We start from the raw sequence: 57,206 nt of genomic DNA, 5'->3' as shown, positions 1-57,206 counted from the left end.
CTTCCTTGTTCTTCACCAGCTCGTCGATCGCGGCGACGAATTTGTCGGTCAGTGACTGCAGTTCCTTCTCCGCCCGCGCGACGTCGTCCTCGCCGGCCTCGCCGTCCTTGACCAGCTTGTCCAGCGAGTCCTTGGTCTTGCGGCGGGCGTTGCGGACGGTCACCTTGGCGTCCTCGCCCTTCGACCGGGCGGTCTTGCCGAGATCGCGGCGGCGCTCCTCGGTCAGCTGCGGGAAGACGATGCGGATCAGCGAGCCGTCGTTGGTCGGGTTGACCCCGAGATCCGAGTCACGGACCGCCTTCTCGATGGCGCCGAGCTGCGACGAGTCGTAGGGCTTGATGACCGCCATCCGCGCCTCGGGGATGTTCACCGACGCCATCTGCGGCAGCGGGGTCGGGGCACCGTAGTAGTCGATGGTGATGCGCGAGAAGGCGTTCGCGTTCGCCCGCCCGGTCCGCAGCGTCGCCAGGTCGTCCTTGACGTGCGCCACTGCCTTCTCCATGCGGTCCTCGGCATCGAGGAGTGCTTCGTCGATCTGCTCGCTCACCTGCTGGCACCTTTCCGTGCGTTCGTGCTTCCTCGCGGCCGGCCTGCGGCCGCCGGCTGTGATCGTGCCCTGTACTGATCGTGCCCTGTACTGATCGTGCCCTGTGGTCCTGCGTGCGCGGGCCGTCAGGCCGGTGTCGACACCAGTGTGCCGATGACCTCGCCGCCGACGGCGCGGCCGATGTTGCCGTCGGTCAGCATGTTGAACACGATGATCGGCATCGCATTGTCCTTGCAGAGGCTGAACGCCGTCGCATCGGCCACCTGCAGGCCACGCTCGAGCACCTCCTGGTGGGTGATCTCGGCGAACATCGTGGCCCCGTCGACCTTGCGCGGGTCGGCGTCGAACACGCCGTCGACCGCCTTCGCCATCAGCACCACCTCGGCACCGATCTCCAGCGCCCGCTGCGCTGCGGTGGTGTCGGTGGAGAAGTAGGGCATGCCGACGCCGGCGCCGAAGATCACGACGCGGCCCTTCTCCAGGTGCCGGATCGCGCGGCGCGGGATGTAGGGCTCGGCGACCTGGCCCATGGTGATGGCGGTCTGCACCCGGGTGTCCAGGTGCTGCTCGCGCTCCAGGAAGTCCTGCAGGGCCAGGCAGTTCATCACGGTGCCCAGCATGCCCATGTAGTCGGAGCGGGCGCGGTCCATGCCGCCGTCCTGCAGCTGCGCCCCGCGGAAGAAGTTGCCGCCACCGATGACGACGGCGACCTGCACACCCTCGCGGACGACGTCGGCGATCTGCCGGGCGACCTTGGAGACCACCGCGGGGTCGACGCCGACCTGACCGCCGCCGAACATCTCGCCGCCCAGCTTCAGCATGACCCGGCGGAACGGCCGCCGGCCGGTGGCCCGCTCCAGCGGAGCGCTGTCCCCGATCGATCCTGTGTCGTCCGTCAACGGTCGCCCTTTCGTCCTGCCGGGTCCCTGCGTGCTGGTCGTGCCGGTGCTTCGTCGTGCTGGTGCTTCGTCGTGCTGGTACTGCGTCGCCGCGCGGACGTGCCGCTCGATCCTTGCAGCAACGGCCGTGCGGTGGCTCGTCGAGCCCCCGCACGGCCGGTGTGCTGTGCTGCTTGTCCTGCTTGTCCTGCCTGTACTGCTGCTGTCCTGCTGTGCTGCCGTCCGGTGCGCCCGGTCGGTGTCCCGCGAAAGGCGGCGGGACCGCGGGTCAGACGGTGCCGACCTCGAAGCGGACGAACGCGGTGACCTGGATCCCGGCCTCCTCCAGCACCTTGGCGACGGTCTTCTTCGAGTCGCGCACGGACGACTGCTCGCCCAGCACGGCCGACTTGTAGAAGCCGTTGACCCGGCCCTCGATGATCTTGGGCAGCGCGGCCTCCGGCTTGCCCTCCTCGCGGGCGACACCCTCGGCGATCCGGCTCTCCTGCTCGATGACCTCGGCCGGGACCTCGTCGCGGGAGACGTACTTCGCGCTCAGCGCGGAGACCTGCATGGCGGCGCCGCGGGCGGCCTCCTCATCCGATCCGGTGTAGGCCACGAGCACGCCGATGGCCGGCGGCAGGTCGGCGGAGCGCCGGTGCAGGTAGACCGTGGTCTGCCCGTCCAGCTTCGCGACCCGGTTCAGCACCAGCTTCTCGCCGAGACGTCCGGCGGCGTCGGTGATCTCGGACTCGACGGTGCCGGCGCCCAGCGGGGCGGCCAGCACGGTCTCGACGGTCGCCTCGCCGGTCAGACCGGCGGCGACGACGGCGATGCGGTTGGCCAGGTCCTGGAAGTCCTGGTTCTTCGCGACGAAGTCGGTCTCGGAGTTGAGCTCGATGAGCGCGTTGCCGGAGGAGGCGATCATGCCCTCGGCGGTGGTCCGCTCGGCGCGCTTGGACGCGTTCTTCGCGTTCTTGATGCGCAGGTACTCGATGGCCTTGTCGAAGTCGCCGTCGGTCTCGTCGAGCGCCTTCTTGCAGTCCATGAAGCCGGCACCGGTGAGCTCCCGGAGCCGCTTGACGTCAGCGGCGGAGTGGTTCGCCATCTGTACGGCACTTCCTTCCGTTGCAAATTCGAGGTCCGGTGCGGTGCCGTCGTCCGGCACCGCCGGGATGTGCTGGCGGCGTGCTCTGGGCACACCGGTGCCCGTGCGGTCCGGCGGATGGCCGGACCGCACGGGCGGGTGATCAGTTCTGGGTCGGCTCGACGCCGGCAGCGGCGTCGGCGGCGACCTCGTTCGCGGCCTCCGCGCCGGCCTCGGTCTCGGCGACGACCTCGACCGGGGCGGCCTCGGCGGCCGGGGCCGCGGCGTTGGCGGCCAGCAGCTCACGCTCCCACTCGGCCAGCGGCTCCTCGTCCGAGGCACCGGAGGCGGCGCCACCGGAGCGGGCGAGCAGACCGGCGGCCACGGCCTCGGCCACGACCTTGGTCAGCAGCGAGGCGGAACGGATCGCGTCGTCGTTGCCCGGGACCGGGTAGTCGACCTCGTCCGGATCGCAGTTGGTGTCGAGCACGGCCACGACCGGGATGCCCAGCTTGCGGGCCTCGCCGACGGCGATGTGCTCCTTCTTGGTGTCGACGATCCACACCGCGGACGGGACCTTGGCCATGTCCCGGATGCCACCGAGGGTCTTGGCCAGCTTGTCCTTCTCGCGGGTCAGCAGCAGGACTTCCTTCTTCGTCCGGCCGGCGAACTCGCCCGAGGTCTCCATGGCCTCGAGGTCCTTCAGCCGCTGCAGACGCTTGTGCACGGTGGAGAAGTTGGTCAGCATGCCGCCGAGCCAGCGCTGGTTCACGTAGGGCATCGAGACGCGGGTCGCCTGCTCGGCGATGGCCTCCTGGGCCTGGCGCTTGGTGCCGATGAACAGGATGGTGCCGCCGTGGGCGACGGTCTCCCGGACGAATTCGAACGCCTTGTCGATGTACGTCAGCGTCTGCTGGAGATCGATGACGTAGTTGCCGTTGCGCTCGGTGAAGATGAACCTCTTCATCTTCGGGTTCCAGCGCCGGGTCTGGTGTCCGAAGTGGACACCCGCGTCCAGCAGCTGGCGCATCGTGACGACCGCCATGATGGCTGCCCGTCCCTTCTGATCGCACCCCCGCACGGGGGCGGGCGGCCCCGGGTGCCCGGTCCGTGCAGGACCGGAGGCGGGGTCGCCTGGTTTCGGTTGTCGCCGTCGGCCGGGTTGGCGTCGGGCCCTGACGCCCTCGACCTGCTCCGCCCGGCGGACCGGGACCATGGAGCCTGTCGTCCTCCCGGTCGGTCCGGCCGCGGGGCGGTCGGTTCCGGGTGGCGAAGGGCGTGCGTAGTCGACCGGGATGGCCCGGTCGCCGTTCCAGAGTACGCGACGCGGGGGCGTGCTCCCGCATCGTGCGTGGTGGGGCCGTGTCGGGTGGGGCCGGGACGGGCGGGCGGCGTGAGCCCGTGCCGTGATGGCGCGGTGGCGGAGGCCGTGTCGCGGGCGGCCACTCCCGGACCCGCCGGGTGGCCCCAGTGTCCGTGCCGTTCTGTCCACACTCTTCACCCCGTCCACAGCCCGGCGGACGGTCGTGGCGGCGACGTCGGCGCCGCGGTCGGATGGTCGGGTGCTCCCCCGACTGCTGCTCCTCGTGCTCGCCCTGACGCTCGTCGTTCCCCTCGCGACGCCGTCCGCGACCGCCGGGGCATCCGGGGGCGCCACGACCGTCGGGTCGTCCCGGGGAGCCGGCAGGGACGACCCGGCGGTCACCTCGCGGGCTTCCGTCGATGCGGACCTGCGGTCCGACCCGGTACCTGGTGTGCACCGACCGCCGTTGGCCGGGCCGCTGTCGGTGCTGGCGCCTTTCGATCCGCCCGAGCACCGCTACCGCCCGGGCCACCGCGGCGTCGACCTCGGTGCACCGGTCGCCGCCACCGTGCGGGCGTCGGCGGCCGGTCGCGTGGTGTACGCAGCACCGCTGGCCGGCCGTGGGGTGGTGTCCGTCGAGCACGCCTCGGGCCTGCGGACCACGTACGAACCGGTGACCGCGGCCGTGCGCCGCGGCGACCGGGTGGACGCCGGGACGGTGCTCGGCGCCCTGGAGGCCGGGCACGCCCGCTGCGCTCCGGCGACGTGCCTGCACTGGGGCGCGCGACTGCCGGACGGCAGCTACGTCGACCCGATGCTGCTGCTCGCGCCGCCGGAGGTCAGGCTCGAGCCGTGGGACCCGTGAGCCGGACGCCCGTCACCGTCACTGTCACAGCCGCTGTCGCACCGGGCCAGGAATCACGCGTACGGCGCGTACCCGAACACGTAGACGTCGTCGCCCTCCTGGAGCGTGTTGAAGTACACCTCGGAGGCCTCGTAGGACAGGTGGATGCAGCCGTGCGACCACACGGTGAGACTGCCTGCGTGGAAGGCGATCCCGCCGTCGAAGAACACGGAGTTCGGCATCGGCGCGCCGGCGAACTCGGACGAGTAGTGGTCCTTGTGCTTCCAGTAGACCGGGAAGGTGCCCGGGTAGGTGCGGTAGCCCGGCCGGCCGGAGGTGATCGGCACCGGGCCGTAGGTGATCCGGCCGCCGGACTGCAGCCACGACTGGTCGTTGGTCAGGTCGACGCAGGCCTTCGCGGTCGCCGGGCACGGGTTCGGGGCATGGGCGGTGATGGTCTTGGTGGTGGCGTTGGCGGCCACGAACCGGCTGTCGCCGGAGTAGGCGGCGATCACCGTGTGGATGCCGGCCGACAGGGCCGGCAGTTGGACGGTGAAGGCGCGACCGGTGAGGGTCTTCGTGGCGACGGTGCGACCGTCCAGCAGCACCTTGACCGTGCCGGTGGGCACCGGGGCGGCACCGGAGACGGCGACGGTGAACAGTGGCCGCGCACCGGCCCCGACCGAGGTCTCGCTGGTGACCGACTGGACCGTCGGAGCGACCTTGCTGACCGTGATGACCCGGCCGGCGTTCGCGGCACCCAGGATCGAGGAGCCGCTGTAGTGGACGATGAGCTGGTGGTTCCCGGCCGACAGGTTGGTCGGGATCATGTACCAGGTGCGGCCGTACGGGTTCAGCTGCCGGGTGGCCACCTTCTTCCCGTCCAGCAGCACGTCGACGCTGCCGGTGCCGGGGCGGGTTGCCGCGGCGACGCTGAGATCGAGCCGGGCGGTGGTGCCGACGGTGACCGCGGCGCTGCCGGAGATGCCGACGCCGGTGCGGTCACGGGAGATCGACAGGATGGCCGGCGCGGACAGCGAGGTGGTGTAGCCGCTGGTGCTGACCGGCCAGAAACGGGCCTGCAGCCGGTGGTTGCCCACCGTCATGTTCCGCGGCAGCGCGAGCCGGGCGTGGCCGGAACCGTTCACCATGCCGCGGGCACGGAGCGTGGAGCCCTCCCAGACCAGCAGCTCGCCGCCGGGAATCTGGCCGTTGGCCGACTTCACCCAGATGTCGGCGACCGACCCGCCGCCGGAGTAGGCCCGCTGGTTGGGGTCGATCGTGAGAGTGGTCGTGGTGGCGATGCCCGCCGCGGCCACTTGCGGCGCCGGCACGGATGAGACCGAGGCGGCGCCCGTCGCTGCGGTGGCCGCCTGCGCGCTGCCCGCCACCACCAGCGGCGTCCCCGCCGCCAACACCAGCGTGAGCGCGGTTGCGATCCGACGTCCCCAAGGCCTCATCGATCAGTCCCTCCACCTGTCCGGGCACCGTCGCCGGATCAGGGGCAACGTAGCAGGTCAACGACCATGATCAGGACCGTTCGACGGCGTTCCCGGTCCGGCCTGGCGTGATCATCCCGTGGTCAGGCGGCTACCGACGGTGTCCGTCACGCTCTCGGGTGGGCCTGGGTGTAGACGGCGCGCAGCTTCTCCGCGGAGACGTGGGTGTAGAGCTGCGTGGTGGCCAGGCTGGCGTGGCCGAGCAGCTCCTGGACCGTGCGCAGGTCGGCGCCACCGTCGAGCAGGTGGGTGGCGGCGCTGTGCCGCAGGCCGTGCGGGGCGAGTTCGGGGGCGCCGGGCACGGCCCGGGTGGCCCGGTGCACGAGGTCCCGGACCGCCCGCTGGTCCATCCGGCCGCCGCGGGCACCGAGGAAGAGGGCCCGGCCCGATCGGGGCCCGGTCATCCGGTCCCGACCGAGCTCCAGCCATCGACCCACCGCCGCGTCCGCCGGCGCCCCGTAGGGAACGGTCCGTTCCTTGTTGCCCTTGCCGGTGACCCGGGCGACCCTCCGGTGCCGGTCCAGGTCCTCGACGTCCAGACCGACCAGCTCGGACACCCGCAGCGCCGAGGCGTACAGCAGCTCCAGGATCGCCCGGTCGCGCAGGGCCGCCGGCTCCGGCTCGTCCCCGGCCGCCTGTTCCGGGGTCGTCGACGGCCCGCCGGTCGCCGGACCGTCCAGCATCTCCGTCGCCTGGCCCACGTCCAGCACCGCGGGAAGTCGGCGCTCGGCGCGAGGTGCGACCAGCCGGCCGGCGGGATCGGTGTCTATCAACCCGATCGAGAGTGCCCAGCCGGTGAAGGATCTCGCCGAGGACACCTGCCGCGCCATGGACGAGCGGGCGGCGCCGGTGCTGCGCCGGCGGGCGAGCCAGCTGCGCAGATCGGCCAGGCCGAGATCACCGACCGTGGTGGCCGCCGCGCCGCCGCGCAACCGCTGCAGGTGGTCCAGCAGCGAGACGACGTCGCCGAGGTAGGCCGCCACCGTCGCCGGTGACAGGTTCCGCTCGGCGGTCAGGTACCGCCGGTAGCCCGCCACCGCGTCGGACAGCGCCGCCGGCAGCGCGGCCCGCAGCGCGTCGGTTGACGATCGGGTCACCCGCCCGACGCTGCCCGTCCGGCGGCCGCCGATCAAGCGGGCGCGCCGCCCGGGTCCCGATCCGCTCCGGTCCCGGCCCCGCAGGTCCGGCTCACTGCGCGACCGACACCCCGCCGGTGTAGCCGGCCATCAGGTGGATCAGCCGACCGGCGTCCACCTCGTCGATGTCACCCTCGAACAGCACCCGGCCCAGGTTCAGTACCACCACGTGGTCGGCGACCTCCATCACCGAGTCCACGTCGTGCGTGATGATGATGACCGCCGCGCCGGTGTCGGCCAGCGTGCGGGCCAGCCGCAGCACGTTCGCCGTCTGCCGGACGCCGAGCGCCGCGGTCGGCTCGTCGAGGATGACCACCGAGGCGCCCTCGACGTTGACCCGGGCGATCGCCACGCACTGGCGTTGGCCGCCGGACAGTTCGCCGACCGGCCGGAAGTAGTCGGACAGATCGATGCCCAGCGAGGACAGCCGCTCGCGGGCGATCTTCTCCGACCTCGCGCGGTCCAGCAGCCCGAGCCACTTCCGGCCGGGCTGGTAGGGCTCGGCGCCCAGCACCAGGTTCAGCGCGGCGCCGAGGTTCGTGGCGAGCGCGAGATCCTGGTACACGGTGTGGATCCCGGCCAGGTGCGCGTCGGCCGGCTGCTCCAGGTGCAGCTCCTGCCCGTCCAACCGGATGGTGCCGGCGTCGGGCTTGTGCACGCCGGAGAGCATCTTGATGAGCGTGCTCTTGCCGGCACCGTTGTCGCCGAGCAGGCAGGTGACGGTGCCCCGCCGCGCGGTGAAGGAGACGTCGGCGACAGCGGTCACCGCGCCGTAGGACTTGCGCAGCCCGTCGACCTCCAGCAGCCCGGCGTCCGGATCCGGTGCCCGGCGGACGATCTCGACCGCCTCCTGGGCCGCGGCGTCCGAGGCCGGCCCGGGTTCGCTGCGCGCACCCTTGGTCCGCCGGCGGCGGGCCGCCACCAGCTGGTCGGCACCGAGGGCGACGAGCAGCAGCATGCCCTTGGCCAGCAGCTGGTAGTAGCTGTTCAGACCCTCGAAGACGAAGCCGGCCTGCAGGATGCCGAGCACGACGACGCCGATCAGCACCCCGGTCCACCGACCGGCGCCGCCGTTGAACGCCACCCCGCCCAGGATGACCGCGGTCAGCACGTCGATCTCGAACCCGACGCCGTTGGTCGGCGAGGCACTGCCGATGGACGCCGTGGTGACGACGGCCAGCAGGCCCACCGAGATCCCCATGTAGACGTAGAGCAGCAGCACGTGCCGGTCGGCCCGGACGCCGGACAGCTTGGCCGCCTGGAAGTTCCCGCCGATGGCGTAGCTGTGCAGTCCGGAAACGGTGCGGGACAACAGGTACGCGCCGATCGCGAAGGCCAGCAGGGCGACGATCACCGGCACCGGGATCCCGGCGATGCGGGTCTGCGCGATGAAGGAGAACGACGACGGGAAGTCGTAGATCGGGTTGCCGTTCGTCGTCAGGTAGGCCAGCGCGGTGTAGACGGTGCCCAACCCCAGCGTGACGATGATCGGCGAGATCTGCAGCACCCGGACGAGTGTCCCGTTGAGCAGACCGAGCAGTGCACCGCCGGCCAGCGTGCCGAGCAGGCCGATCAACGGAGATCCGGTGCCGGACACCAGGAACCCGCACAGCACGCCGAGCACCGCGTACCCGCCGGCGATGGACAGGTCGACGTTGCCGGTGATGAGCAGCCGGGCGGCCGGGATCGCCGCGATCAGCGTCGGCGCCAGGTTGACCAGGATCTGGACGATGTTGCCCTGGGTGATGAAGCCACCGACGTGGAACTGGAAGAACAGCAGCAACGCGATCGCCAGCACCCACAGACCGCTGCGGGAGGAGGACCGTTCGATCTGCCGCCGGTTGCGGCGCAGCAGCGTGGGCGCGGTCACTGGACGAGGTCCGGCAGCTTGACGGGCAGGTCACCTTCGTAGATGGCACCCCTGGTGGCGTAGGAGATCTCGCCGCGCGGGGCGATGTAGGTGGTGTCGCCGCCCAGCATCTCCTCGTAGAGCTCCGGGCACCGGTCCTGGTCGGTCTCCCACTTCGTGGCCGCATCCGCGGAGTCGATGAGGAAGCTCTGGTACTCCAGGAACTGCGGGATGGTCTTGCCCTCGCCCCAGCGGCCGATCAGGCGCGCCGGCGCGTACCCGACCATCGGGTAGTGCACGGCCGAGGTCGCCTTGTACGGGGTGTTGGCCGCCTTGATCGCGGCGATCGCCTGGGTGTTGCCGTCGATGCCGCACACCATCAGCTTCGGCTTGGACTCCCACATCCCGGCCGCCTTCAGCGCCGACATGGCGCCCAGTGCCAGGTCGTCGCCGGCCGCGGCGACGACGTCGACCTCCCCCGCCTTCTGCAGGTAGGTGTTCATCAGCGTGTAGCCCTCCTCCTGGGTGGCGGCGGCCGGCGAGTCGACGCTGGTCACGATGCTCTTGTCCAGGCCGGCCTCGGTGATCGCGTCCATGAAGCCGGTCTCCCGCGGGCGCAGGTCCTGCTGCACGTTGAGGTTGATGAACACCACCTTGCCGGTGCCGCCCAGCTGCTCCTTGACGTACGTCGCGGTGTACTCGCCGATCCGCCGGCCGAACTGGTACTGCACCGCAGCCATGCCGCAGGTGATCCCGCCGGTGTTGAACAGGAACATGGCGCTGCCGGCGGCCATCCCGGTCTTCATCGCGGCCACCTGGGCCGGCAATTCCTGACCCGGAGCCACCATGCCCATGATGCCGCGGGTGATCGCCTGGTTCATCTGCGTGATGGTCTGCGCGGAGTTGCCGTTGGAGTTGGAACCCAGGTACTCGTAACCGATCTCCTCGGCGCCCTTCTTCACCCAGCTCTCCACCGCCTCCAGCGCGGTGACGCCGACGACGATGTTCTGCCAGGCGATCCGCTTCGGCCGGTCCGGGAGGGCGCCGACGGTGTCGGTGGGCGTCCACAGTTTCGACGGGAAGTCGGTCGTCGGGGTGCCGGTGCCCGCGCCGCTGCCGCTCGAGCCGGTGCCGCTGCCGCCGGCCGTGTCCGGGGTGCTGCAGCCGGCGAGCACGGGGCCGGCCAGCAGGCCGGCACCGAGCATCGCCCCGGTGGTCAGGAAGCCGCGCCGGGTCAGGCGAGCGGTCATGGTGGTCTCCTCGGTGAGTCCGTCTGGGTCGGTGGTGTGGGCGTATCGGGTGGGAGTCGTTCGGGTGGGAGTCGTTCGGGTGGTGTGGTTCTCGCTGGTGCCGGGGTGCCCGGTGGGTTCACTCGCCGGGGTCGCCGACGACCTTGCCGGGGTTGAACAGGTCCAGTGGGTCGAGCGTGCGTTTCACGGCCAGCTGCATCGCCTGCACCGGCGCCGGCAGTTCGGCACGCATCCCGCGCCGCTTCAGCAGCCCGACGCCGTGCTCGCCGGTGACGGTGCCGCCGGCGGCGATGGCGGCGGTGAGCATCTCCTCGAAGGCGGCCTGCGCGGCCTCCCGGGCGGCGGCGTCGTCGGCCGGGCTCAGGATCAGCGGGTGCAGGTTGCCGTCGCCCGCGTGCGCGATGGTGGCGATCCGCACCTGGTGGCGGGCGGCGATCTCCTCGATCGCGGCCAGCACCACCGGCACCTGGGACCGCGGCACGCAGACGTCCTCGGTGAGCACCGGACCCAGCCGCTCCAGCGCCGGGTAGGCCAGGCGACGGGCCGAGAACAGTGCCTCCGCCTCGGTGTCGTCGGTGGACCGCTCGGCCCATACCGCACCGGCGCCGCGGAACGCCTCGGCCATCGCGGCGGCCTGCTCGTCGCCCACCACGCCTGGGGTGTCGATCTGCGCGAGCAGCATGGCGGCCGCGGACTTGCCGATACCGAGGTGCTTCCAGTCCTCGACGGCCTGCAGGCAGGCGCGGTCCAGCAGTTCCAGCGCTGCAGGCTCCAGTCCCAGCCGGGTGACCGCGGCGACCGCACGTCCGGCTGCGATCAGGTCGTCGAACTCGCCGACCACGGTGATCGGGGCGGACCGGCGGGCCGGCCGCAATTTCAGGGTGATCTCGGTGATCACCCCGAAGGTGCCTTCGGAACCGACGAACAGGCCGAGCAGGTCGTAGCCGCTGACCCCCTTGGTGGTGCGCCGGCCGAGCCGGACCGTGGTGCCGTACTCCCCCGCCGGGCCGCCGACGACGGCTTCGAGCCCGAGCACGTAGTCGCGGGTCACGCCGTACTTGAGGCAGCACAGGCCGCCGGCGTTGGTGGCGACGTTGCCGCCGATCGTCGACCACGGGGCGCTGGCCGGGTCCGGCGGGTACCAGAGCCCCTCCCGGGCCACTGCCGCCTTGAGGTCGTCGTTCACCACGCCGGGCTGGACGGTCGCGGTGAGGTTGTCGGTGTCGATCTCGAGGATGCGGTTCATCCGGGACAGGTCCAGCACCAGGCAGCCGTCGGTGGCATTGGCGCCGCCCGAGAGTCCGGTGCCCGCACCACGTGTCACCACCGGGATGCCGAGTTCCGCGCAGGCCGCGACCACCCTCGACACCTCGGCGGTGCTGTGCGGCCGGAAGGCCGCGAGCGGCACGCCGACCTCGGCCCATTCGGCGTCGTCGTGGGACAGGGCGGCGAGCACGTCGACGTCGGTCTCGAGCCGGAGTCCGTCCAGCCGGGCGGCCAACGCGGTGGCCGCGCCCGGCGCCGGTGTCGCAGCCATTGCGACGTGTGAGGTCATGCCGAGAACGCTAGGGGCCGGTGTCGTGGCTTCCTACGGAGGAACCCTCCGGCATTGTCCGAGCCCGGTGGAGATTCTCTCCATGCCTGAGGTCGCGGCCCGCTGCTCCGTCCGCTCCTCGCCCTTGCTCCCTCGTTCCTCGGTCGACACAGGGCTGCGATGCTCCCTCGCGCGACCGCTCCGGCCCTACTGGTCGCGGCCGGCACTCCTCGAGCACAGGGATCAGGACCGGGCCAGCAGCCGGTGGATCCGCAGCGCCAGCTGCACGTCGTGCGCCCGGTCGCCGTCCCGCCAGCCCTCACCGAGCCGGTCGGTGATCCGGTCCAGCCGCTGGTAGAGCGTGTTCACGTGGATCTGCAGTGCCGCGGCGGTGCCCGCGTGCTGCCGCCCGCCGGACAGGAACACGTCCATCGTGCGCACGAGATCCGTACCCCGCGAACGGTCGTGGTCGATCACCGCGCCGATGGTGGCCCGGACGAAGCGGGCGGCGTCGTCCCGGCCGGCCCGGCTGAGCAGGAACCGGTACGGCCCGAGCTCGTCGACCGTCGCCAGATCCCCGACCCGGCCCAGGGCGTGCAGGGCCGCCACGCAGCCGACGGCGGCGTCGTACCCGTCTGCCAGACCGGCGGATCCGGCGGTGGCGGTGGCGATGCCGACCGTCGCCTGGGACCGCCACCGCCGGCGCAGGGCGGTCCGCACGGTCTCCTCGGCGGCCGGGGTCACCAGCACGACGGCGCCGAGCACCCGCTCGGCGAGGCCGCCGTTCCTGTCCACCACCTCACGGGCCAGCGCCAGCGCCGGACCGGCGTTGTCCGGCAACGGTTCCAGCACCGCCACGGTGTGCGCCGAGGCAAGGTCGAGGCCGAGATGCCTGGCCCGGCCGGTCATCGCCGTCTCGTCGTCGATCCTGCGCGAGAGGATCTGCTCGAGAAGTTCGGTGGTGGTGCGCCGTTCGGCATCCAGCAGGGCGCGTTCGGAGAAGGCAACCAGGGCGATGGTCATGGCGGCGCGTTCCAGCATCCGGACATCGGCATCGGACACCACGGCGGCGTCCAGCCGCACCTGCAACGCACCGACGTAGTCCTGCGGGGTGGCGATCGGCACGGTCACCGTCGAGCGTTCCACCCGGGTCCGCCGCATGGCCGGGTCGGTGAACACCCGGGCCGCGCCGCGACCCGAGACCGGTTCCAACGAGACGGTTTCCACCTCCGCGCCACTGGCGGCGGCGGTCACCACGCGGTCGGCGGCATCGGCGAACAACACAGTGCCGGCCACCACCGAGGAGAGTGTCCGCACCACGTCCGGCACCCGCCCGGCCCGGGTGGCCACCTCGAGCAGCGTCTCGTGCAGGGTGGCAGCCCGGTTGATGCTGTCCAGGGTGGCGGAGAGCTGCTCGTTCGTGCGCTCCAGGGCGGCGGTGCTGTGCCGGTACCCCTCGATCAGCCGGGCGTTGTCGATGGCCACCGCGGCGATCGAGCCGAGCGACCCGAGCAGCGAGATCTCGGCCGCGCCGAAGTGCCGCACCTCGCGCTGGGACACCATCAGCACGCCGATCACCGAGCCCCGCAGTCGCAACGGCGCACCGAGAATGGTGCGCAGGCCCTCGGTGTCGGCGACCTGGTCGACCTGCTCCTGGTGCGCGAGAGCGCGGTCGGCGAGGTAGTCGCGGCTCTGCACCGGCTCGGCCAGCTCGACCACCCGGCCCGCCAGGCCGCTGCGCGGGGCCAGCACGATGCCACGCAGGTTCGGCCCGGTCGACCCGTCGGTGACCCGGATGGTCAGGCTCTGGTCGTCCTCGACGAGGGCGAGGTAGGCGACGTCGACAGCCAGCAGCCGGCGGGCGTGGCTGACGGTGTCCTGCAGCAGGGCGTCCAGCGAGTGCTCGCGGGACAGCCGGAGCGAGAGGTCGTACAGGCTGGTCAGTTCCGCGGCGTGCGCGCGGTGCTCGACGAGCTGGGCCAGCAGCTGCTCGGCCCGGCCGGCCTCGGCGGTGATGACCGACCTGGCGGTCTCGGACCGGGTGCTGCGCAGCGCCGACCGGCGCGCCGCGGCCAGCCCGGCGGCATCGGTGCCGTCGAGCAGCAGCTGCAGCCAGGACGGCCCGGGGTCAGCAGGCACGCAGGAAGTCCAGGACCGCGGCGTTGAACGCCTCCGCCTGGTCGGTGTTCGTGGAGTGGCCGGCGTCCTCCAGGATCACCGCCTGCACCTTCTCGTTGAGTGCGGCCGCAGCCGTGGCGTGCTCGCACGGCCAGAACTGACTGAGCCGGCCGGCGACGAACAGCGCCGGCACGTCGAGCCGGGCGATCACGTCCCGCCAGTCGGCGGCGGCGTGGTCCTGCAGCAGCGGGCGGGTCTGCGGCGCGGCCGGGTCGGCCCACTGCAGCGGGCCGGTGGCCGCGGCCAGCATGCGGGCGACGCCGGCCTGCACGACGGCCGGGTCCGGGCCGTGACCGGTGTCCGGGATGCCGGCATCGAAGAACGTGCCGACGTTGTCGGGGGTGAGACCGTAGAAGCCGTGGGGCCAGTCGCCCGTGCTGACCATCTTCGGGGTCTGGTCGACGCACACGTAGGCGCGGACCCGGTCGGTGCCGAACAGATCGGTGTAGGCCCAGAGGGCGTTGCCGCCCATGGACTGGCCGATCAGCACCACGTCCGACAGCCCGAGGTGGTCGAGCAACTGGTGCAGGTCGGCGCCGTGCCGCGCCATCCGCTGGCCGTGGAACGGCGACTCCGATCCCCCGTGTGAACGGCGGTCGAACCCGATCACCCGGTGACCGGCGTCCCGCAGGGCCGGGACCTGCAGCGACCAGCTCGTTGCCGGCGCGGTGAAACCGGCGACCAGCACCACCGGCGGTCCGCTGCCGGTGTCGGTGTACGCCAGTCGCACCCCGTCATTGGTCAGGAAGCTGTTGCTGCTCGTACCGCTGGGCATCTCACGTCCTTGTGGTCCGCAGGTGGATTCGTCGCCGATCTCCATCACAGCACACCCGTAGATGGAGGATCCCTCCACCACGGGAGCGCAGCGCTGTACCGGTCGTCCACAGATGCGGTCGGCGGTGGTGCCGTGCCAGGCTCTGCTCCATGGGGTTCGCGGAGCAGGTGCGCAGCAGTTACGACGCCGTGGCCGGCCGGTACACGGCCGAGGTGGCCGGGGAGCTGGTCGGCAAGCCGCTGGACCGCGCGCTGCTGGACATGTTCGCGGAGCTGGCCGCGGGTGGCCCGGTGGTCGACGCCGGGTGCGGGCCCGGCCATGTCGCGGCCCGGATCGGCGCGGTCGGGCTCGACCTGTCGCCGGCGATGTGTGCGCAGGCGCGGGCCGCAGGCGTGCCGGCCGCCGCGGCGGACATGACGGCGCTGCCGGTGGCCTCCGGATCGGTGGCCGGTGTCGTGTCGTTCTACGCGGTGATCCACCTGCCGGACCCGGCGGCCGCGTACCGGGAGTTCGCCCGGGTGGTGCGTCCCGGCGGTCATCTGCTGCTGGCGTTCCACGAGTCGGACGCGGAGACCGGACCGGGGCGGGCCCGACGGATGACCGAGTGGTGGGGCGAGCAGGTCGATCTCGACTTCCACTTCCTCGATCCCGCGGTGCAGGTCGGGCTGCTGGAGCAGTCCGGGTGGCAGCTGGTCGCGCGGGTGGACCGAGAGGCGATCCCCGGCGTGGAGCACGCCAGCCGGCGGTGCTACCTGCTGGCGCAACGCTGACGCGCGGGACGCGGGCACAGCAGCGTCCGCGGCGGTGGTCCTGGTTGCGGACACACTGCCACGGACGCTGCCGACCCCTCAGATATCGGCGCCCTGCCGGGTCGCCATGGTCATCAGTTCCCGGCGTTCCCGATCGGAGGCCGCGGTCGCGATCGCGAACTGGATGCTCCGGCGGTAGGTCTCCCGGAGCTCACGGCGGCGGCGGGCCGCCCGCGTGACGCGGTTCATCGGACAGCTCCGCTCATCGAGCGGTGCTGATCGATCAGGTGGCTCTGGCCGGCGCGGGCCCGGGCCGTGTCGATCGCCGCGCCGATGGTGCGACCGCGGGTCGACGACCGACGGAGGGCTGCGGTGATGCGGGACATGATGACTCTTCCTCGTTGCAGGGCGGCGATCCCGGTTGGATCGCCGCTTCACGAGGGAAGGACCCGGCCGCATCGGCGGTGATACAAGAACTTCTGGTGGGACCCGGAAGTTCTGCGGGGCAGCGCATCCGGTGCCACCGGACGGCTACTTCTGCCGCAGCACCTCGAGGTCGTACTTCGCGACCAGCTCGGGGTTCTCGAGATCGATGACCCGCTGCCCGGCCTCGCGCAGCCGGTCGTTGACCGCGTCGAGATTGGCTCGCACGGTTGCCTTCTCGTTCTCGGTGATGCGGCCGCGGTGCGGCGTGCCCGCATGCTCGAGGCTGGAGTAGTCGATCTTGGCCGTGGCCGGCTTCGGCGCCGACCGCTGCGCCACCGAGGCGCCGAACCGGGCCCGCGGCAGGTCGTCGACCGGGTCCGGGGCGTACTGCGACGCGCTCTTCAGCGCCTCCGCGGCGTTCCCGGACTGGAAGAGCTTGCCGAAGTCCTCGACGGTGAGCACGATGCGCTCCGGCGGGGTGTCCGGGATGACCAGCTCGAGGGTGACCAGCTCGACGTTGGTGCTGGCCAGGTTGAGCACCTCGTACTTGTCGACGTCCAGCCGCACCGGCGTGTCCAGCTCCGGGTGCTGCAGGACCCGCAGCTGCGCCACGTTCTCCGGCCGACCGATCTCCTTGCCCGTCAGATCACTGAACACGACCATCTTCCGCGCCATCAGCCGCTCTCCCGTTTCCGCTCGCATGCCCCCGTCGATCCTGCACGGAGCCTAGGTCATGGTGGGCCCCTCACCGGTCGACCACGGGCGTCCGCCGATTCCGTCACCCGGACCGCGGGTACCCCGTGCGCAGACGGATCCGGTGGGGTGACGCGGCGGACGAGGAGGCAGGCGTGTCGTCAGGGACCTGGTGGGGCTTCGCGATCGTCGGCCTGGTGGTGGGTGTGCCGCTCCTGCTGTTCCCGCGGCAGGTCTCCGGCTGGAACCGGCGGACCAGCCGGACCATGGGCTACGCCGTTCCTGAGGAGTCCTCACCCCGGCAGGGGCCGTGGGGTGCTCGGTACACGCGGATCCTCGGCACGGTCTGCGCCGTGGTCGGGCTCGTCTGTCTGATCTTCGCCCTCACCTCCGGCTGACCCGCTCGTCACCACCGGACCACACCCGCAGCGTGGTCCGAGCGATGTGTCCGTGCGGCTCTGTCCACATCCCCGGCTCTGTCCACACTGTGACCCGGCCGACCCCACGGAAGTGCTGTGCCGACGGCACTGTGGTGCCCGGCGTGCCGGAACCACTCCGGCCGGAGGGGGACTGCGGTGGACGGCACACGATTGACGAAGGACGAGTTGGGCCGCTGGGGCGAGGATCTCGCCGCCCGCCACCTCGAGGACACCGGGCTGGTGGTGATCGCCCGGAACTGGCGCTGCCGCGAGGGCGAGCTCGACATCGTCGCCGCGGACACCGACGGCCGCCTGGTGATCTGCGAGGTCAAGACCCGCTCCGGCACCGGCTACGGGCTGCCCGCCGAGGCCGTCACCGCCGGCAAACGCCGCAAGCTCCGCCGGCTCGCCCAGCTCTTCGCCGGCGAGTACGGCCGCGGCTGGATGTCCTTCCGCTTCGACGTCGTCAGCGTGCTGGCACCGCCCGGTGCCACCCCCACCATCACCCACCTCGCCGAGGCGTTCTGATGAAACTCGCCCGCACCTGGTCCGTCGCCCTCGCCGGGGTCAGCGGCCACCTCGTGTCCGTCGAGGCCCACATCGCCCCCGGCCTGCCCGGTGCGACCGTCATCGGCCTCGGCGACGCCGCCGTCGTCCAGGCCCGCGACCGGGTCCGCGCCGCCGTGCAGAACTCGCGCTACAAATGGCCCGAGACCCGCATCACCCTCGCCCTGTCCCCCGCCGCCCTGCCCAAACGCGGTGCCGGCTACGACCTCGCCCTGGCCATCGCCCTGCTCGCCGCCGCCGGCGACGTCCCCGCCGCCGACGCCGCCCGCCCGATCCTGCTCGGCGAACTCGCCCTCGACGGCTCTGTCCGGCCCGTCCACGGCGTCCTGCCCAGCCTGCTCACCGCCCGCGCCGCCGGCCGCACCAGCGCCGTCGTCCCCGCCGACAACCTGAATGAGGCCTGCCTCGCCGACGGCATGGACGTCCTCGGGGCCCGCACCCTCGCCGACCTCGTCCACCACCTTCGCGGCGAGAGCTCCGCACTGGAACGACAACTCCAGCGCCGGCCACCCGACGAAACCCCGCTGCCCGACATGCGCGACGTCATCGGACAACCCGAAGGACGACGCGCCCTGGAGATCGCCGCCGCCGGCGGCCACCACCTCGTCATGATCGGACCACCCGGCGCCGGCAAGACCATGCTCGCCACCCGCCTGCCCTCCATCCTCCCCGCCCTCGACGACGACCAGGCCCTCGAGGTGACCGCCGTCCACTCCGTCGCCGGCATCCTCGACGACCACACACCCCTGGTCACCCGACCACCCTTCGTCGACCCCCACCACTCCGCCTCCGTCGCCGCCGTCATCGGCGGCGGCTCCGGACTCATCCGCCCCGGCAACGCCTCCATGGCCCACCGCGGCGTCCTGTTCCTCGACGAGGCGCCGGAGTTCCGGCCGACGGTGCTGGACGCGTTGCGACAGCCGATGGAATCGGGGGTGGCGGTGCTGGCCCGGGCGTCCGGAGTGGTCCGGTACCCGGCCAGGTTCCAGCTGGTGCTGGCCGCCAACCCGTGCCCGTGTGCGGCGGCGCTGGACATCAACTGCACCTGCGCGCCCGGCGTCCGCCGCCGCTACCTCGCCCGATTGTCCGGCCCGTTGCTCGACCGGGTCGACATCCGGGTCGAGCTGCCGGCGCTGGGGCCGGCGGATCTCGCGATGGCCGCCGACGAGACACCCGAGTCCTCCGAGGAGATCCTGGTGCGGGTGGTCCGGGCCCGGGAACGCGCCGCCGCCCGGTGGTCCGGCACGACACACCGCACCAACGCGGAGGTGTCCGGTCCGGAGATCCGGCGCTGGTGGCGGCCCAGCGGGCGATCGGCCGCGCTGGTCGACCGGGCCGCCGAACAGGGCCGGCTGACCGGCCGCGGCTACGACCGGGTGCTGCGCGTCGCCGCGACCTGCGCCGACCTCGCCGGCCGGGACACCCCCGAACTGCCGGACGTCGCCACCGCTCTGGCCCTGCGCTGCGGGGAGGCCGCGTGAGCACGACCGATGTCGACGATCTGCCGGGCACGGGCGCTGCGGCCCCGATCGCGGTGAGGATCGCCCGGGCCGGCCTGCTCCGCGCCTGCGAACCATCCGCCCGCGGTGTCGCAGCGCTCGTCGAACTGGTCGGCCCGGTCCGGGCCTGGCACGCGGTCCGCAGCCGCACCGCCACCGCGGGCCTGCCCGTCGAGTGGATGGCCGAGACCGACGCCCGCACCGCCGGTCTCACGCCCGGACAACTGGACGACACGGCCCGCGCCGACCTGGCCACGGCCGGGCGGGTCGGCGCCCGCCTGGTGGTCCCGGAGGACGAGGAGTGGCCGGCCGCGGCACTGCACGGGCTGTGGCAGGTCGACCGGATCGCAGACCGGACGACCGCCCCTCCGGTCGCCCTGTACGTCCGTGGTGGCAGCATCGGCGATCTCCCACACACCGGCATCACCGTCGTCGGGTCACGCGCCGCGACCGCCTACGGCCAGCGGGTCGCGGCCGATCTCGGTCACGCACTGGCCGATGCCGGTCTGACCGTGGTGTCCGGCGCCGCGTTCGGTATCGACGCCTCCGCCCACCGCGCAGCGATGGCTGCACAGGCTCAGCTGCCCACCCTCGCCGTGCTCGCCTGCGGCATCGACCGGGCCTACCCGGCCGCGAACGCCGCCCTCATCGAGCGGATCGGCGAGCTGGGCGCCGTTGTCACCGAATACCCGCCCGGCACCCACCCGTCCCGGCTGCGGTTCCTGGTCCGCAACCGGCTCATCGCCGCGCTCGGCGCGGCGACGATCGTGGTCGAAGCGGGGATCCGGTCCGGCACCCTGTCCACCGCCGGCGCCGCGGAGAAACTGCACCGCCCGCTGATGGTCGTGCCGGGCCCGGTGACCTCGGCGTTGTCCGTCGGCTGCCACCGCCTGTTGCAGGAACCGGGTCGGCACCTCGTGACCGGACCGGCCGACGTGCTGGAGATCCTTCGCCCCGTCGAGCACCTCGGCGACCAGGGTCACCTGTTCGAGACACCCACCGCCCCGGCGGATGACGACCTCGGCCCCAGCGTCAAGGCCGTCTCCGACGCCCTGTCCGTCCGGCTGGCCCGGACCGTCCCCGAGATCGCCAGGGACACAGGCCTTCCCACCCGCGACGCCCTCGACGCCCTGGCCGTGCTCGAGGCCTCCGGGCTGGCATCACGCACCGGCACCGGATGGCGTCGCTCGCCACGGACGAGAACCCGCCGCAGCCAGTGACGGAACACGACCGACCGGGCGCCCGGTCATGTCGTCAGCCGGCAAGGACGGGTGGGTGGTGACTCTTCGTCGCGAAGCAATCTACACGAAAGGGACACTGGATGACCCGAATGTGGTCCTGTGTGAATAGCCCATCGGCATTACGTTCAAGCCAGACGTCGGTACTCACCGACACCTCTTGCACCGGAGGCCCACATGAAGCACCGCACCGCAGGACACCGGACGACCGGCCGGGGCACCGTGCTGCTGTCCGTGCTGGTGATCGCCGGTCTGGCCCTGGCGGTCCCGGCTGGTGCGAGCACGACCGACGACGAGAAGGCTGCTGCGGCCGTGACGGAGTCCGACGGGGAGAAGGCCACCGATCCGGGCACGGAAGGGCAGTCGGACCAGCCGCTGCGCAGCCGTAAACGGATGGGTGCCGGGACCGCGAAGGACGACGCGGCAGGTCGCGAGGTGACCGACACCTCGAGCGGTCGCTCCGTCGTCACCGCCTGGAGTACCGACACCATCGACACCCCCGAGTCGCTCCGCGGCGCCACGGTCACCTCTGTCGCGGCCGGCGCCGCGCACCTGCTCGCCCTGACCGCCGAGGGGACCGTCATTGCCTGGGGCGACAACACTCTCGGCCAGACCGATGTGCCGCGCGAGATCCAGGAGGTCGGCGTCACCGCGATCGCGGCCGGCGGCGGCATGAGCCTGGCGCTGACCCGCGGTGCTCGACTCGCGTTCTGGGGCAGCACCTCCGGCAAGCCCGTCGAGCCGACCATGGTCGAGGTGCCGGAGAAGGTCGGCATCACCGCGATCGCAGCCGGCGAGCACCACTTCCTGGCACTGACCGACGCGGGTCAGGTCCTGGCCTGGGGTGAGGACACCACCGGCGAGACGGAGGTGCCGAAGTCCCTGCAGGACCGGACGGTCGTCGCCATCGCCGCGGGCCGTTCGTTCAGCATGGCCCTCACCGATGACGGTCGGGTGACCATGTGGGGTGACGGCGGCAAGGAGATCGCCGCGCTGCCGGAGGTTCTCGGGAAGACCACCGTCACCTCCATCGCAGCCGGCCCGACGGTCGCCGCCGCGATCACGTCCGACGGGACGCTTGTCCTGCAGGGTCCCGACTCACCCGTGCTGCGTCTGCCGGAGGAACTCGGCAAGCAGCAGGTCACTTCTGTCGCCATCGGCGATACCCACGCCGTCGCATTCACCGGGGACGGCACGGTCATCGCCTGGGGCAACGACCGCAAGGACAACCCGGTCGTGGTCCCGGAGTCGTTGGCGAAGCAGCGCGTGCTGAAGATCGCCGCGGGCGGCGACACCACCGTCGTACTCGGCACGCCGGTCACCGACGAGAAGCCCGCCGAAGAGCCGACGGACGAGAAGCCCACCGAGGAAACCCCGGCCGACACCACGGATCCCACAGCCGGGACCCCGACCGGGCAGCCGACCGACGAGAAGCCCACCGAGGAAACCCCGGCCGACACCACCGACCCCGAGGCCGAGGTCCCGACCGAGCAGCCGACCGACGAGAAGCCCACCGAGGAAACCCCGGCCGACACCACCGACCCCGAGGCCGAGGTCCCGACCGAGCAGCCGACCGACGAGAAGCCCACTGACGAGACTCCGGCCGAATCCGTCGACCCGAAGGGTGAGGCGCCGGCGAAGCAGCCGGTCGACGACGCCCCGGTCATTGATCTCCCGGACGAGCAGGGCTCCACCGACACCGGTTCCACCGAGCCGGGCGCCGCTGACACGGGTTCCGCCGACACGGGTTCCGCCGACACGGGTTCCACCGAGGTCCCGACCAACAGCTCCGTCCCTGACGACAGCCCGACCCAGGAGCCCGAGGACACCGGAACCGGCGAGACCCCACAGGTCGAGCCGGAGAGCGCGACCCGCACCACCGTCACGATCACCCCGACCGCTCTCACTGCGACGGTCAAGGACCAGCAGTCCGGCGCACCGATCACCGACGGCACTGTCCGGTTCAGCGTCGACGGCCGGAACGTCGGCAGCTCACCGGTGGTCGCCGGGACCGCGACGGTCGTGCACCGGATGCCCACCGGAGGCAGCCCGACGGTGACCGCGACCTACGGCGGCGTCAGCACCCATGCCTCCTCCACGACCGAGGTCACCCGGGTCGACCCGTCCATCGTCGCGCGTCCGGCCACCTCGGCAGCGCCGACGGTGCACGGCTGGTACCGCTCCCCTGTCACGGTCGCCTTCGTGTGCAGCACCGGCTCCGCACCGCTGGCCTCGGCCTGCCCGCCGCCCGTCCGGTTCACCGTGAGCGGCGCGAAGCGCACGACGACCCGCGAGATCGTCGCCACCGACGGTGGTTCCGCCGAGGTCACCTCACCGGCCATCAATCTCGACACGGTGGCACCGAAGGTGTCCATCGCCGGACTGCCGGCCGGGACACGATCGGTGACCAGCGTTCCGGTGCTCCGTTGCGCGGCGAGCGATGGCCTGTCCGGCCTCGCGAAGTGTTCCCTGCAGACCCGGACGTTCGGCCGCACCACCCAGATCTGGGCGACCGCGACCGACAAGGCCGGCAACATGACGACCGTGTTCGGCAGCTACCGCTCGACGCTCCCGCTGCGCCCCGCGCGCTGATCCGCCGCGTACTCGGCGACCAGCTCCACGTAGCGCTCGGCGGTCTGCGCGACCCCTGCCTGCTCGGCCTCGGTGAGCTCGCGGCGCACCTTGGCGGGCACACCGGCGGCCAGGCTGCCGGGCGGGATCTCCGTACCCTCCAGCACCACGGCCCCGGCGGCCACCATGGCCCCGGCGCCGATGTGCGCCCCGTTGAGCACCACCGCGCCCATCCCGATCAGTGCGCGGTCGTCGACGGTGCAACCGTGCAGCACGGCGCGGTGGCCGACGCTGACGCCGCGGCCCAGCCGGGCCGGGAACCCCGGGTCGGCGTGCACCACGACCCCGTCCTGCAGGTTGCAGTCCGGTCCGATGTCGATCGACTCCCGGTCCGCCCGCACCACCGCGCCGAAGAGCACTCCCGCCCGATCGCCCACGGTCACCCGGCCGATCACCGTCGCGCCCGGCGCGATCCAGGCGGAGTCGGAGATGGCCGGGGTGATCCCGCCGAAGGTGATGATCCGGGGTGCGTCGTCGCTCATCGCCCGAATCTATCGAGAGCACACCCCTGCCCCGCCACCGGCGCCGGAGTCGCACAGGCGGCACGGATCCTCGACTCCGCCCCAACCACTCCGGCGCGTCCGTCATCGGCGCCCTAATCCCCGGCTGGGCAGGCCGTCAACACGACCAGGGGTACCCGACAGACCGTGATCCGTCACCAGGCGGCGATGTCGACCTCGCCGAGTCCCATCCGGTTCCCCCGCCGGGTCGCCGTGATCCCCGTCGACGCCCGCGAGCTCCCCTGCACACCGCTCATGCCCGACACCCTGTCCCCTCGCGGCCGGCGACATCTGTGACGCCGGTCTCCTGAATCATCCGGTACGTCACCCTCCGCGGATGGGAGCCGGACCACCGATCACCCGAGAGGGCCACATCGGCAGGCCGTGGGGGCCACCCCGATGCGGCCGACATCCGCTGCACGCCAGGGTCATCCGACCGAAGTCTTCCGACAGGGTCTGCCACGGAACACTTCAGGGGCACCCCACCGCCGACCCGGCTGCTTGACAGCCCGCACCGGGCCGCTCTACAGGTGGCCGTCACCGGTTCGTCCGTCCGTGCACTGCGCCGCCGAAACCGGTTGATCTCGATAGTGTCTCGCCGCCACGACGCCCGGTGATCGGCGATCTGCTTCGGACTGGACTTACTCAGAGTGCCTTTCCCGTCACACTGCGTCGATCTACGGTCGTGCTCTCACAACAGCAGACCGGCCACCCGCCGGTCCGGACCGGCCCCGCAGGGGCCGACCAAGGGGTCAGCAATGAACAAGTGGCTTCGTTTTACCGGCGTGACCGCCGTCGTGGCCGGCGTGATGGCCTTCGGCATGGTCAGCGCCTCCGCTTCCGGGCCGGCCCGCACCGCCGCGGCCCCGGATCCGCTGGTCGAACTGCAGCAGGCGTCGTTCGTGGCGATCACGCCCTGCCGCATCGTCGACACCCGCGTCCAGGGAGGCCTTTTCGTCAGCAAGGAGACCCGCAGCTTCGTGGCCAGCGGCACCACCGGCTTCCAGGCACAGGGCGGCAAGGCCGGCGGCTGCGACATCCCGGTCACCGCCTCGTCGATCACCGCGAACATCAGCTCCGTCGGCGCCACCGGCAAGGGCTACATCCGGGCCTGGGCCGCCGACAGCACCGAGCCGAACGCGACCCTGCTGTCCTACAACGCCAACGAGAGCGGCGACAACCACGCCGTCATCCCGATCGTCCCGGGCGGCTCCCCCGCCTTCAAGATGAAGAACTACGCCGGCCCGACCGGCGTCGTCATCGACGTCACCGGCTACTACGCCGCACCGATCACCCTGTCGCTGGACTCGCTCGGCAACGTGCTCAACGGCAGCGCCGGCATCGAGAACGTCCTGCACCCGTCGACCGGCACCTACCTGGTGGACACGGGCATCGACGTCACGAACTGCGTGCCCACCGCCGTCTCGTCCAGCCCGCTCGGCGGGATCCTCGGTTCCACCGCCGAAGCCGTCGTCACGGACGTCAACACCATCGAGGTGAAGGTCGGCGCGCTCGGCCTCGGTGGACTGCTGACCCTGGTCGACGCCCCGACCGTGCTGCACCTGGTCTGCTGACACCAGCCGCAGCACCCACCCGGCACCCCGTCGCAACCACGCGGCGGGGTGCCGCGGTGTCCGGGGCAGCGGCCGGAGGACTCGACCTCAAGAATCGAGCCGCGCCGCCACACCGCTCCGAGACGACACCCGCAACGGCAGCAAGGTTCTCGGCCTCAGCCTGACGCCCGCAGCCCGTCCAGGATCAGCGCGAGCATCCGCGGCGACCGGTCCCCCGGGCCCGGCGCCGCCCGCCAGAGCGCGCCGGTGAGCTGCAGGAAATCGCCCGGATCGGCGTCGGTCCTGATGCTGCCGTCGGCCTTGCCCGCATCCAGAAACGCCGCGATGGAGGCGACAACCGGTCCGTAGGTCCGCTCGGTGATCGCCTGATGCGCACCGGGGCTGAGCGCATCCCCGAGCCCGTGCTTCTGCCGCATCGCCTCCACCAGGTCGGTGGTCCAGATCCGCAGCGCCTCCAGTGGCGTCGCGCCGGCCAGCAGCCCGGGCACGGCGCCGATGATCCGCTCCACCTCGTCCTGGTAGACCGCCAGGGCCAGCGCCTCCCGGGTCGGGAAGTTGCGGTAGAGCGTCCCCGGCCCGACACCGGCCCGCTGCGCGACCTGGTTCATCGACGCCCCACCGCCCTCCGCGAAGGCCTCCCGGGCCGCCGCGAGGATGCGCGCACGGTTCTGCAGCGCGTCGGACCGGACCACGGACAACCTCCCTCTAGCGAAGTGGAGACCTCTCCGTTACGGTAGTGGAGACCTCTCCACCTACCTTAGGGAGCAATCGTGCCGAACATCAACCCCGGCGGCGCCGTCGACGGAGCCCGGCGATGACCCCCACCACTGTCCTGGTCACCGGCGGCTCCGGCTTCATCGGCGGCTGGTGCGTCCTGGCCGCCCTCGATTCCGGCCACCACGTGCGCACCACCGTTCGCGACCCGGCGAAGGGAAACCGGCTCAGGGCGCAGTTGCACGCCGCCGCGTCCTTCGACGACGAGCGGCTCACGATCGTCCTGGCCGACCTGGGCGACGATGCCGGCTGGGCCGAGGCGGTGTCCGGCTGCGATGCCGTGCTGCACGTCGCCTCACCCACGCTGCGGACCACCGATCTGTCCGAGGACGAGATGATCGCGACCGCCCGCGACGGTGTCCTGCGGGTGCTCCGCGCGGCGCGTGACCACGGCGTCCGGCGGGTCGTGCTGACCAGCGCCTCCGGGGCGGTCGTCTACGGCCACCCACCGCAGACGGAGCCGTTCACCGAGGACGACTGGTCCGATGTCCCGATCCCGTCACAGCCGAGCGTCCCGCGGCCGTCAGGCCGCCATGTCACCGCTGTCCCGCCGTACCAGAAGTCGAAAACCCTTGCCGAGCGCGCCGCCTGGGAATTCGTCCGGTCCGAGGGCCGCGGACTCGAACTCGTCGCGATCAACCCGACCGCCGTCCTCGGACCGATGCTCGGCAACGACGACCCGCCCTCGCTGCGCACCATCCGCGGCATGCTCGCCGGAGCCCTGCCGGTGTGCCCACCGTTCGGCACCGGCTGGGTCGACGTCCGTGACGTCGCCGACCTGCACCTGCGCGCCATGACCGACCCGGCGGCGGCCGGCGAACGCTTCATCGCCACCTCCGGCCGCAGCCTCCGGATGGTGGAGATCGCGCGCGTCCTGCGTGAGCGCCTCGGCGACCGGGCCGCCAAGGCTCCGACGCGCGAGCTGCCGGTTTTCCTGGCGAAGGCGCTCGGCGTGATCAACCCGCAGCTGCGGGCGCTGCGACCGCAACTCGGCCTGAACCTCGACTCCACCAGCGCCAAGGCACAGCGGTTGCTCGGATGGCGCCCACGCCCGGTCGCCGACTCGATCGTCGACACGGCGGAGAGCATCCTCGCCCACACCGCGTCGTAGCACCGGCGTGCCGGACCGCCGACCACGGCGGCCGGACCCGCGACGGCAGTCCCCATGACCCTGCCGGCCGGAGCCTTCGCGGCACCCGCGCCCGGGAGCGGTCTGAGCACACCCGCCGCCGGACTAGCCTCGTCAGGTGAGTGCGAGCGGTCCGGCGACGACGACGGACGGGACAGGGGACACACCCACCCGGATCTGGCGCGGTCCGTTGCTCCGGCCGACGCTGGGCTCCTTCGCCCTGGTCTTCCTGGCGGCCTTCGAGGCGCTCGCCGTCACCACCGTCATGCCGGCCGTCAGCGAGGACCTGCAGGGCGGCACGCTGTATGCGCTGGCCTTCGCCGGTCCCCTGGCAGCGGGTGTCATCGGCATGGTCACCGCCGGTGCGCTGGCGGACCGCCGCGGACCGGCGGCGCCGCTGGTCGCGGCTGTGCTGTTCTTCGTCGTGGGGCTACTCGTCGCCGGTCTCGCGCCGACCATGCCGGTGCTGGTCGTCGGCCGGCTGATCCAGGGCCTCGGCGCGGGCGGCACCACGGTCGCCCTCTACGTGCTGGTCGCCCGGGTCTACCCGCCGCCGCTGCACCCGAAGATCTTCGCCGCGTTCTCCGCCGCCTGGGTGCTGCCCGCACTGGTCGGACCTGCACTGGCCGGCCTGATCGAGCACGCCGCCGGTTGGCGCTGGGTGTTCCTCGGCGTGGTGCTGCTGGTGGTGCCGGCCGGTCTTGCGCTCGCCCCGGCGCTGCGTGACCTGCGGCGGCAGACCATCGACATGCCCGCCCCGGAAACGCAGGAATCGACGGAATTCCCCTGGTCCCGGCTGGCCTGGGCGCTGCTCGGGGCGATCGGCGTGCTGGCACTGGATCTCTCGGGTCGGTTGCCGTCCCGGACCTGGATCGTGATCGGGGCGATCGTCGCGGCCGCCGTCACGGTGCTGGCCGTGCGGCCGCTGCTCCCCCGCGGCACCCTGCGCGCCGCCCGCGGCCTGCCCGCGGTGGTGCTGACCCGGGGCGCGATCTCTGCGACGTTCTTCGGCACCGAGGTCTACCTGCCCTACCTGCTGGTCAGCGACTACGGCTTCGCCGCCGGCACGGCCGGGCTGGCGCTCACCGCGGCCGGCCTGGCCTGGGCGTTGACCTCGCAGCTGCAGGGCCGGCTGGGCGAACGGCTGCCGGATGCGACTGCTGTCCGCTGGGGCGCCGCGCTGGTGCTGATCGGGGTCGCCGGGGTGCTGGCGACCGCCGCCGCCCACGGCTGGGCCGTGCTGTTGATCCTGGCCTGGGCCGCGTCCGGTGCCGGGATGGGCCTGGCCTACGCGCGGCTGACCGTGCTCACCCTGTCCGGGTCGACCCCGGGCAACCAGGGTTTCAACAGCGCCGCACTGTCGATCGCCGACTCGCTGGGCTCCGCGATGGCCCTCGCCGTCACCGGCATGTTGTCGGCGCTGCTGACCGCCGGCGGCACCGCGTTCGTCCCGAACTTCGTGCTGACCACCGCCCTCGGCGTCCTCGCCGTGACCCTCTCGCTCAGGGTGAGACCCGGACGAGCAGCTACGGTCCCGGCCCGGCAGTGAGCGAGTCGCGGCCCGGCCTCAGACCTCGGGCAGCCGCAGATCCGGCTTGTCCAGCTCCTCCACGTTCACGTCCTTGAAGGTGATCACCCGGACGTTCTTGACGAACCTGGCCGGCCGGTACATGTCCCAGACCCACGCATCCGACATCCGCACCTCGAAGTACAGGTCCCCGTCGCTGTTCCGGATCTGCACATCCACCGCGTTGCAGAGGTAGAACCTCCGCTCCGTCTCCACCACGTACGAGAACTGCGTGACGATGTCCCGGTACTCGCGGTAGAGCTGCAGTTCCATCTCGGTTTCGTACTGCTCGAGATCCTCAGCGCTCATGCCGCTCCTCCTGTCCGACTGCTCCGTCCATCATTGCGCACCGTCGGCCTCGTCGAAGGCATCGACGAGCGCGTCCGGATCCATCACCCCACCCGCCCCGTCGGGATCCGGCCCGGCGCCGGCCACCGGCAGGTTCCAGCTGCGCCGGTGCACCACGCTCGGCCCGACCCGGCGCAGTGCGGCCACGTGCTCGGACGTGCCGTAGCCCTTGTTGACCTCGAACTGGTACTCCGGGTGCGTGTCGGCCAGCGAGACCAGCATCGCGTCCCGGGTGGTCTTGGCCAGCACGCTGGCCCCGGCCACCCCGGCGCAGGTGAGGTCCGCCTTGATCCGGGTGCGGACGAGGGCCGGCGGTACCGCGAGTCCCTCGGCGAGACCGGCGTAGGCGGCCGGGACCAGGCTGTCCTCGGGGAACAGGCCGGGGTCCGGTTCGGTGAGGTAGTCGTGGTTGCCGTCCAGCAGCACCGCGTCCACGGGTCCGGACAACTGGTGCAGCGCACGGCGTCCGGCCAGGCGCAGGGCCGCGATGATGCCGACGGCGTCGATCTCGTCCGGGCTCGCGTGCCCCACGGCCCACTCGCCGACCCAGCGGCGCACCACCGGCGCGAGGGACTGCCGCGCGGCCGCGGTCAGCAGCTTGGAGTCGCGCAGCCCGGTGGGCACCCGGCCGATCCGTTCGGTCACCACGACGACGCCCACACTGACCGGCCCGGCCAGCGCACCCCGACCCACCTCGTCCATCGCCGCGAGCCGCAGCAGCCCGCCGCGCAGCAGTTCCTTCTCGAAGCGCAGGTGCGGGCGGTGCAACTGCTTGACCGGGGCCTTCCCGGCTCGTGGTCCTGCGGTACGCACGGCGGCCCGGGTCACGGGCTGCTCCGGGCCGCCCGCCGGGAGGCCCGTCTGGCCTTGCGCAGGCGGCGTCGCCGCGGGGTCATCGCCAGCCCGCCGCGCAGTCCGGCGGTGAGCAGCAGACCGCCGGTGATCGGCACCGCCGAGGCCGGCACCGATCCGGCCTGCCCGCCCGGGTCGATCTCCGGGTCACCGATGGTCTGCCACCGGCTCGGCGGCATCACGATGAAGATGGCCTTGCCGATGACGTTGTCGACCGGGATCGGCCGGGCACAGGAGCTGCCGTCGACGTTGGTCTCCTGGTACTGCTGCATGCCCTCGGCGGTCCGGCCCCAGCAGTAGACCGAGCTGTCCGCGGAGGCCGACCGGTGGTCGCCCATCACCCACAGCTGGCCCTCCGGCACGGTGAACGGCCCGAAGCAGCGGCGCGAGGTGTAGGAGAGCCCGTCCGGCGAGACGCTGCAGTCGTTGGAGGAGTCGCCCGGGGTGAACGGCAGCGGCTCGTACAGGTAGGGCTCGGTCAGCGACCGTCCGTCGACCTGCACGTTCCCCTGGTCGTCGCAGCACTGCACGGTCTGCCCGCCGACCGCGATCACCCGCTTCACGAAGTCCTTCTCGTCCGGCGGGGCGATGCCGACCACGGAACCGAGCGACTCGAAGATCTTGCCGTACCAGGTGGTCGCACCGGAGGTGCCGACCAGCTCGGGCGCCCAGGTGTCCGGTCCCTTGAAGACCACGACGTCGCCCTGGTGCGGGTCCCTGAAGTCGTAGACGATCTTGCTGACCAGGATCCGGTCACCGCCGGAGGTGACACCGTGCAGCGTCTTCTCCATCGAGCCGCTGGGCACGTAGTAGACCTTCGCGATGAACGTCTGGATCAGGAAGGTCAGCACGAACGCGACCAGGATCAGGATCGGCAGCTCGATCCAGAACGGTCGCTTCCCGCGCTTGTTCCGCTTGTCCGACTGCGAGCGCCACTTCCCCACCGCCGCCGCGTGGTCGTCGTCGGGGGCGTCCGGCGCGGGGCCGTCCGCATCCGTTGCGGCGGCGGTCACCGGGACGTCACCGCGGCGGTCGAGTGCGGTATCCGGGTCGGACTTCACCAGCCAGTCGTCGTGCGGACGGTCGGTGTCCGGCGCATCGGTGCGGCCGGTCCCGGCGGCGTCGTCGGGTGCGGGGTGATCGGGCTGGTTCATCAGGGATCAGGGTAGGGCTTCCACTGTCATGTCCGGGTGCACGGGCGCCACGGCCGGAGCGAGTCCATCACCGGGCGGCACACCCGGGAGACGCGAACGGCCGCCGCCCCGGGTGTCGGGGACGGCGGCCGTGCGGCAGCAGTGCTGGGAAGCGGGGCCGGAGAACCGGCCTGCGATCAGCGCTTCTCCTTGATCTTGGCGGCCTTGCCGCGCAGCTCGCGCAGGTAGTAGAGCTTGGCCCGGCGGACGTCGCCGCGGGTGACCAGCTCGATCTTGTCCAGGTTCGGGGAGTGGACCGGGAAGGTCCGCTCGACGCCGACGCCGAAGCTCACCTTGCGGACGGTGAAGGTCTCGCGGATGCCACCGCCCTGACGGCGGATGACGTGGCCGGCGAAGACCTGCACACGGGAGCGGGAGCCCTCGATGACCTTCACGTGCACCTTGACGGTGTCACCGGGGCGGAAGTCGGGGACGTCGTCCCGCAGGGAAGCGGAGTCCAGGGCGTCCAGGGTGTTCATGTCAGTTCCTCACTGGTGTACTGCGTCGAGCATCTCGTGGTGATCGCACGACCCCGGCGGGGTGGTGGAGCGACCCGGTGGTCCTACTGGCCCCGGGAATCGGGGTCAGGGCAGGTCGGTCGCGTCAGCGCAACCGCTCCAGTCTGCCAGAACGCGGCGCCGGAGTGAAATCAGCCGATGGGGTCTGCCTGATCCCCACCAGCACCGGCAGCAGCATCCCCTGCACCGGCACCTGCGTCGGCCTCGGCCAGCACAGCCCGGTCCCGTTCGTCCAACGACGACGGGTCCAGCGCGGCGATCAGGTCCGGACGGTGCCGGGCGGTGCGCCGCAGCGACTCGTCGCGGCGCCACCGGTCCACCGCGGCGTGGTTGCCGGACAGCAGCACCGGCGGCACCGGCAGCCCGCGGTACTCGGCCGGCCGGGTGTAGCTCGGGTACTCCAGCAGGCCTGGCGACCCGGTGCCGAAGGAGTCGGTGACGGCCGACATCGGGTTGCCGAGCACGCCCGGCAACAGTCGGGCGACGGCCTCCACCATCACCAGGACGGCGGCCTCTCCGCCGGCGAGAACGTAGTCACCGATGGACAACTCGTGCACCGGCAGCCGCGTCGAGGCCTCCTGCACCACCCGCTGGTCGATGCCCTCGTACCGCCCGCAGGCGAACACCAGGTGCTCCGCACCGGCGAGCTCGGCGGCGACGTCCTGGGTGAACGGGCGGCCGGCCGGGGTGGGCACGACGAGGGTCGATCCGGGCGGCGCCCAGGCGTCCAGGGCACGGCCCCACACGTCGGGTTTCATCACCATGCCGGCGCCGCCGCCGTAGGGCGAGTCGTCGACGGTGCGGTGCCGGTCGAACGCCTGCTCCCGCAGGTCGTGCACCTCGACCGAGAGCAGGCCGTCCTCGATCGCCCGGCCCAGCAGCGACTGCCGCAACGGCTCGAGGTATTCGGGGAAGATGGTGACAACGCTGAACTTCACCGGGGTTTCGCTCCGATCGCCCGGCTCAGGCGAACATGCCGTCGGGCGGGGACACGACGATGCGGCCGCCGGCGAGGTCGACCTGGGGCACCACGGCGGTGACGAAGGGGACGAGTTCCTCGGTGCCGTCGGGCCGGGTCACCGAAAGGACCGGTGCGGCCGGCGGGTGCAGGACGTCGGCGACGGTGCCGAGCGGGGTGCCGTCGGTGTGCACGACGGCGAGGCCGACCAACTGGTGGTCGTAGAAGTCGTTCTCGTCGGCGGGCTCGGGCAGCTCGTCGACGGCGAGCAGCAGCGAGGTGCCGCGCAGGGTCTCGGCGGTGGTGCGGTCCTCGATGCCCTCGAAGGTGATCACCAGGACCTGTCCGGACCACTGCCGGCGGGCGACGGTCAGCGGACCGCGCTCCGCCGGGTCGGTGCTCAGCACCGACCCGGCGGCGAAACGCAGGTCCGGATCATCGGTGGTCGGCGCCACGGTGACCGCGCCACGGATGCCGTGTGCGCGGCCGATCCGGCCGACCTGGACCTGTCCGGTCATCCCTGTCGCTGGATCAGCGATCGGTGTCGACGACGTCGACCCGGATGCCCCGGCCGCCGACGGCGTTCACCACGGTCCGCAGCGCGGTCGCGGTGCGACCGCCCCGGCCGATGACCTTGCCCAGGTCGTCCGGGTGCACCCGGACCTGCAGGGTGCGCCCCCGCCGGCCGGTGGTCAGGTCCACGCGGACGTCGTCGGAGTGCTCGACGATCCCGCGGACCAGGTGCTCCAGCGCCTCGGCGAGCTCGCTCATTCGGCGGCGGTCTCGTCAGCCGACGCGGCGTCGCTGTCGGCGGCCTTGGCGGCCTTCTTCTTCGGGGTGGTGGCGGAGGCCGAGGTGTCGGCACCGATGGAGGCCAGCGCGGCCTCGTAGCGGGCCTTCTTGTCGACGGCGACCGGCTGCGGCTTCAGGGTGCCCTCGGCGCCCGGCAGGCCCTTGAACTTCTGCCAGTCACCGGTGACCTTGAGCAGGCCCAGGACGGACTCGGTCGGCTGCGCGCCGACACCCAGCCAGTACTGCGCGCGCTCCGAGTCGATCTCGATGAGGCTCGGCTCGGCCTTCGGGTGGTACTTGCCGATCGACTCGATGGCCCGGCCGCTGCGGCGGGTGCGGGAGTCGGCGACGACGACGCGGTAGAACGGCTCGCGGATCTTGCCGAAGCGGGCGAGCTTGATCTTGACAGCCACGGGTGAGAACTACTCCTTGGTTGATCGATGTGTCCGGGTCGGACCATCAGGTGCGGCTGCCCGGATCCGCGTGGGGTGCGGGGCCGGGCGCGCCAGATGGCGACCGCGACCCGGAGAGAGGGGCCGGAACGCAGCCGTGACCGGACCATTCTGCCAGATGTGCTGGTCAGGACCCAAACGCGCCGACACGCGCAGATCAGTGCGGGTGCGGATGGTCGTGCGTGTGGTCAGGGGCGTGCTGATGCCCGTGGCTGTGCTCCCCGGATGGGCCGTGGGAGTGCGTGTGCCCGGGACCGTGCGAGTGCCCGTGCGCGCTGCGCAGCCCGGCCCGGATGCGCCCGGAACGGAGCACAGCGGCCGGCCGGCGCAGCTCGTCGAGGTCGGCGGCCGGGTCGCTGTCGAAGACCACCAGGTCGGCCGGGTCACCGGGATCGGACCCGGGCACCCGCAGCCACTCCCGCGCGGCGTGCGAGGTGTTCGCCAGGGTGCGTCGGTGACCCGACCCGAGCCCGGCCAGCGCCTGCACCTCGTCGACGATCCGGCCGTGCTCGATGAAGCCACCGGCGTCGGTGCCGGCGTGCAGCACCACTCCGGCCTCGGCGGCCTTGGCGAAGGTGTCGAACCGGCGGGCGTACAGGTCCCGCATGTGCGCCGCGTACACGGGGAAGCGGGTGGCCGCGTCCGCGAAGGACGGGAAGTTCTCGATGTTGATCATTGTCGGCACCAGCCGCACACCGCGCCGGGCCATCTCGTCGATCACCGGGTCGGTCAGCCCGGTGCCGTGCTCGACGCAGTCCACCCCGGCCTCGACCATGGCGGCCACGCCGTCCTCGCCGAAGACGTGGGTGGTCACCCGGGCGCCGCCCGCGTGCGCGACCGCGATGGCCTCGGCGATCACGTCCGCCGGCCAGAGCGGAGCCAGGTCGCCGACGGTCCGGTCGATCCAGTCCCCCACGATCTTGATCCAGCCGTCGCCGTACTCGAGCTGCCGGCGCACCTCGGCGACCAGCTCGTCCGGCTCGACGTCCACCCCGAGGTCGCGGATGTACCGCTTCGGCCGGGCGATGTGCCGGCCGGCCCGCACCAGCACCGGCAGGTCCTCCCGGCCGACCAACGGCCGGGTGTCGATCGGCGACCCGCAGTCCCGGATCGCCAGCACCCCGGCGGCCAGGTTCACCCGTGCCTGCTCGACCGCGCCGTCCAGGTCCGTCGGCACCCCGCCGCCGGAATACCCGACATGGCAGTGCGCATCCACGAACCCGGGCAGCGTCCAACCGGTCAGCTCCACCGCGTCGCGCACCGGGCCGTCGACGTACCGCCCGTCCGCGATCCACCGCTCCACCGGCTCACCGGTGGCGGCGTCGGTACCCACGACATGGAAGCGGCCCTCGTCGGCCGCGATCAGGCTCTGCACGCCGTACATACTGTCGTGGCCCGCGATCGCCGCACGAGCGGGGTTCCTACTGCTTCGGCAGCTTCAGCTTCGAGGGGTCGAAACCCGGGGGCAGCTGGTCCATCCCGGGGAGCTGGCCCATGCCCGGCATGCCGCCGAGCCCGCCCATCCCGCCGGGGCCGGGCATCGGGAAGCCCGGAGGCATCCCGCCCTTGATCTTCGGCGGGGTCGGCCCGCGCCCGGATCCCTTGCCCTTCTTGCCCTTCCGGCCCTTGACGGCCTTCCGGTTGGACGGCCGGGAGCCGGGGAAGCCGAACCGGCCGGCCATCGACGACATCATCTTGCGGGCCTCGCCGAAGCGCTCGACCAGCGCGTTGACCTGCGTCACCGTGGATCCCGAGCCGTTGGCGATGCGCTTGCGGCGAGAGGCGTTGAGGATGGCCGGGTTCCGCCGCTCCTCCGGGGTCATCGACTGGATGATCGCGGCGGTGCGGTCGATGTCGCGGTCGTCGACCTGTGCCAGCGCGTCCTTCATCTGGCCGGCACCGGGCAGCATCCCGAGCAGGCCGCCGATCGGGCCCATCTTGCGGATCATCTGCATCTGCCCGAGGAAGTCCTCGAGGGTGAACTCGTTGGCGGCCAGCTTGGCCGCCATCTCTTCGGCCTCCTCGACCTCGAGGTGCTGCTCGGCCTGCTCGATCAGCGTGAGCATGTCGCCCATGCCCAGGATCCGGGAGGCCATCCGGTCGGGGTGGAAGACGTCGAAGTCGGCGAGCTTCTCTCCGGTGGAGGCGAACATGATCGGCTGACCGGTGAGTTCCCGCACCGACAGCGCGGCACCACCGCGGGCGTCGCCGTCGAGCTTGGTGAGCACCACGCCGGTGAAGCCGACGCCGTCGCGGAACGCCTCGGCGGTCGCCACCGCGTCCTGGCCGATCATCGCGTCCAGCACAAACAGCGTCTCGTCCGGATCCACTGCGTCCCGGATCGCCGCGGCCTGCGCCATCAGCTCGGCGTCGACACCGAGCCGGCCTGCCGTGTCGACGACGACCACGTCGTGGTGCTTCTCCAGCGCGAAGTCGATGCCGGCCCGGGCGACGGCCACCGGGTCGCCGACACCGTTGCCGGGCTCCGGCGCGAACACGGTGGCGCCGGCCTGCTCGCCGACGACCTTGAGCTGGGTGACCGCGTTGGGCCGCTGGAGGTCGCAGGCGACCAGCAGCGGGGTGTGTCCCTGGCCCTTGAGCCACAGGGCGAGCTTGCCGGCCAGGGTCGTCTTGCCGGCGCCCTGCAGGCCGGCCAGCATGATCACCGTCGGGCCGGTCTTGGCGAACCGCAGCCGGCGGGTCTCGCCGCCGAGAATGGCGACGAGTTCCTCGTTGACGATCTTGATGACCTGCTGGGCCGGGTTCAGCGCCTTGGAGATCTCGGCACCGTTGGCCCGCTGCTTGACGGCGGCGATGAAGGTGCGGACGACCGGCAGCGCGACGTCGGCCTCGAGCAGGGCGATGCGGATCTCGCGCGCGGTGGCGTCGATGTCCGCCGGGGACAACCGCCCCTTGCCCCGCAGGGTCGTGAAGACCCCGGAGAGCCGGTCGGACAGGGTTTCGAACACGGTGCAGCCTCACTGACGGTCGGTCGGGTCTCCTGGCAGGTTAGCCGAGTTCCGGGCCGTGCCCCCCGAGGGTGCGGGCCACGGCGGTCGCGATCTCCCCGCCCTGCTCGTCGGTCAGCGCGGTCCCGTCGGCGGCCCGGAGGTAGAACACGTCGACCACCTCGGCACCCAGCGTGTGCACCCGCGCCGAGGTCACCGTGGCGCCGTGCTCGGCCAGCGTGCCGGCCACGGTGTGCAGCAGCCCCGGGGTGTCGTGGGCTCGCACCTCCAGGACCAGGGCGCGCTCGGACGCGCCGTCGACGGCCCGGACCGACGGCGGCGCGGCGGCGGCCGGCGGCCGGTTGGCGGCGCGCTTGGCCAGCCGGGCCGCGATGTCCAGGTGACCGTCCAGCGCGCGGACCAGGTCGGCCCGCAGCGTCTCGGCCTGCGGGGGCTCGCCGAACTCCGGGGTCACCGTCCACGTCTGCAGACCCACGCCGTCCAGGGTGCGCAGGGCCGCGGCCCGCACGGTGAGCCGGTGGATGGTCAGCACCCCGGCCGCCGCGGCCATCAGGCCCGGACGGTCCGGTGCGGCGACGGTGACCTCGAAACCTCCGCCGGTGCGGTCGATGACGATGCCCGGCCCGCCGACGGCGATCAGCGCGCGTTCGGTGTCGGACAGCTCGCCGGCATCCGGTAGCCGCTCGCCGGCCAGCGACTGCCGCACCCGGGAGACCAGGTAGTTGACCTGCCCGGCCTTCCATCCCGACCAGGCGGCCGGACCGGCGGCCCGGGCGTCGGACTCGGTGAGGGCGTGCAGCAGGTCCAGCGTCGAACTGTCCCCCACGGCCGCAGCGACCACGGCGACCGTGGCCGGGTCGTCCGGGTCGCGCCGGGACGCCGACTCGGCGAGCAGCAGGTGGTGTCGGATCAGCGTGCGGATGATGTCGGCGTCCGGCTTCTCGACGCCGAGCCGGTCCAGCCAGGATCCGATCAGCTCGGCGCCGACCTCGCTGTGGTCGCCGGGCAGGCCCTTGCCGATGTCGTGGAAGATCGCGGCGAGCAGCAGCAGATCGGGGCGGGAGACCCGGCGCACCAGCCCGGCGGCGTTGACCGCGGTCTGCATCAGGTGCCGGTCGACCGTGTAGAGGTGGATCGGGTCCCGCTGCGGCAGCGAACGCAGCCGGTCCCAGCCGGGCAGCAGGTCGGAGATCAGCCCGGCCTGGTCCATGCCCTCCCAGGCGGTGAGCATCGGCTCGCCGGCCCCGAGCAGGGTGAGGAAGGCGTCCAGCGCGGGGCGGGGCCAGGGCTCCGGCAGGCCGCGGCTGGTCCGGGCCAACCGGACCAGGGTGGCCGGGGAGACGGGGATGCCGTGCTGGGCGGCCGCCGCCGCGCACCGCAGTGAGAGTGTCGGGTCCGCAGCGGGATTCACCGAGCGGGCCAGCGTGGCCTCGCCGTCCTGCTCGACGATGCCGTCGGCCAGCGGGGTGCGGTCCGGCCGTCGGACGAAGCGGCCGCCCACCTCGGTGAGCCGGCCACGTCCGGGGCCGGCCAACGCTCGGTTGACCCGGTGCCAGGTGAGATCGCCGGCCAGCACCACGGTGCGGCCGATGGAGGAGACGTGCCGCAGCAGCTGGTCCCGGTCGTCCAGGCCGAGCGCGGCAGCCACCCCGTCCTGGTCCTGCTGGTGCAGCCGGTCGGTGGCGCGGCGGGTCTGCATGTGCAGGGCGTCGCGGACGTCGAGCAGCGAGGACCGGGCCTCCTCCAGACCCTGGTGCGGGCAGTCCGCCACCCAGGAGGCGGCCACCGCCCGCATCACCACCAGGTCACGCAGCCCGCCCCGGGACTCCTTGAGGTCGGGGGTGGTGGCGAAGGCGAGTTCGCCGCTGCGGTCGGCCCTCTCGTGGCAGGAGGCGAGCAGGGCCGGGAGCCGGTCGCCGGCGTCGGAACGCCAATCGGCGAGCACCCTGCGGTGCAGGGTGCTCGCCAGTTCGGGATCTCCCGCGATGTGCCGCAGGTCGAGCATGCCCAGGACGGCCGGCAGATCTATCCGGGCGATCTGCCGGGCGCCGCCGACGGAGCGGACCGAGTGGTCCAGCCGGATGCCGGAGTCCCAGATCGGGTACCACAGGCGCTGGGCGAGCATCTCGGCGTAGGACGCCGGGGTCTCGGTGGAGTGCAGCAGTACGAGATCCAGGTCGGAGAACGGGGACAGCTCCCCGCGCCCGTACCCGCCGACGGCGACGAGTGCGACACCGCCGACGTTGACCCCGGCCTCGGCGGCCAGCTCGATCAGCCAGCCGTCGGTCAGCCGGGCCAGAGCGCGCCGCCGGGCCGGACCGGTGAGACCGGTCCGGCCCAGCAACTGCGCACGGAGCTCGAGATATCCGCCGGTGGCGGACTTCCCACCTGCCCCGGGCCCGACTGCCATGTGGGTCAGAGAGCTTCTTGGCCGCGTTCGCCGGTGCGCACGCGGACGACACTCTCCACCGTGGTGGCCCAGACCTTGCCGTCACCGATCTTGCCGGTGCGGGCGGCGCGGACGACCACGTCGATCACGTCGTCGGCATCCTCGTCGTCCACCAGGATCTCCACGCGCACCTTGGGCAGCAGCTCCACGGTGTACTCGGCACCGCGGTAGACCTCTGTGTGCCCGCGCTGGCGACCGTAGCCGGAGGACTCCGACACGGTCATGCCCTGGACCCCGAAGGCGAGCAGCGCGGCCCGCACCTCGTCGAGCTTGAACGGCTTGATGACAGCGGTGATCAGCTTCATGCGTTGACCCCTTCGGACTGAGCAGCGGACTTGGACAGCACACCGGACGCACCGGAACCGGACGCCGTGGTGTCGAGGTCGTACCCGCTCTCTCCGTGCAGGGTGACGTCGATGCCCTCGACCTCGTCCTCCTCCGAGACACGCCAGCCCATGACCGCCTTGAGGATCAGGGCGATGACGGCCGTCAGCACGCCGGAGATGACGATGGCCACCACGGCCACGACGATCTGGGTGACCAGCTGGGTTCCGCCGCCGCCGTAGAACAGGCCGCTGGTGGCACCCTCGGGGGCGAAGGTGGACAGCGCCTCGTCCGGGTGGTCCACCGACAGCTTGGCGAAGAAGCCGATGAGCACGGTGCCGATGAAGCCACCGACCAGGTGCACGCCGACCACGTCGAGCGAGTCGTCGTAGCCGAACTTGTACTTCAGGCCCACGGCCAGGGCGCAGACGGCGCCGGCGATGAGGCCGATGAAGATCGCACCGACGACGTCGACCGCGGCCGCGGCCGGGGTGATGGCGACCAGACCGGCGACCACACCGGAAGCGGCACCCAGCGAGGTGGCGTGACCGTCGCGGATCTTCTCCACGATGAGCCAGCCGAGCATCGCCAGGGCGGTCGCGACGGTGGTGTTGATCCAGGCCTGGCCGGCGGTGCCGTCGGCGGCGAACTCGGAACCGGCGTTGAAGCCGAACCAGCCGAACCACAGCAGGGCGGCGCCCAGCATCACGAACGGCAGGTTGTGCGGCTTCATCGGGTCCTTCTTGAAGCCCTTCCGCTTGCCCACCACGAGCGCCAGCACCAGACCGGCCATGCCGGCGTTGATGTGGACCACGGTGCCGCCGGCGAAGTCGATCGGGACCGAGAACGCCTCGGCGATCCAACCGGTGCCGCCGAGCATGCCGCCGCCCCAGACCATGTGGGCGATCGGGAAGTAGACGACGGTGACCCAGATGGCTGCGAAGACCATCCAGGTGGCGAACTTGACGCGATCGGCGATGGCACCGGAGATCAGCGCGACGGTGATGATCGCGAAGGTCATCTGGAAGGCGACCGCGACGGTCCACGGCACTCCGGCACTGGCCATCAGGCTGTTGGAGCTGAAGGTGGCCTCACCGGCGTCGTTCAGCACCGGGGCACCGGCGCCGTCCAGGATCGGCATGCTGTCGGACAGGCCGCTCAGACCGAAGTACTCGAACGGGTCGGCGATGATGCCGCCCACGTCCGTGCCGAAGGTCATCGAGTAGCCCCAGAGCACGTAGATGAGGCCGACGATGCCCATGGCACCGAAGGACATCATCATCATGTTCAGAACCGACTTCGAGCGCGTCATGCCGCCGTAGAAGAAGGCCAGGCCGGGGGTCATCAGCAACACGAGTGAAGCCGCCAACAACATGAAGGCGGTGTTCCCCGAGTCGAGGGTGAATTCGTCCATCAAGCCTCCAGGCTCGGTGTGGTGGGCAGACGCAGGCGACGTCGCCGCTTGACCTGGATACCGTGACCGGAAGGTGTTGCACGGAGCGCGCATTCATGTTTCGCGATCGTGAACTCCCACTGAGATCGATTGCGATCGTGTTTCCGGCAGATCGACATCAGGTGACAGCGCCGGACATTCGCGTGATCAGGGGCCTGAACCCACCCGATCGGCGTTCGGGTGTAGCGGAGGTCACACCCGAAAGACGTTTCCGGCCAGTACCTTCCGCCACTCCCCCGGGTGCCTCCGGTCACCGTCCGCGATCGCCGCGTGTCTTCCCCGGCTATTCCCCGAGCAGCGCGTCGACGAAGGCGCCGGACTCGAAGGGGGCGAGATCGTCGGCGCCCTCCCCCAGCCCGACGAGCTTGACCGGCACCCCGAGCGCGCGCTGCACGGCGACGACGATGCCGCCCTTGGCGGTGCCGTCGAGCTTGGTGAGCACGATGCCGGTGATCGCCACGACCTCGCTGAACACCTTGGCCTGCACCAGTCCGTTCTGGCCGGTGGTCGCGTCCAGCACCAGCAGCACCTCGTCGACGGCGGCCTGCTTCTCGACCACCCGCTTGACCTTGCCCAGCTCGTCCATCAGTCCGGACTTGGTGTGCAGCCGCCCCGCGGTGTCGATGAGCACCGCGTCGGCGCCGTCGGTGATCCCGCGCTTCACGGCATCGAAGGCGACAGCGGCCGGGTCGGCGCCGGCATCCACCCGCACCACGACGGCGCCGGCCCGCTCCCCCCAGGTCTGCAGCTGGTCGGCGGCAGCGGCGCGGAAGGTGTCGGCCGCGCCGAGCACGACCTGCAGTCCGTCGGCCACCAGCACCCGCGCGAGCTTGCCGGTGGTGGTGGTCTTGCCGGTCCCGTTGACCCCGACCACCAGCAGCACCGACGGCCGGCCGTCGTGCGGCAGCGCCCGGACCGACCGGTCCGCGATGCCCTCGTCGACGGCCTCGACCAGCACCCGGCGCAGCAGCGCCCGCGCGGACGCGGTGTCGGTGACCCCGTGGGCCGCGACCTCGCGCCGCAGTCGGGCGGTGATCTCCGCCGAGGCGGTGGCGCCGAGGTCGGCCATCAGCAGGGTGTCCTCGACGTCGGTCCAGGAGTCCTCGTCCAGGGCACCGGCGCCGAGCAGACCCAGCAGCGAGCGGCCGAGCGCGTTCTGCGACCGGGACAGCCGGCCACGCAGCCGGGAGAGCCGCCCGGCGCTGGGCTCGATCTCCTCCACCACCGGTGCGGGGGCCGGGGCCGCCACCGGCTCGGCGGTGATCTCCGGGCTGACGGCCGGTCCGGCCAACGGCGGCACCTCGACCACGGGCGCTTCGGAGACCGGTGCGACGGTGGGAGGAGCCGGCTCAGTGGCAGGAGCAGGAACGACAGGTGCAACAGCCTCCGGCGCCTCGGGCTCGACGGCAGGAGCGGGCTCGACAGCAGGAGCGGGCTCGACAGCAGGCGCCGGCGCCCCGGGCAGTTCGACGTCCACCACGGCGTCCCGCACGGAGTCCCGCGGGACGGCGGCGTCGTCACCGACGCCGGGCTGGCCGTCGACCTCGGTCCGCTCCGGCAGCGGGATCGGCGTGGTCGGCGGCGCCTCCACCCGTGGCGCCGGAACCAGGGGCACGTCGGTCGACTCAGCAGGCGGGACGGTCGGGATCGGGGTGGTGGGCGCGGCGGCCCCTGGTGGCACGGCGACCGCTGGTGGCACGGGCGGCGTGGCCGGCTGCTTCGGGCGGGTGTCCGGCTTCGGCGCGACCGCGGCCCCGCTGCCCTGGGAGAAGGAGATGGACCCGCCGGTGCGGTAGCCACCCTTGGTCGGCGGCTTCTCCCCCTTGCCCTCGGGAGCGACGGGGGTGGCAGGAGTCGCCGGCGGCGCGATGGTGACGCGACGGCGGCGGGCCAGCACCAGCCCGACGACGAACACGACGACGAGCACGGCAACGACAGCGATGACGATCCAGATCCAGGCAGGCACGGCGGCCATCCTCCCAGACCCGTCGACCGCCGTCCGGGACGAGCGCCGGTCCCGGATCAAGAAGCCGCCGGGATCAGGACGCGTCGAAGAGCCGGTCCACCACCTGCCGGGAGCGTCGGGCGGCGCGCCGGTAGTCGTCCACGAACTCCCCCGGGTCCTCGTCGGCCGGGTACCCGAGCAGCCGGGCCACGGCGGCCAGCTCCCGGCCGTGTGCCGGGATCTGGTCCTCCGGCTTCCCGCGGACCAGCATCAACGCGTTGCGGGTGCGGGTGGCCTCCAGCCAACCGGTGCGCAGCACGACGGCGTCGTCGGCGGTCACCAGGCCGGCCGCCCGGGCCGCCTCGAGCGCGGTGAGCGTCTCCGGCGTCCGCAGACCCTCGACGGTCCCGGCGTGCCGGAGCTGCAGCAGCTGCACCGTCCACTCGATGTCGGACAGCCCGCCGCGACCGAGCTTGGTGTGCGTGGTGGCATCCGCCCCCCGCGGCAGCCGCTCGGCATCCACGCGGGCCTTGATCCGCCGGATCTCCACCACGTCACGCGGGTCGAGACCACCCGCCGGGTAACGGAACTCGTCGGCGGCGGCGACGAACTCCGCTCCGAGGTCGGCATCGCCGGCGATCGGCCGGGCGCGCAGCAGCGCCTGCCGCTCCCACGGCGCGGCGAAGCGTTGCCAGTACTGCCGGTACGCGGTCAGCGTGCGCACCAGCCGGCCGTTGCGGCCTTCCGGCCGCAGGTCGGCGTCCACCATCAACGGTGGGTCCGGGGTGGGCCGGGCCAGCAGCCGGGCCAGCAGGTCGGCGATGGCGTTCGCGTCGTCCAGCGCCTTCTCCGGGTCGGCGCCCTCCACCGGCTCCGCGACGTACATGACGTCGGCGTCCGAGCCGTAGCCGAGCTCTCCGCCACCCAATCGACCCATTCCGATGACCGCCAGCCGCGCCCGCGCCTCGCCCCGGTCCCGCACCACCTGCGCGGTGGCCGCGGTCAACGCCGCCTGCACGGCCGCCTCGGCCACCCGGGTCAGTCCGCGGGCGATGTCCAGCACGTCGATCAGCCCGAGCAGGTCCCCGCAGGCCAGCCGGGCGAGCTCGTGCCGCCGACCGGCACGGGCCCGGTCCACCGACTCCTGCGCGGTGGCCGCGCGCGCCGCGCGGGCCAGCAACGTGGACCGCACCCCGTCGGGCTGCGGAGCCAGCAGCGCGGTGTCGTCGGTGAGCAGCCGCAGCACCTCCGGCGCCCGGGTGAGCAGGGTGCCGACCAGCTTGCTCGATCCGAGCAGCGACGCCAGCCGCTGCGCGACCAGCGCCTCGTCGCGCAGCAGCCGCAGGTACCAGGGGGTGTCGGCCAGTTCCTCGGAGACCTGCCGGTAGGCCAGCAGCCCCAGGTCGGGATCCGGGGAGTCGGCGAAGGTGCCGAGCAGCACCGGCAGCAGCGTGCGCTGGATCGCCGCCCGTCGGCTCACCCCGGTGGTCAGCGCCGCGAGATGGCGCAGTGCCGCGTCCGGGTTGCGGAAACCGAGCGCGGCGATGCGCAGGCTCGCCGACTCCGGGGACAGCCGCAGCTCGTCACCCGGGACCGCGGCCACGGCGTGCAGCAGCGGCCGGTAGAACAGCTTCTCGTGCAGCCGCCGGACGGAGGCGACGTGCCGCAGCCGGTCCCCGGTGAACACCTCGGCCGCAGTGGCGGTCCCGGCCGCGCTGTAGCCGTCGCTGCGGGCCAACCACTCGAGATCGGCGGTGTCCTCCGGCAGCAGGTGCGTCCGCCGCAGCCGCTGCAGTTGCAGTCGGTGCTCGGCGCGCCGCAGGAAGGTGTAGGCGGCGGCCATCTCGGCGCCGTCGGCGCGGCCGACGTACCCGCCGCGGACCAGCGCCCGCAGCCCCATCAACGTGCCGGGCAGCCGCAGCTCCGGGTCCGCCCGCCCGTGCACCAGCTGCAGCAGCTGGACCGCGAACTCGACGTCCCGCAGCCCGCCGGCCCCGAGCTTGAGCTCCTTGTCGCGGTGGTCCTCCGGGATGTTCTGCTCGACCCGCCGGCGCATCGCCTGGACGTCGTCCACGAAGGAGTCGCGGGACACCGCGTTCCACACCCCGGGCGAGGTGATGTCCAGGAACCGCTGCCCGAGCGCCGGGTCGCCGGCCGCCGGCCGGGCCTTGAGCAGCGCTTGGAACTCCCAGGTGTGCGCCCACTTCCCGTAGTAGGCCGCATGACTCGCCGGGGTACGGACCAGCGCGCCGGCCTTGCCCTCCGGGCGCAGCGCCGCATCCACCTCCCACGCCGCCTGGCCGCAGATGCGCATCATCCCGGAGGCGAGAGCGGTGGCGCTGACCAGCATCCGGGAGTCGTCGCGGTCCTCCACCGGCAGGTCGTCCGGGTGGTCACCCACGAACACCACGTCGACGTCGGAGAGGTAGTTGAGCTCGCGGGCGCCGCACTTGCCCATCGCCACCACCGCGAGCCGGGCCGGCGCCGCCCCGGACGGCAGTGCCGCGGCCGCGGCGGCCAGCCCGGTCTGCAGGGTGGCGTCGGCCAGCGCGGAGAGCGACCGGCACACCGACGGCAGGGACGCGGCGGGCAGCGACGCCTCGACGGTGGGCGCCAGGTCGTGGGCGGCGATGATCAGCAGTTGGGACCGGTACGCCCGGCGCAGCGCGTTGATCGCGAACCCGCCGGTGACCGTGGCGCGCGCACCCTCGGTGCCGGTGCACCGCGGGGCGGCCGGGTCGATGCCGACAGCGGCGCCGAGCACCGCGGCGATGGCCGCCGGGTCGAGCAGGTCCTCGCCCGGGGTGGCCTCCTCGAGCAGCAGGTGCCAGTCCCCGGGCTCGGCGACCAGGTGGTCGCCCAGCCCGGTGGACCCGCCGAGCACGCCGAGCAGCCGGCCGCGGAACCGCGGCAGGGTGGCCACCGCCTCCAGCAGTTCGGTCCGGTCCGTCGCGGACTCGGCGAGCCGGGCCAGCGCACCGACCGCGAGCTCCGGCCGGCCGGTGCGCGACACCGAGGCCAGCACCTCCGCCGCCGCCGGGGTGACATCGCGACCGGCGGTCAGCAGTCCGAGGGCCTGCAGGTCCAGCAGCACCCGGTCCGTGTCGGGCAGGCCGTACCTCGCCAGCGTGCGCACGGCCGGCCGGTTCACCCGCCACCCCCGGCGAGCGGCAGCCGGCGGCCGGCCAACCCCCGGGCTCCGGCCGGCCCGGTTGGTGCTGCAGCGAGATCGGCGAAGCGGTGCACCATGTCGCGCCAGACGACGGCCATCGCCGCGTCCGCCTCGTCCAGCACCGGACCCAGCCGACCGGAGTGCGTCGGCAGTCCCTCGTGCGCGGCCCACTCCCGCACGGTGGCCGCGTCGGTCTCGATGTGGAACTGCACACCCCAGGCCCGCCGCCCCACCCGGTAGGCCTGGTGCGGGTAGCCGGTGGAGGACATCAGCAGCACCGCGCCCGGCGGCAGCCGCGAAATGACGTCGTAGTGGTAGTGCATGACGTCGGGCGTCATCGGCGCTGCATCGAACAGCGGATCCTGTTCCGCCGCATCGCGTTTGGCCGCCAGGTAGGCGCCGATCTCGGGGCCGTCGGCACCCCTGGTCACCTCGCCGCCGGTCGCGGCCGCGAGCAGCTGCGCGCCGAGGCAGATGCCCAGCACCGGGACCTCGCGGTCGACAGCCGCGGAAAGCAGTGCCCGGGTGGCCGGCAACCAGGGAGCGACATCGTCGTCCAGCGCGCCCATCTCGCCGCCCATGCTGACCACGGCATCGAACATCGACAGATCGTCCGGCACCCGGTCGCCGGCGTGCAGGCGACGGACGTCCAGGACTCCGCCGCGTTCGGCGAGCCAGTCCCCGACCCGCAGCGGCGGGTCGCTCGCATCGTGTTCCAGCACCAGCACCCGCAGGCCGGTCACGCCGGGGCCGGTCGTCATGCCCACAACCCCGGCTGCCCCTCGGCGGCGGGCTCCGGGTCCGGGGCGGCCGGGATCGGTGCGGGAGCGACGATGTCCGCCGTCAGGTCGAGGTCGACGATCACCGGCGCGTGGTCCGATGCGCCCTTGCCCTTGCGCTCCTGGCGGTCGATCAACGCGCCGGTGGTCGCCGCGGCGAGAGCCGGTGAGCCGAGCAGGAAGTCGATCCGCATGCCGCGCCGCTTGGGGAACGCGAGCTGGGTGTAGTCCCAGTAGGTGTAGGTCTCCGGGCCGGGCGCGTACGGCCGCACCATGTCCGCGTACCCGGCGTCCACCAGGGCGGCGAACGCGGCCCGCTCCGGCGGCGTGACGTGGGTGCTGTCCTTGTAGTACTCGACGCTCCAGACGTCCTCGTCGGTGGGCGCGATGTTGAAGTCCCCGCACAGTGCCATCCGCAGCTGCGGGTCGGCGGCCAGCCGGGCGGCGGCGTGCTCGCGCAGCGAGGCCAGCCAGGCGAGCTTGTAGTCGTAGTGCGGATCCCCGACGGACCGGCCGTTGGGCACGTACAGCGAGACCATCCGGACACCGCCGCAGGTGGCCGCGATCGCCCGGGCCTCCGGGGCCACCGGGTCACCGAACCCCGGCATCCCGGGCCAGCCGATCTCGACGTCCTCGATCCCGACCCGGGACAGCACCGCCACCCCGTTCCACTGCGAGATCCCGTGCGAGGCAACGCTGTAGCCGTGCTCGGCCAGCACCTGCAGCGGGAACCCGGCGTCCGGCACCTTCGTCTCCTGCAGCGCGATCACATCGACGTCGCTGCGGTCGAGCCAGGCGACCAACCGGTCCAGGCGGGCCCTGATGGAATTGACGTTCCAGGTGGCGATGCGCATCGGTCAGCCGATCACCGGGGTGCTCGGCGGGCCGGGGACCCAGCAGGGCAGCACCCAGTCGGGCTTGCTCTCGCCGTCGATCCGGGCCCGCCAGACCAGCGCCTGGCCGGCCGGCAGCGGCAGCCCGGTGTTGAAGTAGAGGACGACGTTGGTGCGGCCGGGCAGGGTGCGCCGGGGCAGCCCGGAACCCGGGAAGTTCGGTTCCTCCACCTGCAGGCTCTGCCCGAACCGGACCACCGGCGACGAGCTGCCGGGCTGCTGGTGCGGCAGCTCGACCGGGCTGCCGGTCAGGTCCTCCAGCACCACCTCGAAGGCGTACTGCTCGTGGAAGACCTCGGGCGGGAACGACATCGAGACGACGAGGGCGAAAGCGGCGGTGTTGCCGGTGTTCCGGTCACGGCCGAGCAGCTGCAGCCCGCCGCCCACCATGTGCAGCTTGCCCAGCGGATCGGTCACCGCGTAGTCGGCCAGCACCATGCTCAGTCGCGCCCGGTCGTGCACCTCACTCATACCGGCGATCGTGCCAGACCGGTGCGGGCCCGCGGGCCGCTGCCCGGCGCCGCACGGCGGAACCCGGTCAGCGGAAGTCCCGGGACGGGGTGCGGACGGACAGGTCGATGGCCGCCATCCGGTCCGCGAGCACCGAGAACGCGCCGTCCGCCTTCTCCAGTACCCCGCGGACCAGCAGCGCCGACGACCCGCGGGCGATCCGCCGGTACCGGGACCAGAAACCGGTGGAGCAGACCACGTTGATCATCCCGGTCTCGTCCTCCAGGTTGACGAAGATGATCCCGGAGGCGGTCGCCGGGCGCTGCCGGTGGGTGACCATCCCGGCGATCAGCAGCCGGGTGCCGTGCTCCAGACCGGGCAGCTCGGTGGCGGTCCGCACCCCCAGCTCGGTCAGCCGCTCCCGGGAGAACTCGGTCGGGTAGGCCGTCGGCGAGATCCCGGTCGCCCAGATGTCGGCGACGGTGAGTTCCAGCTCGCTCATCCCGGGCAGCGGGGGCGCATCCAGCCCCACGGTGGTGCCGGGCAGGGTGCCGGCCCGTTCCCCGGCGGCGGCGCCGGCCGCCCAGAGCGCCCGCCGCCGGTCGGTGCCCAGCAGCACGTCCGATCCCGGCTCCAGGGTGAGCACGTCCAAGGCGCCGGCGGTGGCCAGCGCCTCGGCCTGCGCGGTGGTCAGGGTGACGGTGCGGGTGAGTGCGTCCATGTCGCGGTAGCCGCCGGCCGGGCGGCCGTCGACGATCCGCTCCGCCAGTTCGGTGCCGATGCCGCGGACCCCACCGAGCCCGAGCCGGATCGCCGGGCGGCCCTCCGGCCCCGGTTCCAGGTCGGCCTCCGCACCGGAGGCGTTGACGTCCGGCCGCCGCACCGTCACCCCGTGCCGGCGGGCGTCGGCGACCAGCGACTGCGGCGAGTAGAAGCCCATCGGCTGGGCGCGCAGCAGCGCCGCGGTGAACGCTGCCGGGTGGTGCAGCTTGAGCCAGGACGAGAAGAACACCAGCGAGGCGAAGGACAGTGCGTGCGACTCGGCGAACCCGAAATTCGCGAAGGCGTGCAGCCGCTCGTAGATCCGGTCCGCCACCTCGCCGGTCACTCCGTGAGTACTGGCCATCCCCGCGTACAGCCGGTCCTTGAGCTTGGCCATCTTCGCCGACGACCGCTTGGAGCCCATGGCCCGGCGCAGCTGGTCGGCCTCCCCCGCGTCGAACCCGGCCATGTCGACCGCCAGCTGCATCAGCTGCTCCTGGAACAGCGGGATGCCCAGCGTCTTGGACAGCGAGGCGGCCATCGCCGGGTGGTCGTAGGTGACCGGCTCCAGCCCGTTGCGCCGCCGGATGTACGGGTGCACCGACCCGCCCTGGATCGGTCCCGGGCGGATCAGCGCCACCTCCACCACCAAGTCGTAGAAGGTGCGCGGCTTCAGCCGGGGCAGCGTGGCCATCTGCGCCCGCGACTCCACCTGGAACACGCCCACCGAGTCCGCGCGGCGCAGCATCTCGTACACCGCCGGCTCCTCCAGATCCAGGGTGGAGAAGTCGATCTCGATTCCCTCGTGGGCGGCGACCAGGTCGCTGGCGTAGCGCAGGGCGGACAGCATGCCCAGCCCGAGCAGGTCGAACTTGACCAGCCCGATCGCCGCGCAGTCGTCCTTGTCCCACTGCAGCACGGTGCGTTTCTCCATCCGCGCCCACTCCACCGGGCAGACCTCGCCCACCGGCCGGTCGCAGATCACCATGCCGCCGGAGTGGATGGACAGGTGCCGCGGGAAGTCCTGCACCTGGGTGGCCAGCGCCAGCACGTCGAGCGGCAACGGGTGCTCGGCGGGAGTGCCCGCGGGGGTGGACATGTCGGCGACCTGGGCGGCCAGCGGGGTCCAGCCGTCCAGCTGCTTGGAAAAGGCGTCCTGCTGGCCGGGCGAGTACCCCATCGCCCTGGCCATGTCCCGCACCGCCATCCGCGGGCGGTAGGTGTTCACGTTCGCCACCTGCGCGGCGTGGGTGCGGCCGTAGGTGTCGTAGACGTGCTGGATCACCTCCTCCCGGCGGTCGGACTCGATGTCCACGTCGATGTCCGGCGGCCCGTCGCGCTCCGGCGCCAGGAACCGCTCGAACAGCAGGTTGTAGGACACCGCGTCGACGGCGGTGATGCCCAGGGCGTAGCAGACGGCGGAGTTCGCGGCGGACCCCCGGCCCTGGCAGAAGATCCGCTGCTCGCGGCAGAACGCCACGATGTCGTTGACGATCAGGAAGTAGCCGGGGAAGCCGAGGTCGGCGATGATCCGCAGCTCCTTCTCCAGCTGCGCGTAGGCCCGCGGGTTGCTCTCCGGGGTGCCGTACCGCTGCCGCGCACCGGCCATGGTCAGCGCGCGCAGGTGCGAGTTCTCGTCCTCCCCCGGCGGCACGTCGTAGGGCGGCAGCTTCGGCGCGACCAGCATCAGGTCGAACGCGCACTCCCGGCCGAGCGCCGCCGCGGTGGCCACCGCCTCCGGGTACCGGGCGAACAGCGCGGCCATCTCCGCCCCGGAGCGCAGGTGCGCCGCCGGGCCGGCCGGCAGGTACGGGTCTGCCTCGTCCAGGCTGCGCCGGGCCCGTACCGCCGCCATCGACGCGCCCAGCCGGGCGGCCCGCGGCCGCGCGTAGTGCGCACCGGTGGTCGCCACCACCGGCAGGCCGAGTCCGACGGCCAGCGCGGCGAGCGCGTCGTTGTCCTCGTCATCGGTGGGCTGCAGCCGGGTGGTCAGTTCGACGGCGATGTTGCGCCGTCCGAAAAGATCGACCAGTCGCAGGATCTCGATCCGGGCCCGGTCCGGCCCGCCGGCGGCCAGTGCCCGGCGTACCCGGCCCTTGCGGCACCCGGTGAGCACCAGCCACTCATCGCCGGCCGCGCCGGCCAGGTCCGCCTCGTCGTAGACCGGCCGGCCCTTCTCCCGGCCGGCCAGCTGGGCGGCGGAGATCTGCCCGGCCAGCCGCCGGTACCCGTCCTGCCCGCGGGCCAGCACCAGCAGGTGGTCACCCACCGGGTCCGGCACCCCCAACTGCGACTCCGGCAGCCCGAGGGACAGCTCCGCCCCGTACAGCGTGCGCAGCCCGGTGTCCGCCGCCGCCTCGGCGAACCGGACGATCCCGTAGAAGCCGTCGTGGTCGGTGATCGCCAGCCCCTCCAACCCCAGCCGCAACGCCTCCGCCACCAGCTGCTCCGGGGTGGACGAACCGTCCAGGAAGCTGAACGCCGAATGGCAGTGCAGCTCGGTGTACGGCACCGGGGTGCTGCGCGGTGACGGCGGCGGCACCGACCGGCGCCGCCGGTGGTCCTCCGGCGGCCGGGAGTGTTCCGGTCCGCGGCCCGGCAACGGCCGCCGCCCGGACAGCGCCCGTTCCAGCTCGCTCCACGGCACCAGCGGGTTGGACCAGCCCATCAGCCGTTGATCCACATCAGCCGTTGAATCCACATCTGCCGTTGAATACACATCTGCCGTTGAATCCACATCAGTCGTAGGTCCCTTCGAGCTGCCAACCGGTGCCGCCGTCCCCGAGGGTGACCGCCGCCAGCAGCAGCACCTCGCCGTCCCCGGTCAGCACCTGCATCCGGGCCCGGCGCAGCGCGGGCGCCGTCACCACGGTGACCGGCCCGGCCACTTCCGTTGACCCCGCACCCGCACCCGACCCCGACCCCGACCCCGCACCGTCGCCACCGGGCGGCACGGCGACCGGTGGCTCCGCGGTGACCCGGGCGTCCCGCCGGTCGTCACCGTCCTGGTGGCTGATCAGCCGCCGGGCCCGGCTCGGCCGCCGGTAGCCGATGTCCCCCGGCGCCGGGACGTACTCCTTCTTCCCGTGCCGGACCGGTGCGCCGACCACGGCGGCGGCCGTCACCGGCACGGCCGGGTCCGGCAGCCGGACCGACCACCAGCGCTCGTCCAGCAACCACGGTCCGGCCCAGCCGAGCACCGCGGCCGGCGGAACGGCCCGGCCGGCGACCAGCACCGGGTCCGCGGACAGCAGCCCGCGGTCGGTCAGTTGCACCTCTTCTCCCGCCGCGTCCTGCAGCCGGACCGCGACCTCGTCCGGCGGCAGCGTGTCGAGGGCGAGCCTGGTCGGCGACGGGGCCGGCAGCGCACCGGGCCACGGCGCGTCCGGGTCGGCGGCGGGCACCTTCTCCTCGCCCCACGGCACCAGCGTCACCCGCTCCGCCGGGCCGCGGCCGCCGGAGCGCACCGGGGCCAGCACCGCCGACGGCCCGAGCAGGCCCTGCACCCGGGCGAACGCCCAGCCGGCCCGCTGGTCGTCGTCGCCGTCGGAACCCCAGAGCCCGTACTGCACCAGACCGGCGCCCAGCGCCTCGACCGGCTCCAGCCGGAGCAGGGTGATCGCGCCGGGTCCGGTGCCCTCCTCGTCGTGCAGTGCACCGGTGGCGTCCCGCTGCAGGGTGCGGCCGGCGGTGAGCCACCCGTCGAGCTGCCAGCGCACCCGGTCGGCGGTGGCGGCGGAGGTGAGCGGCCGGGCGCAGCGCCAGATCCGGGAGAACTCCTTCCCCTTCTCCGTGCGGGCGGAGATGGCCAGTCTGGTGCAGGCCAGCCCGGCGTCGGCCAGCCGGGCGTGGAACCGCTCGGCCAGCGCCCGGGCCAGGAAGGCGGCGGTGTCCACCCGGTCCAGCGGTGGGTCGCAGGCCTGCTCGACCGCGAGGTCGTCCGGCACGTCCCGCCGGGACAGCCCGCGCTCGGCCACCCCGCGGGCCAGCCGGTGCGCGAGCAGCCCGTCGGCGCCGAACCGGGTGATCACCTTCTCCTCCGGCAGCGCCGCGAACCCGCCGACCGTCCTGATCCCGAGCCGGACCAGCAGGTCGACCAGTTCCGCCCGCTCCGGCGGGCTGATCGCCGGCTCCCGCGCCAGCTCGGCGATCGGCAGCGGGGCGCAGAAGTCGGCGGACCCGCCCGGCGGCACGATCCGGGCCCGCCGGGCGGCCAGCACCGCCACCGCCAGGCTGTCGGCGATGCCGACCCGGCACTCGACGTCCAGCGACTCGACCAGGTCGACGATGCGCTCGGCCGCCGCCTCCTCGGACCCGAGGTACCGGGACGGGCCGCGGGCCGAGCAGGCGACCAGCCCCGGGCGCAGCACCTCGATCCCCGGGGCGATCTCCTCGACGGTGGCCGCGACCGGCTCGAACAGCCGGGCGTCCCGATCGGGATCGGCGGCGAGCACCAACAGCTCCGGGCACCGGGACTGGGCGTCGCGGCGGCGCATGCCCTGCCGGATCCCCTCCGTGCGGGCCGATGCGTTGCAGGTCTGCACCCGGTTCGCCCGGAACACCGCGGCCGGCCGGTCCGCGGGCTCGCCCAGCAACCGGGCACCGGCCACCACCGGCCAGTCCTGGCACCAGATCACCAGGGCGCGGTGCCGCTCGGTCCGCACCGGAGCGTCCGTCCCGCTCATCGCACCCCCTGTCCGCACCGCCCACCTTCGAACCTCTGTTCGAGACTAGAACAGATGTACGACAGTGGACAATCCACAGACGGTGGATCCGTCTGCCACGCTGGCCGGGTGAACGGCTTCCACCACGTCGAGCTCTGGGTGCCCGACCTGGCATCCGCCCGCCCGCGCTGGGACTGGCTGCTGACGACGCTCGGCTGGACCGACTTCCAGGACTGGTCCGGGCCGGGTGGCACCGGCGGCCACTCGTGGCGCGCACCGGCCGGCGGCTACCTGGTCGTCGAACAGTCCGTCGACCTGTCCGGGACCCGGCACGAGCGGACGGCGCCCGGGATGAACCATCTCGCCCTGGACGGCAGCCGGGAGCAGGTCGACCGAATCGCCGCGACCGGACCGGCACACGGCTGGACACTGCTCTTCGCCGACCGGCACCCGCACGCCGGCGGGCCGGACCACTACGCCGCCTTCCTCGCCGACCCCGACGGTTACGAGGTCGAGATCGTCGACCCCGACCCTGCGGTCAGCTGATCGCCCGGGTGCTGCCGAGGATCGCGGTGGTCAGCGCCTCGGCCGCCTCCGACGGTGCGCGCGGACCGGTGAGCAGGGCGAAGTCGATCTCCCCCAGGTCCGGCAGCCCGGCGCTGGCCGGCAGCACCACCAGGTCGCCGGGGGCGAGGCTGCGGGCGAACACGCCGAGCCCGAGCCCGGCCCGCACCGCCGCCAGCACGCCGTTGACCCCGCGCACCACACAGGTCAGCCGGTAGCTGCGACCCTGCTGCTCCAGCGCCTGCACGGTGAGCGACCGGCTGAGGCTCGGCGCCTGGTAGACGACCAGCGGGACCGGCAGGTCCGGATCGATCCGGGTGCCCTCGGCCGCCGCCCAGACCAGGTGGTCCCGCCGCACCACGGACGCCCGCGGGTCGCCCGGCTGGTGCTTCACGAACGCCACGTCCAGGTGCCCGGACTCGAGCCGGCGGTGGATCCCGGAGCTCTGGCCGACGGTGAGCTCGAGGTCGATGCGCGGGTAGATCCGCCGGAACTCGCGCAGGATCCGCGGCAGCGCGGTGAGCGCCAGGTCGTCGGACACGCCGAACCGCAACCGGCCGCGCAGCCCCGACCCGGAGAAGTAGCCCACCGCCTCCTGGTGGGCGGCCAGGATGGTACGGGCGTACCCGAGCAGCGCGTCGCCGTCGGCGGTCAGCGTGACGCTGCGCGTGTCCCGCACGAGAAGTGGTCGCCCGACGGCTGTCTCGAGCTTGCGGATGTGCTGACTGACGGTCGGCTGCCGCAGCCCGAGCTGCGCGGCCGCCCGGGTGAAGCTGAGCGAGCCGGCCACCGCGACGAACGTCCGCAGCTGTTCCGGGTCGTACACGCCGACCATCCCTTCCCGATGCACAGCACCTCACCCATTGCGTTCCGCAATGGCAGATATTGAACCGATTCTCCCACGGAATGATGGATCGACCACCGGCGGTGGGTCAGGATCGAACGGTCACGCCGACGAGCGTCGTGCCAGAACAGTCAGGAAAGAGCTTGTCCCCCGGCCGGTCCCCCGCGCACAGCACCCAGTCACCCGCACCCACACCCAGCGCATCGCCCCTCCCGACACCCGCACCGATACCGACACCAACACCGACACCGACACCGACACCGACACCGACACCGACACCGACACCGACACCGACCGGCACCTTCGCCTCGCTGCAGGTCCGCAACTACCGGATCTTCGTCACCGGCCATCTCGTCGCGAACATCGGCGGCTGGACCCAGCGTGTCGCCCAGGACTGGCTGGTGCTCACCCTCACCGGCAGCGCCACGGCGGTCGGCCTGACCACCGCCCTGCAGTTCCTGCCGACCCTGCTGCTCGGTCCGTGGGGTGGGCTGCTCGCCGACCGGCTGCCCAAGCAGCGCATCCTGCTGGTCACCCAGAGCGTGATGGGACTGTCCGCCGCGGCGGTCGCCGTGCTGGCCCTCACCGGCGACATCCGGGTCGGCCACATCTTCGTGCTGGCCGCCGTTCTCGGTATCGCCACCGCGGTGGACAACCCCACCCGCCAGTCCTTCGCCGGCGAACTGGTCGGGCCGTCGCTGCTGCGCAATGCGATCAGCCTCAACTCCACCGCGTTCCAGCTCGGGGCACTGATCGGCCCGGCGGTGTCCGGCGTGCTGATCGGGCTGGTCGGCATCGGCTGGTCGTTCGCCGTCAACGCCGTCTCGTTCGCGGTGACCGTGCTCGCCCTGCTCCGGATCCGCAGCTCCGACCTGTACCCGGCCGCCGGCGCCGGCCGCGCCGGGCGGCGGGTGTCCGCCGCGGCCCGGGAGGTGTTGCACCGGCCGGAGATGTGCCTGCCGTTCGTGCTGGCCACGGTCTTCTCGGTGTTCACCGCCAATTTCCCGGTGACCCTGGCGGCGTTCTCCGCGGAGGTCTTCCACACCGGGCCGACCGGTTTCGCCGTCTTCACCGGGGTGCTGGCCGCGGGATCGGTGATCGGTTCGCTGCTGGCCGCCCGGCGCAAGGTCATCCGGCTGCGGACGATCGCCACCATGGCCGGCCTGCTCGCCGTCAGCCAGCTCGCCGCCTCCTTCGCCCCCGGCGAGATCGCCTTCACCGTGCTGCTGCTCGCCCTCGGGCTGTCCTCGGTGTCGTTCGGGGTGTCCGCGAACTCGGCGGTGCAGCTGGCCGCCGGCGACGCGATGCGCGGCCGGGTGATGGGCATCTACCTGCTCGGCGTGATGGGTGCCGCCTGCCTCGGCGGCCCGCTGGTCGGCGCGATCAACGAGCACCTCGGGCCGCGCACCGGGCTGGCGGCCGGGGCGGTGCTGCCGGGTGCGGTGACGATCGCCGCGGTGGTGCTCCTCGCCCGGCGGCAGGACATCACGATGCGGTCAGCGGCTCAGGGCTCCTCGACCGCGCTGATCCGGTACTTCCGGACGTCGGCGGACAGGATCCGCGCGGCCGTGCCCTCGTCCGGCCCGGAACCGCGGAAGGCCATCAGCTCCGCGTCCCCCACCCAGCGCTCGTAGACGTTGATGCGGCCGCGGTCGAGAGGGTCCGCGGTGATGCAGAAGTCGAGGCAGCCGGGGGCGACCCGGGCCAGCTCGACGACCTTCACGTTGTCCCGGGCGTACGAATCCCGGTCGTTCGGGTCGACGGTGAGGTGTCCGGCGATGATGAGCATGAAGGGTGGACGTGCCGAGGCCCCGCGACTCATCGGTGGAGTCGCGGGGCCTCTACATCAACAGATCAGGAGCAGCAGATCAGGACGAGCCCTCCAGCGCGGTGGACAGCGCATCCAGGTTGGCGGTCATCCAGCTGACGTAGGTCTGGCCCTCGGGCAGGGTCTCGGTGAACGGCACGACCGGGATGCCGGCGGCCTGCGCCGCCGCGGCGACCTCCTCGGTCTGGCTGTCACTGGTCTGCGAGTTGTTGGCCAGCACCGCGACGGTCTTGTCGGTGAACAGCGCCAACGTCTCCTGCAGCACCCGGGCGGGGGCGTCCGTCCCCTCCTCCACCGCCTCGCTGAACTCCTCCGGCGTGCGGTTGACCAGTCCGGAGGCCTCCAGCAGGT

50 protein-coding genes and 1 pseudogene (2 of these 51 cut by a window edge) are annotated in these 57,206 nt (G+C 72.5%); 12 read left to right on the top strand and 39 right to left on the bottom strand.

From position 1 onward, the window contains the following. The 4 genes from frr to rpsB all read right to left on the bottom strand — a co-directional run. Positions 1–502: the 5' portion of a ribosome recycling factor gene (frr, locus tag GIS00_RS22455; RefSeq protein ID WP_154770852.1), read on the bottom strand. It extends 20 nt beyond the left edge of the window; 502 of the gene's 522 nt are visible here — the first part of the coding sequence; it begins with the start codon at positions 500–502; its stop codon lies off the left edge, out of view. Between the two features lie 170 nt (positions 503–672). Next, positions 673–1,368, bottom strand: coding sequence for a UMP kinase (gene pyrH, locus GIS00_RS22450; RefSeq protein WP_154770851.1), 696 nt, complete (start codon positions 1,366–1,368; stop codon positions 673–675). Positions 1,369–1,714: 346 nt separating this feature from the next. Next, positions 1,715–2,533 carry a translation elongation factor Ts gene (tsf, locus tag GIS00_RS22445; protein ID WP_154770705.1) on the bottom strand — a complete coding sequence of 273 codons (819 nt, stop codon included), beginning with the start codon at positions 2,531–2,533 and terminating at the stop codon, positions 1,715–1,717. A 142-nt stretch (positions 2,534–2,675) separates the two neighbouring features. Then, complete coding sequence (gene rpsB / locus GIS00_RS22440) at positions 2,676–3,557, bottom strand: 30S ribosomal protein S2 (protein ID WP_154770704.1); 882 nt, start codon at positions 3,555–3,557, stop codon at positions 2,676–2,678. 517 nt (positions 3,558–4,074) lie between these two features. Between rpsB and GIS00_RS22435 the strand changes: the two genes are divergently transcribed. After that, positions 4,075–4,680, top strand: coding sequence for a M23 family metallopeptidase (locus GIS00_RS22435; RefSeq protein ID WP_322098311.1), 606 nt, complete (start codon positions 4,075–4,077; stop codon positions 4,678–4,680). A 53-nt stretch (positions 4,681–4,733) separates the two neighbouring features. On the opposite strand, the gene GIS00_RS28015 is transcribed toward GIS00_RS22435, so the two are convergent. The 7 genes from GIS00_RS28015 to GIS00_RS22400 all read right to left on the bottom strand — a co-directional run bounded on the left by GIS00_RS28015 (position 4,734) and on the right by GIS00_RS22400 (position 14,880). Next, the gene (locus GIS00_RS28015; RefSeq protein ID WP_154770702.1) at positions 4,734–6,119 is read right to left on the bottom strand and encodes an Ig-like domain repeat protein; all 1,386 of its coding nucleotides are present in this window, start codon (positions 6,117–6,119) and stop codon (positions 4,734–4,736) included. A gap of 146 nt (positions 6,120–6,265) precedes the next feature. Continuing rightward, positions 6,266–7,255, bottom strand: a complete 990-nt coding sequence (locus tag GIS00_RS22425) for a tyrosine recombinase XerC (RefSeq protein ID WP_322098310.1) — start codon at positions 7,253–7,255, stop codon at positions 6,266–6,268. Positions 7,256–7,346: 91 nt separating this feature from the next. Beyond that, on the bottom strand, positions 7,347–9,164 hold the full coding sequence (locus GIS00_RS22420; RefSeq protein ID WP_154770701.1) for an ATP-binding cassette domain-containing protein: 1,818 nt from the start codon (positions 9,162–9,164) through the stop codon (positions 7,347–7,349). After that, positions 9,161–10,393, bottom strand: a complete 1,233-nt coding sequence (locus GIS00_RS22415) for a sugar ABC transporter substrate-binding protein (protein ID WP_154770700.1) — start codon at positions 10,391–10,393, stop codon at positions 9,161–9,163. The genes GIS00_RS22420 and GIS00_RS22415 overlap by 4 nt, the downstream gene beginning before the upstream one ends. A 118-nt stretch (positions 10,394–10,511) precedes the next feature. Further along, positions 10,512–11,948, bottom strand: coding sequence for an FAD-binding oxidoreductase (locus GIS00_RS22410; RefSeq protein WP_230314002.1), 1,437 nt, complete (start codon positions 11,946–11,948; stop codon positions 10,512–10,514). A 222-nt stretch (positions 11,949–12,170) separates the two neighbouring features. Next, the gene (locus GIS00_RS22405) at positions 12,171–14,066 is read right to left on the bottom strand and encodes a helix-turn-helix domain-containing protein (protein ID WP_154770699.1); all 1,896 of its coding nucleotides are present in this window, start codon (positions 14,064–14,066) and stop codon (positions 12,171–12,173) included. Further along, positions 14,056–14,880, bottom strand: coding sequence for an alpha/beta fold hydrolase (locus GIS00_RS22400; RefSeq protein ID WP_154770698.1), 825 nt, complete (start codon positions 14,878–14,880; stop codon positions 14,056–14,058). The genes GIS00_RS22405 and GIS00_RS22400 overlap by 11 nt, the downstream gene beginning before the upstream one ends. Positions 14,881–15,029: 149 nt before the next feature. Here GIS00_RS22400 and GIS00_RS22395 point away from each other — a divergent pair, with 149 nt between their 5' ends. Continuing rightward, a complete protein-coding gene (locus tag GIS00_RS22395; protein WP_154770697.1) occupies positions 15,030–15,650 on the top strand; it encodes a class I SAM-dependent methyltransferase in 621 nt (206 codons plus the stop codon). Between the two features lie 78 nt (positions 15,651–15,728). Here the strand turns inward: GIS00_RS22395 and GIS00_RS22390 are convergent, their stop codons facing one another. The 3 genes from GIS00_RS22390 to GIS00_RS22380 all read right to left on the bottom strand — a co-directional run bounded on the left by GIS00_RS22390 (position 15,729) and on the right by GIS00_RS22380 (position 16,757). Then, positions 15,729–15,878, bottom strand: coding sequence for a hypothetical protein (locus GIS00_RS22390; RefSeq protein ID WP_154770696.1), 150 nt, complete (start codon positions 15,876–15,878; stop codon positions 15,729–15,731). Further along, positions 15,875–16,015 (bottom strand): hypothetical protein, encoded by a 141-nt coding sequence (locus tag GIS00_RS22385; RefSeq protein ID WP_154770695.1) that lies wholly within the window; start codon positions 16,013–16,015, stop codon positions 15,875–15,877. Before GIS00_RS22385 ends, GIS00_RS22390 begins: the two co-directional genes overlap by 4 nt. A gap of 145 nt (positions 16,016–16,160) precedes the next feature. Then, positions 16,161–16,757: a hypothetical protein gene (locus GIS00_RS22380; RefSeq protein ID WP_154770694.1), complete on the bottom strand. Its 597-nt coding sequence runs from the start codon at positions 16,755–16,757 to the stop codon at positions 16,161–16,163. A 146-nt stretch (positions 16,758–16,903) separates the two neighbouring features. Between GIS00_RS22380 and GIS00_RS22375 the strand changes: the two genes are divergently transcribed. The 5 genes from GIS00_RS22375 to GIS00_RS22355 all read left to right on the top strand — a co-directional run bounded on the left by GIS00_RS22375 (position 16,904) and on the right by GIS00_RS22355 (position 23,063). Next, positions 16,904–17,146: a hypothetical protein gene (locus tag GIS00_RS22375; RefSeq protein ID WP_154770693.1), complete on the top strand. Its 243-nt coding sequence runs from the start codon at positions 16,904–16,906 to the stop codon at positions 17,144–17,146. A 177-nt stretch (positions 17,147–17,323) separates the two neighbouring features. Further along, the gene (locus GIS00_RS22370; RefSeq protein ID WP_322098309.1) at positions 17,324–17,695 is read left to right on the top strand and encodes a YraN family protein; all 372 of its coding nucleotides are present in this window, start codon (positions 17,324–17,326) and stop codon (positions 17,693–17,695) included. Further along, the gene (locus GIS00_RS22365; protein WP_154770692.1) at positions 17,695–19,215 is read left to right on the top strand and encodes a YifB family Mg chelatase-like AAA ATPase; all 1,521 of its coding nucleotides are present in this window, start codon (positions 17,695–17,697) and stop codon (positions 19,213–19,215) included. The genes GIS00_RS22370 and GIS00_RS22365 overlap by 1 nt, the downstream gene beginning before the upstream one ends. Next, positions 19,212–20,453: a DNA-processing protein DprA gene (gene dprA / locus GIS00_RS22360; protein WP_154770691.1), complete on the top strand. Its 1,242-nt coding sequence runs from the start codon at positions 19,212–19,214 to the stop codon at positions 20,451–20,453. The genes GIS00_RS22365 and dprA overlap by 4 nt, the downstream gene beginning before the upstream one ends. Positions 20,454–20,648: 195 nt before the next feature. Then, the gene (locus GIS00_RS22355; protein WP_154770690.1) at positions 20,649–23,063 is read left to right on the top strand and encodes an Ig-like domain repeat protein; all 2,415 of its coding nucleotides are present in this window, start codon (positions 20,649–20,651) and stop codon (positions 23,061–23,063) included. Here the strand turns inward: GIS00_RS22355 and GIS00_RS22350 are convergent. Next, positions 23,027–23,584 carry a gamma carbonic anhydrase family protein gene (locus tag GIS00_RS22350; protein WP_154770689.1) on the bottom strand — a complete coding sequence of 186 codons (558 nt, stop codon included), beginning with the start codon at positions 23,582–23,584 and terminating at the stop codon, positions 23,027–23,029. The genes GIS00_RS22355 and GIS00_RS22350 overlap by 37 nt on opposite strands. 803 nt (positions 23,585–24,387) lie before the next feature. Here GIS00_RS22350 and GIS00_RS22345 point away from each other — a divergent pair. Next, entirely contained in the window at positions 24,388–25,176 is a 789-nt protein-coding gene (locus GIS00_RS22345; protein ID WP_154770688.1) for a hypothetical protein, read from the top strand. Positions 25,177–25,331: 155 nt separating this feature from the next. Here the strand turns inward: GIS00_RS22345 and GIS00_RS22340 are convergent, their stop codons facing one another. Next, positions 25,332–25,868, bottom strand: coding sequence for a TetR/AcrR family transcriptional regulator (locus tag GIS00_RS22340; RefSeq protein ID WP_322098308.1), 537 nt, complete (start codon positions 25,866–25,868; stop codon positions 25,332–25,334). Between the two features lie 122 nt (positions 25,869–25,990). Here GIS00_RS22340 and GIS00_RS22335 point away from each other — a divergent pair, with 122 nt between their 5' ends. Both GIS00_RS22335 and GIS00_RS22330 read left to right on the top strand, forming a co-directional pair. Beyond that, the gene (locus GIS00_RS22335; RefSeq protein ID WP_154770686.1) at positions 25,991–27,061 is read left to right on the top strand and encodes an SDR family oxidoreductase; all 1,071 of its coding nucleotides are present in this window, start codon (positions 25,991–25,993) and stop codon (positions 27,059–27,061) included. 136 nt (positions 27,062–27,197) lie between these two features. Continuing rightward, positions 27,198–28,628, top strand: a complete 1,431-nt coding sequence (locus GIS00_RS22330; RefSeq protein WP_322098307.1) for an MFS transporter — start codon at positions 27,198–27,200, stop codon at positions 28,626–28,628. Between the two features lie 18 nt (positions 28,629–28,646). On the opposite strand, the gene GIS00_RS22325 is transcribed toward GIS00_RS22330, so the two are convergent. The 20 genes from GIS00_RS22325 to GIS00_RS22230 form a co-directional block, all read right to left on the bottom strand. Continuing rightward, positions 28,647–28,955, bottom strand: a complete 309-nt coding sequence (locus GIS00_RS22325) for a DUF2469 domain-containing protein (protein ID WP_154770685.1) — start codon at positions 28,953–28,955, stop codon at positions 28,647–28,649. A 30-nt stretch (positions 28,956–28,985) separates the two neighbouring features. Beyond that, positions 28,986–29,822, bottom strand: a complete 837-nt coding sequence (locus tag GIS00_RS22320) for a ribonuclease HII (RefSeq protein WP_322098306.1) — start codon at positions 29,820–29,822, stop codon at positions 28,986–28,988. After that, positions 29,819–30,790, bottom strand: coding sequence for a signal peptidase I (lepB, locus tag GIS00_RS22315; protein WP_407666912.1), 972 nt, complete (start codon positions 30,788–30,790; stop codon positions 29,819–29,821). Before lepB ends, GIS00_RS22320 begins: the two co-directional genes overlap by 4 nt. Before the next feature lie 386 nt (positions 30,791–31,176). Then, positions 31,177–31,518, bottom strand: coding sequence for a 50S ribosomal protein L19 (gene rplS / locus GIS00_RS22310; protein ID WP_154770683.1), 342 nt, complete (start codon positions 31,516–31,518; stop codon positions 31,177–31,179). 170 nt (positions 31,519–31,688) lie between these two features. Then, positions 31,689–32,495 carry a tRNA (guanosine(37)-N1)-methyltransferase TrmD gene (gene trmD, locus GIS00_RS22305; RefSeq protein WP_322098305.1) on the bottom strand — a complete coding sequence of 269 codons (807 nt, stop codon included), beginning with the start codon at positions 32,493–32,495 and terminating at the stop codon, positions 31,689–31,691. A gap of 25 nt (positions 32,496–32,520) precedes the next feature. Next, positions 32,521–33,033 carry a ribosome maturation factor RimM gene (gene rimM, locus GIS00_RS22300; RefSeq protein ID WP_154770682.1) on the bottom strand — a complete coding sequence of 171 codons (513 nt, stop codon included), beginning with the start codon at positions 33,031–33,033 and terminating at the stop codon, positions 32,521–32,523. Positions 33,034–33,046: 13 nt separating this feature from the next. Further along, positions 33,047–33,286, bottom strand: coding sequence for an RNA-binding protein (locus GIS00_RS22295; RefSeq protein WP_154770681.1), 240 nt, complete (start codon positions 33,284–33,286; stop codon positions 33,047–33,049). After that, a complete protein-coding gene (gene rpsP, locus GIS00_RS22290; RefSeq protein ID WP_322098304.1) occupies positions 33,283–33,720 on the bottom strand; it encodes a 30S ribosomal protein S16 in 438 nt (145 codons plus the stop codon). The genes GIS00_RS22295 and rpsP overlap by 4 nt, the downstream gene beginning before the upstream one ends. A gap of 196 nt (positions 33,721–33,916) precedes the next feature. Next, positions 33,917–35,125, bottom strand: coding sequence for an amidohydrolase family protein (locus GIS00_RS22285; RefSeq protein WP_230314024.1), 1,209 nt, complete (start codon positions 35,123–35,125; stop codon positions 33,917–33,919). Positions 35,126–35,180: 55 nt separating this feature from the next. Continuing rightward, the gene (ffh, locus tag GIS00_RS22280; RefSeq protein WP_322098302.1) at positions 35,181–36,728 is read right to left on the bottom strand and encodes a signal recognition particle protein; all 1,548 of its coding nucleotides are present in this window, start codon (positions 36,726–36,728) and stop codon (positions 35,181–35,183) included. A 40-nt stretch (positions 36,729–36,768) separates the two neighbouring features. Then, complete coding sequence (locus GIS00_RS22275; protein WP_154770679.1) at positions 36,769–39,138, bottom strand: [protein-PII] uridylyltransferase; 2,370 nt, start codon at positions 39,136–39,138, stop codon at positions 36,769–36,771. Positions 39,139–39,143: 5 nt separating this feature from the next. Further along, entirely contained in the window at positions 39,144–39,482 is a 339-nt protein-coding gene (locus GIS00_RS22270; RefSeq protein ID WP_154770678.1) for a P-II family nitrogen regulator, read from the bottom strand. After that, complete coding sequence (locus GIS00_RS22265; protein ID WP_154770677.1) at positions 39,479–40,915, bottom strand: ammonium transporter; 1,437 nt, start codon at positions 40,913–40,915, stop codon at positions 39,479–39,481. The genes GIS00_RS22270 and GIS00_RS22265 overlap by 4 nt, the downstream gene beginning before the upstream one ends. Before the next feature lie 322 nt (positions 40,916–41,237). After that, positions 41,238–42,920, bottom strand: coding sequence for a signal recognition particle-docking protein FtsY (ftsY, locus tag GIS00_RS22260; protein ID WP_322098301.1), 1,683 nt, complete (start codon positions 42,918–42,920; stop codon positions 41,238–41,240). A 73-nt stretch (positions 42,921–42,993) separates the two neighbouring features. Beyond that, the gene (locus GIS00_RS22255) at positions 42,994–46,050 is read right to left on the bottom strand and encodes a bifunctional [glutamine synthetase] adenylyltransferase/[glutamine synthetase]-adenylyl-L-tyrosine phosphorylase (protein WP_322098300.1); all 3,057 of its coding nucleotides are present in this window, start codon (positions 46,048–46,050) and stop codon (positions 42,994–42,996) included. Continuing rightward, the gene (locus tag GIS00_RS22250; protein WP_154770675.1) at positions 46,047–46,832 is read right to left on the bottom strand and encodes a type 1 glutamine amidotransferase; all 786 of its coding nucleotides are present in this window, start codon (positions 46,830–46,832) and stop codon (positions 46,047–46,049) included. Before GIS00_RS22250 ends, GIS00_RS22255 begins: the two co-directional genes overlap by 4 nt. Further along, on the bottom strand, positions 46,829–47,704 hold the full coding sequence (locus tag GIS00_RS22245; RefSeq protein WP_154770674.1) for an exodeoxyribonuclease III: 876 nt from the start codon (positions 47,702–47,704) through the stop codon (positions 46,829–46,831). The genes GIS00_RS22250 and GIS00_RS22245 overlap by 4 nt, the downstream gene beginning before the upstream one ends. Positions 47,705–47,707: 3 nt before the next feature. Then, a complete protein-coding gene (locus GIS00_RS22240; protein ID WP_154770673.1) occupies positions 47,708–48,214 on the bottom strand; it encodes a hypothetical protein in 507 nt (168 codons plus the stop codon). Positions 48,215–48,281: 67 nt separating this feature from the next. Further along, on the bottom strand, positions 48,282–51,623 hold the full coding sequence (locus GIS00_RS22235; RefSeq protein ID WP_154770672.1) for an error-prone DNA polymerase: 3,342 nt from the start codon (positions 51,621–51,623) through the stop codon (positions 48,282–48,284). 70 nt (positions 51,624–51,693) lie between these two features. Beyond that, on the bottom strand, positions 51,694–53,640 hold the full coding sequence (locus GIS00_RS22230; RefSeq protein WP_230314001.1) for a Y-family DNA polymerase: 1,947 nt from the start codon (positions 53,638–53,640) through the stop codon (positions 51,694–51,696). A 108-nt stretch (positions 53,641–53,748) separates the two neighbouring features. Here GIS00_RS22230 and GIS00_RS22225 point away from each other — a divergent pair, with 108 nt between their 5' ends. Further along, the gene (locus GIS00_RS22225; protein ID WP_230314000.1) at positions 53,749–54,165 is read left to right on the top strand and encodes a VOC family protein; all 417 of its coding nucleotides are present in this window, start codon (positions 53,749–53,751) and stop codon (positions 54,163–54,165) included. On the opposite strand, the gene GIS00_RS22220 is transcribed toward GIS00_RS22225, so the two are convergent. Further along, a complete protein-coding gene (locus GIS00_RS22220) occupies positions 54,158–55,009 on the bottom strand; it encodes a LysR substrate-binding domain-containing protein (RefSeq protein WP_322098299.1) in 852 nt (283 codons plus the stop codon). The two genes, GIS00_RS22225 and GIS00_RS22220, sit on opposite strands and share 8 nt — an antisense overlap. Positions 55,010–55,089: 80 nt before the next feature. Here GIS00_RS22220 and GIS00_RS28010 point away from each other — a divergent pair. Next, positions 55,090–56,478 (top strand): annotated as a pseudogene (locus GIS00_RS28010) (MFS transporter); the annotation flags it as partial. A gap of 53 nt (positions 56,479–56,531) precedes the next feature. Here GIS00_RS28010 and GIS00_RS22210 read toward each other — a convergent pair. Then, positions 56,532–56,849 (bottom strand): putative quinol monooxygenase, encoded by a 318-nt coding sequence (locus GIS00_RS22210; RefSeq protein WP_230313999.1) that lies wholly within the window; start codon positions 56,847–56,849, stop codon positions 56,532–56,534. 46 nt (positions 56,850–56,895) lie between these two features. After that, on the bottom strand, positions 56,896–57,206 hold the final stretch of the coding sequence (locus GIS00_RS22205) for a metal ABC transporter solute-binding protein, Zn/Mn family (protein ID WP_322098298.1). 640 nt of this gene lie beyond the right edge of the window; only the last 311 of its 951 coding nucleotides appear in the window; the start codon falls outside the window, past its right edge — the gene reads right to left on this strand; its stop codon occupies positions 56,896–56,898.

The sequence above is a fragment of the Nakamurella alba genome (assembly GCF_009707545.1).
GTDB classification, from domain to species: domain Bacteria; phylum Actinomycetota; class Actinomycetes; order Mycobacteriales; family Nakamurellaceae; genus Nakamurella; species Nakamurella alba.
The sequence above is the reverse complement of the archived record's forward strand: the minus strand, read 5'-3'. Positions and strand labels throughout refer to the sequence as shown.

Bases quoted from the DNA above. Each gene is read 5' to 3' on its own strand.
- GIS00_RS22230 (WP_230314001.1), bottom strand. From the start codon at position 53,640: ATGAGCGGGACGGACGCTCCGGTGCGGACCGAGCGGCACCGCGCCCTG.
- GIS00_RS22350 (WP_154770689.1), bottom strand. From the start codon at position 23,584: ATGAGCGACGACGCACCCCGGATCATCACCTTCGGCGGGATCACCCCG.
- GIS00_RS22390 (WP_154770696.1), bottom strand. From the start codon at position 15,878: ATGAACCGCGTCACGCGGGCGGCCCGCCGCCGCCGTGAGCTCCGGGAG.
- GIS00_RS22410 (WP_230314002.1), bottom strand. From the start codon at position 11,948: ATGACCTCACACGTCGCAATGGCTGCGACACCGGCGCCGGGCGCGGCC.
- GIS00_RS22400 (WP_154770698.1), bottom strand. From the start codon at position 14,880: ATGCCCAGCGGTACGAGCAGCAACAGCTTCCTGACCAATGACGGGGTG.
- GIS00_RS22335 (WP_154770686.1), top strand. From the start codon at position 25,991: ATGACCCCCACCACTGTCCTGGTCACCGGCGGCTCCGGCTTCATCGGC.
- GIS00_RS22235 (WP_154770672.1), bottom strand. From the start codon at position 51,623: ATGGGCTGGTCCAACCCGCTGGTGCCGTGGAGCGAGCTGGAACGGGCG.
- GIS00_RS22295 (WP_154770681.1), bottom strand. From the start codon at position 33,286: ATGAGCGAGCTCGCCGAGGCGCTGGAGCACCTGGTCCGCGGGATCGTC.
- GIS00_RS22380 (WP_154770694.1), bottom strand. From the start codon at position 16,757: ATGCGAGCGGAAACGGGAGAGCGGCTGATGGCGCGGAAGATGGTCGTG.
- GIS00_RS22245 (WP_154770674.1), bottom strand. From the start codon at position 47,704: ATGCGCATCGCCACCTGGAACGTCAATTCCATCAGGGCCCGCCTGGAC.
- GIS00_RS22210 (WP_230313999.1), bottom strand. From the start codon at position 56,849: ATGAGTCGCGGGGCCTCGGCACGTCCACCCTTCATGCTCATCATCGCC.
- rplS (WP_154770683.1), bottom strand. From the start codon at position 31,518: ATGAACACCCTGGACGCCCTGGACTCCGCTTCCCTGCGGGACGACGTC.
- GIS00_RS22355 (WP_154770690.1), top strand. From the start codon at position 20,649: ATGAAGCACCGCACCGCAGGACACCGGACGACCGGCCGGGGCACCGTG.
- GIS00_RS22275 (WP_154770679.1), bottom strand. From the start codon at position 39,138: ATGGCAGTCGGGCCCGGGGCAGGTGGGAAGTCCGCCACCGGCGGATAT.
- GIS00_RS22265 (WP_154770677.1), bottom strand. From the start codon at position 40,915: ATGGACGAATTCACCCTCGACTCGGGGAACACCGCCTTCATGTTGTTG.
- GIS00_RS22395 (WP_154770697.1), top strand. From the start codon at position 15,030: ATGGGGTTCGCGGAGCAGGTGCGCAGCAGTTACGACGCCGTGGCCGGC.
- rimM (WP_154770682.1), bottom strand. From the start codon at position 33,033: ATGACCGGACAGGTCCAGGTCGGCCGGATCGGCCGCGCACACGGCATC.
- GIS00_RS22385 (WP_154770695.1), bottom strand. From the start codon at position 16,015: ATGTCCCGCATCACCGCAGCCCTCCGTCGGTCGTCGACCCGCGGTCGC.
- rpsB (WP_154770704.1), bottom strand. From the start codon at position 3,557: ATGGCGGTCGTCACGATGCGCCAGCTGCTGGACGCGGGTGTCCACTTC.
- tsf (WP_154770705.1), bottom strand. From the start codon at position 2,533: ATGGCGAACCACTCCGCCGCTGACGTCAAGCGGCTCCGGGAGCTCACC.
- GIS00_RS22325 (WP_154770685.1), bottom strand. From the start codon at position 28,955: ATGAGCGCTGAGGATCTCGAGCAGTACGAAACCGAGATGGAACTGCAG.
- GIS00_RS22240 (WP_154770673.1), bottom strand. From the start codon at position 48,214: ATGAGTGAGGTGCACGACCGGGCGCGACTGAGCATGGTGCTGGCCGAC.
- GIS00_RS22415 (WP_154770700.1), bottom strand. From the start codon at position 10,393: ATGACCGCTCGCCTGACCCGGCGCGGCTTCCTGACCACCGGGGCGATG.
- GIS00_RS28015 (WP_154770702.1), bottom strand. From the start codon at position 6,119: ATGAGGCCTTGGGGACGTCGGATCGCAACCGCGCTCACGCTGGTGTTG.
- GIS00_RS22365 (WP_154770692.1), top strand. From the start codon at position 17,695: ATGAAACTCGCCCGCACCTGGTCCGTCGCCCTCGCCGGGGTCAGCGGC.
- GIS00_RS22270 (WP_154770678.1), bottom strand. From the start codon at position 39,482: ATGAAGCTGATCACCGCTGTCATCAAGCCGTTCAAGCTCGACGAGGTG.
- GIS00_RS22250 (WP_154770675.1), bottom strand. From the start codon at position 46,832: ATGACGACCGGCCCCGGCGTGACCGGCCTGCGGGTGCTGGTGCTGGAA.
- pyrH (WP_154770851.1), bottom strand. From the start codon at position 1,368: ATGCTGAAGCTGGGCGGCGAGATGTTCGGCGGCGGTCAGGTCGGCGTC.